Here is a 57,671-nt window from a genome sequence, read left to right on the forward strand (position 1 = left end):
CCCCGCCCCCCCCCCCTCGCCGAGGGCCAGGCCGAGCGGCACGACGGCCGCGACGAGCGCAACCCCCGTCGCGCCCAGCCATGGGACGGCGGCGCGGTAGGCGGCCGGTGCCCCGGCGAGGGACCACAGGAGGACGACCACCCCGCCGAGGTATGCCGCGACCCGCCATCCGCTCCACCCGCCCCCGGCGCGGCGCAGGCGCAGGAGCGGGACGGCATACCCGATCGCCACGACGAGCGGAAGCAGGACCCCGACCCAGGAGAACGACCACTGATCGAGGAACCGCGCGACGGAGAGGGGTGGCACACCTGCGGATTGTCCGACCGTATGCTGGGAGTTGGATGAGTCGGCCCGGCGGCTCACCGACCGCGCTCGCGTGCTCCGCGGCGAGCCGGCGGGCGTGGGCCGGCACGGCAGCGGACCGCCTGTTGCAAAGTGGCTGAAGCAGACATAGTGAGGGTGTGAGCATCGGCGCGACACGGGTACGCCTCAGCCCTCCGCACGGGGGGCGGTCCGTGATCCCCCGGCCGGGCCTCGTCGGGCTCGTGCGCGCGGTGACCTTGCCCGTCCTCGTCCTCGACGCGGAGGCCGGGTACGGCAAGTCCACGACCGCCGACCTCATCACGGCCGGGACGCGGCGCGCTTGGTTCGGCCTGGCTCCCGTCGATCGGGATCCGCTCGTCTTCCTCGAGAACCTCGTCCGGGTCGTGAGCCTGGCGGCCGGGGTGCCGACGATCGGTCCGCCCGGCGAGCCGGGACAGGCGGCGGTCGGGTGGCCACGACGGCTCGACGGGTTCCTCGACAGCTTCGAGGAGCTCGCGACCCCGCCCGAGTACCTCATCCTCGACGACTACGACCTCGTCGCCGGGTCTCCCGTCGATGCCGTGCTCGACCATCTCATCGAGAACCGACCTCCCGACCTGCACATCGTCGTCATCACCCGCTCGCACCTGCGGGCTCCGGGCTGGACGCTCCACCGGGCTCACGGCGAGCTGCGCACGATCGGCCGGTCGGTGCTGGCCTTCGGTCCCGAGGAGCTGACCGAGTACTACCATCACGAGTTCGGGATCACCCTCAGCCCGGAGCAGGCCCGCCGGCTCGTCGAGGAGACCGAGGGCTGGCCGATCGCGCTGTCCCTCCTCGGCCAGCACCTGCGGGATCATGAGCTGCCTCTCGACGCGTCGATGGCCGACATACCGGACTCCCGCGACGAGATCTTCGCCTATCTAGGTGACCAGATCTTCCGCAAGCAGCCGTTGCGCACCCGGAGCTTCCTGCTCGCCATCTGCGGACTGGAGACCCTCGAGGCCGAGGTGTGCGGCGCCGTGGCCCTCTGCCCGCCCCGGGATGCGGCGGGGATGCTCGCCGAGCTCGAACAGCGCGGGCTGTTCTGCTCCCGCGAGGACGGAGTCACCTACCGGCTGCACCGGCTGTTCCGCGACTTCCTCGACACGCAGCTGGACGAGGAAGGACGGCGGCTGTTCGCCATCCGCGCGGCCGAGCACTACCGCCAGACCGGCCGGCCGGAGCTCGCGGCGCCGCATGACGCGCGGGCCGGCCTCCTCGGCAGGGCGGCGTCCGACGCCGACATCGCCCGCAGCCGGCTGCTGAAGGCGGGGCAGCACTTCACCCTGCTCGCCATCTCCGACGCGTTGGGTGACAGCGCCCTCGACACGCACCCCACGCTCCGCGTCGCGCGGAGCCATGCGCTCCGGATGGCCAGTCGCTACCACGAGGCGCTCCGCGAGGCCGAGCGGGCCCGTGTCCTCCTGCGAACCGGCACCGGCGGGCTCGTCGGGGCCGCCCCCGCCCTGGCCGCCATCGCCCACGTCCACCTCGACACCGTCGAGCCGCGCCTGGCGAGCGAGGCGCTCACGCAGCTGGGACGGCACGCGGAACGGCTTCCGAACGATGCCCGTCAGCGGTGGCACGCGATGGTGGCGGAGAACCACGTCAACGCCGGGCGCCTCCGCGAGGCCGGGCGCCTGCTCGAGGAGCTCGCGGATCTCGATGCGGACGTGGACCTCGAGCACGTCCTCGTGCGGCTCGTCATCCGTCGCGGTGAGCTGCACCGCGGTCGGGCGATGCTCGAGACGCGCAGCCACGCGACCGAGGCGAAGGTGCCGAGAGCGCACCGTGAGCAGGCCGCGTTGCTCGCCTGGATCAACGGGCTGCTCGGGTCGGGCGAGGAGGCCGAGCGGCACGCTCGCCACGGGATGCGGCTCGGCGCCGACCTGCGCTCGCCGATCGTCACCTGCGTATGCCAGGGGAGGCTCGGCCTCGCGCAGCTGTGCCGCTCGCCGAACGTGCCCGAGGAGGCGGTGGAGAGCTTCCGCGCGGCCCTCGCGACCGCCGACGAGATCGACCTCCCCAGGTTCCGGGCCGAGCCGCTCATCGGGCTCACCGTCAGTGCGCACCGCACCGGGGACACGACCGCGACGATGCGCTATGCCCATCAGGCGCTGGAGATCCTCCACGCGGCCGGTGACGCGTACATGTTCGCGATGGCGACCCTTGCCGTCGGGGTCGCCCTCGCCGAGCAGGGCAACCCCCATGCCGCCGACTGGCTGGCCAGGGCGCGGGACCAGGCGGTCGCCTGCGGCGACGCCTACCTCCCGCTCATGGCCGACCAGTGGCTGGGCGAGCTCGCCCTGCGCGCCGGCCGAACCGAGGATTTCGCGCAGCATGCGACCGATGCGCTCAACGCGACGGCCAGGCTGTCCCTCGACGAGATCTGGATCAGCTCCCCGTGGCTCGGCATCACCTCGACGACGGAGCGGACGGAGTGGCTGACCGCGGCCCGTCGGCTGCCCGAGGTGGGCGCGTACGCGGGCTATCTCGGCTCGCGGATCGTCGGGCCCTCGCGGGCCGCACTCCCCACGTCGATCACCCAGGACGCGCCGACCCTCCGGATCCAGACGCTGGGCCGGTTCTCGGTCCTGCGCGACGGCGAGGAGATCCCCGCTCGCGCCTGGACGCGCCGCAAGGCGATGCAGATCCTCTGGCTGCTCATCACGAGCGAACGGCACTCCCTGCGGCGGGAGGAGATCATCGACCAGCTCTGGGAGGACGCCACCGACTCGGCGATCCGCCAGTTCCGGGTCTGCCTCCACACGCTCCACGCCGCCCTCGAGCCGCAGCGCTCGAGCCGGGCGGACACCCGGTACGTCAAGACGGTCGGCGACCGGCTGTGGCTCGATCCCACGACGGTCGAGATCGACCTCGACGAGTTCCGGCGCCTCGCCCACGTCGGGTTGGAGCAACCCGGTGACACGGGCCTGACCGCCATGCTGGCGGCCCTCGACCTCTACGACGGGCCCTACCTCGCCGACGCGCCGTACTTCGACCCGGCCGTCGCGACCCGCGACGCCGTGGCCGCCACGTATCGCGACCTCGTCGTGAGTGCCGCCCGGGCGCTCTGCGAGCGGGGTCAGTACCTGCGGGCCGCGTCGATCGGACGTCGTGGGATCGAGCAGGACCCGTACCACGAAGCGGCCTATCGGTCGGTGGCCGCGGCCTACCTGGCGGCCGGCGACACGGCCGCCGCCGCGCGCATGGAGGAGTTCTGCCGCAAGCGCATGCAGGACGACCTCGGCATCTCCATCGCCTGGGATCTCGACGCGGACGGCGCGCTGTAACGCGGCTGTAACACGCGCTCGTACTGTGCGTCACACCGCCAATGTTGTCGATGAAGGTCCGTCCGTCAGGAGTGCTGGCCGTGTCGTTCGTTCAAGTCCTCTCCCTCGCGCTGCTGGTTCTGGTGCTCGTCCTGGCCATCTGGCAGAAGCTCAACATCGGAATGGTCGCCCTGGCGGCCGCCCTCCCGATCCTCATGATCTCGGGCTTCGACGTCGACAAGATGTACGACGCGTTCCCCGGCAACCTGTTCGTCCTCATCGCCGGAGTCTCACTCCTGTTCGCGCACGTCGAACGCAGCGGTGCACTCGCCGTCGTCGTGAAGGGCACGTATGCCGCGGTCGGTGATCGACATTGGCTGCTCCCCTGGGCAGGCTTCGTGCTGGCTGCCGCGATGTCGACGGCCGGGGCGTTCTCGACCGCACCCATCGCCTTCCTCGTGCCGATGATCGCCTACGTCAGCGTCGGCTACAGCAGCATCTTCTACATGTGCGAGCTGGGCGTCGTCATCGGCGCCAACAGCGCGGGGCTGTCACCGCTGAACCCGACAGGCGCCGTCATCCGCACCATCGCGGACAAGTACCACGTCTCGTACCCGGGGTGGGCACTGTGGGCCGCGTCCATGGTGGTCGCCATCATCGTGGTGTTCGTCCTGCAGATGATCTCCGTCGTCCAGGCACGGCGTGGTCGCGCGTACGTCGTGACCCCGGCACCGGCCGAGCAGACCCACGACCCCGACGAGGGCAAGAACCACGCATACATGTGGGCCTCGGGTCTGGCCCTCATCGCCTTCGTCCTCCTCGTGATCTTCCCCAAGACCGACGTGGGCGTGACCGCCATGGCGATGGCCGTCCTCCTGCAGATCTTCTTCCGGCCCAACGAGAAGGTCCTCCTCTCGCGGATCCCCTGGAACAGCATCCTGCTGCTGTGCGGCCTGCTGACCTACCTGGGCCTCATGAAGGACATCGGGACGATGACGTCCATCCAGAAGGCCCTGGACCATCTCGGCACCGGCGCACTGCTCATCATCGTGCTGAGCTACATGACCGTCCTGCTGTGCAACATCGAGAGCTCCACTCTCGGCGTCCTCGGCCTGATGATGCCGCTCGTCTTCGCGACGTTCGGCACCGGGACCCAGACGTTCTGGATCGTCGTGGCGGTCGCGGTCCCCGCTGCCCTCATGGTCATGAGCCCGATCCACGTCGCAGGCACGCTGATCATCGGCAACAGTGCGCTCAAGGACCAGGACCGGCTCTTCCGTCGATTGTTGGCGACCGCGGCGTCCCTGGCCGTCGTCGTGCCGGCCTTCGTGGTGCTCGTGCCCATCTCGATCGGTTGACCGTGGCGGCACGCCGGGGTGACCGGCGTGCCGCGACGGAGGCCCGTCACGAACACGACGAGGGCCCGGTCACGACCTGAAGGAACGCGCTTCAAGCCCACTTACCAGCGTCCGCGAGCGCGCGACGCACCGTCGAAGGGAGAGCCGCCGATGTCGAAGACCAGAGTCGTCGGACCGGTCGTCGAACTGGATGGCGACGAGATGACCCGCATCATGCGGCAGTTCATCGAGGACGAGCCGGTCCTGGCCCACCTCGAGGTGGACCTCGGCACCGGTCTCCGGCCCGGGGCGGTGGGTGCACGATGACCCGAGTCGTCGTCGTCGGAGGCGGGCCCGGCGGATACGAGGGCGCGCTCGTCGCCGCCCAGCTGGGCGCCGAGGTGACGATCGTCGACCGGGACGGGCTCGGAGGCTCGGCCGTCCTGACCGACTGCGTGCCCTCGAAGGCGCTCATCGCCACGACCGACCTCATCGAGTCCGCGGCGTCACTGTCCGCGCACGGCGTCACGCTCGCCGCCGGACGCGGGCTTCCGTCAGCCACCGCGCTGCGCAGCATCAACGCCCGCATCACCGAGCTCGCGGGTGCCCAGTCGCGAGACATCGAGCGGAAGATCGACGCCGAGGGCATCACGCTCGTCCGTGGCGTGGGTCGCCTGGCCGACCCCGGGACAGTCGTCGCCACGACGGCGGACGGCTCGACCGAGACGCTCCCCGCCGACGTCGTCCTGCTCGCCACGGGTGCGCGTCCGCGACAGCTCGCGACGGCCCGGCCCGACGGCGAGCGGATCCTCACGTGGGAGCAGGTCTACGACCTCACCGAGCTGCCCGAACGGCTCATCGTCATCGGCTCCGGCGTCACGGGAGCGGAGTTCGCGAGCGCCTACACGCTGCTCGGCTCGGACGTCGTCCTCGTGAGCAGCCGGGACCGGGTGCTGCCCGGTGAGGATGCGGACGCGGCGATGGTCCTCGAGGACGTGCTCACCCGCCGTGGGCTGACCCTGCTGAGCCGGTCCCGCGCGGAGAGCGTGATCCGGGACGGGGACGTCGTGCGGGTGACGCTCGGGGACGGGACGACCGTCGAGGGCAGCCACTGCCTCGTCGCCGTGGGGTCGGTACCCAACACCGACGACATCGGGCTCGCCGAGAGCGGCGTCGAGCTGAATGGGAACGGCTTCGTCGTCGTCGACCGGGTGTCCCGGACGAGCGCGCGGGGCGTGTATGCGGCCGGCGACTGCACGGGGGTCCTGATGCTCGCGTCCGTCGCGGCGATGCAGGGCCGCATCGCCGTGTGGCACGCGCTGGGCGACGCCGTCAACCCCTTGGACGTCAGCAGGGTCGCGTCCAACATCTTCACCGCGCCGGAGATCGCGACCGTCGGTGTGTCCCAGGCCGCCGTCGACTCCGGCGAGGTCCAGGCGACGGCGGTGATGCTGTCGCTCGCCGGAAATGCGCGCGCCAAGATGCAGGGCGTACACGACGGGTTCGTCAAGCTCTTCGCGCAGACCGGGACCGGCACCGTCGTCGGCGGGGTCGTCGTCGGACCCCGAGCGAGCGAGCTGATCCACCCCGTGTCCCTCGCGGTCGCGTCTCGGCTGACGGTCGAGAACCTCGCCCACGCGTTCACGGTGTACCCGTCCATCTCGGGCTCCATCGCCGAGGCGGCTCGACAACTCCACGTGCGAGCATGAGCCCTTCCATCGCGCTCGGGAACGAGCCCGATGGATCCGGAACCTGACGACATCATCCAAGAGAGGCATCGATGACCAACGGAGCAGAGCTGCTCGTCGCAGCGCTCGAGAACGAAGGCGTCCAGAAGATCTACGGCGTGCCGGGGGAGGAGAACCTCCGGACGGTGGAGGCCCTGCGCCGGTCGAGCATCGAGCTCGTCGTGACCCGTCACGAGCAGGCGGCCGCCTTCATGGCGGCGACGCAGGGTCGCCTGACCGGCCGGCCCGGCGTCTGCCTGAGCACGCTCGGCCCGGGCGCCCTCAACCTCGCCACCGGCGCGGCATACGCCCATCTCGGTGCGATGCCGATGATCCTCATCACGGGACAGAAGGCGATCCGGAGCAGCCGGCAGGCACGCTTCCAGATCATCGACATGGTCTCGACGATGAAGCCGCTGACGAAGTCGTCGCGCCAGATCGTCAGCACGTCCAGCATTCCCGCGATCGTCTGCGAGGCGTTCCGCCTCGCCACCGAGGAGCGGCCGGGGCCCGTGCACCTCGAGCTCCCCGAGGACGTCGCGAGCGAGCCGGCCGACGGCTACCCGCTCGTCGAGTCCAGTGCCGTGCCGCTGCCCGTCGCCGCCGCGACGACGCTCGACCAGGCCGCGGAGCTGATCAAGCAGGCCGAGCGCCCGCTCGTCATGGTCGGCGCGGCGACGAGCCGGCCGCGGCTCGGTGACGACCTGGCCACGTTCCTGGCCCGGACCCACATCCCCTACTTCAGCACCCAGATGGGCAAGGGGACGGTGTCCGGCACGCCCGACGACAAGATCACCGACCTGTGGCTCGGCACGGCCGCCCTGTCGGAGCGCGACTACGTGCACCGGGCGATCGACCGTGCCGACGTGATCATCACCATCGGTCACGACACGGTCGAGAAGCCGCCGTTCCTCGCCGGTCGCGGACCCCACAAGATCATCGACATCGGGTACACCGCACCGCACATCGAGGAGGTCTACGTCCCGGACATCGCGGTCGCCGGCGACGTCTCCTCGAGCCTGTTCCGGCTCGGCAACCGGCTCGAGGGCCAGCTGCCCAACGCGTCGGCCCTCCTCGGGATGAGGGACGACATCCAGGCCCGCACCCTCGCCGGTTCGGACGCGACGACCTTCCCACCCACGCCGCAACGCGTGGTGGCCGACGTGCGGGCGGTCATGCCCGACGACGGCATCGTCGCGCTGGACAACGGCATGTACAAGATCTGGTTCGCGCGCAACTACCGGACGGCGGTCTCCAACACCCTGCTGCTCGACAACGCGCTCGCCACGATGGGAGCCGGCCTGCCGTCGGCGATGATGGCGGCGATCCTCTACCCGGACCGCCGGGTGCTCGCGGTCTGCGGCGACGGCGGGTTCATGATGAACTCGCAGGAGCTCGAGACCGCCGTGCGGCTCGGCCTCAACATGGTCGTCCTCGTCCTGCGGGACGACGCCTACGGCATGATCCGCTGGAAGCAGGCCGTCGACGAGCTCCCCGACTTCGGCCTCACCTTCGGCAACCCGGACTTCGTCAAGTACGCCGAGGCATACGGCGCACGCGGCACCGCGGTGAGCCGCACGGAGGACCTCGTGCCGGCGCTCAACGCGGCCTTCGAGGGAGGCGGCGTCCACCTCGTCACCGTGCCCGTCGACTACTCGGTCAACGTCCGCGTCCTCGTCGAGGAGCTCCGCGACCAGCTCGACTGGGCGGACGACGAGGGGGAGGCGTGACGATGCAGATCAACGCCGCGGTCCTGCGCGAGTCGGGACTCGGCCTGCCGTATGCGACGAGCCGGCCGCTGGCGGTGGAGCAGCTCCACCTCGATCCACCTGGACCGGGCGAGGTGCTCATTCAGATCAAGGCCGCCGGCCTGTGTCACTCCGACCTCTCGGTGATCAACGGCAACCGCCCGCGCCCGGTGCCGATGGCCCTGGGCCACGAGGCCGCAGGCGTCGTGGTCGAGGTCGGACCCGACGCGGGTGGCAGTGGACCGGAGCTGTCGCCGGGCGATCACGTCGTCCTCGTCTTCGTCCCCTCGTGTGGACACTGCGAGCCGTGCAGCGTCGGTCGACCGGCCCTGTGCGAGCCGGGTGCGGCGGCGAACGGCGCGGGGACGCTGCTGTCCGGGGAGCGTCGGCTGAGCGACGCCCAGGGCACACCGGTCAACCACCACCTCGGCTGCTCGGCGTTCGCCGATCACGCCGTCGTGTCCCGACGGTCGGTCGTGAAGGTCGACCCAGACCTGCCCTGGACCGAGGCGGCCCTCTTCGGCTGCGCCGTGCTCACCGGCGTCGGTGCGGTGTTCAACACGGCGCAGGTCCCGGCCGGCTCATCGGTCGCCGTCATCGGGCTGGGCGGGGTCGGACTGTCGTCGCTGCTCGGCGCGGTGGCCGCCGGTGCCCGGCAGGTCGTCGCCGTCGATCTCTCCGACGAGAAGCTCGCCTTCGCCCGTGAGCTGGGCGCCACCGAGACGGTGAACGCCGCCGACGCCGAGGCCGTGCAGCAGATCAGGGATCTCACCGGTGGCGGCGTCGAGTACGCCTTCGAGCTCGCCGGCTCGATACCGGCGCTGCAGACCGCGGTCGACATCACCCGGCGTGGGGGCACGACGGTGACCGCCGGGCTGCCCCACCCCGACGCCCGGCTCCCGCTGTCGCCGGTCCTCCTCGTCGGTGAGGAGCGCACCCTCAAGGGCAGCTACATCGGCACCGCCGTGCCGCTGCGTGACGTGCCGAGATACATCGCGCTCTATCGCCGGGGTCGCCTTCCGGTCGATCGGTTGCTCAGCGGGGTGCTCCCGCTGGACCGCATCAACGAGGGCTTCGACGAGCTGCATGCGGGGCGCACCGTGCGACAGGTGGTGACGCTATGAGCGAGGACCCGTGGGAGGAGTTCCAGCGGCAGTGGCAGACGCTCCAGGCCGCGCAGAACGACCTCGTGCGCAACTGGGCGAGCGGGCAGGCCGATCTCGCGAAGGCCTTCGGGTCGGCGGTGACGCCTCCCTCCGCCGGGACCGGTGGCGACGACTCCGCCGGCAAGGGAGCGGCCACGGGTTCCGGCTCGTCGTCCCCGGGCTCCTCGAGTGACGAGGCATCCCAGGCCCTCGACCTGATGGGCCTGTGGAGATCCTGGCTGGCGGCCGGGCCGCAGCTGCCCGACTTCGCCGTCCCGAGGGGGGCGACCTCGGCCTTCCAGCAGATCTTCGACCCGGTCGCGGCGACCGTCGCGAGCAACGACTTCGTCGCCGGCGCGATCCGATCGCTCGTCGGAGGACCGCAGTTCGCCGACCTCGACGACTCGGCCCGTCGCGTCGCGCGGCTCGTGGAGCTGTACACGGAGGTCCAGGCGGCGAAGATCCGCTTCGACGGCGTCGTCGCCAAGGCCTGGGCGCAGGCGAACGACGGGTTCGCGACGGCGGTCAAGCAGCGTCAGGCGCAGTCCGACGGCCCGCTCCAGCCCGAGGAGGCGCTCCGTCTCTGGCTCAACCTCGCCGACACGGCGCTGACCCACGCGCAGCGCACCTCGGAGTACCTCGAGGCGCAGGGCGCCGTCCTGCGCTCGAGCCTGGACTTCCTGCTGGCCCAGCGCGAGTTCACCGAGGCGATGTTCGAGTCGATGGGAGCCCCGACGCGGTCCGAGCTCGACGACGTCCACAAGTCGGTCCAGCAGCTCAAGCGCAGGGTCCGCGCGCTCGAGCACCGCCTGAGCGGGCGTGGAGAGGCAGGTGCGGAGCGATGATCCCCACCGGCATGCCGAGCCCGCCCGAGCTCGCCCAGGCGGCGGCTCGCTTCAACGCGAAGGTGCAGACCGCCGTCACCAAGCTCGGCGCGCTGAGCGACGAGGATGTCCAGATCGGCGCGACGCCGAAGGACCTGATCCTCCAGACCGACAAGGTCACCCTGTATCGGTACCGTCCGCTGACGGAGGCGCGCGTGCGCACCCCCGTCCTCATCGCATACGGGCTCATCGGCCGACAGACGATGGCCGACCTGCAGGAGGACCGGTCCCTCGTGCGCAACCTCCTCATGGAGGGGATCGACCTGTGGGTCGTCGACTGGGGCAGCGCGACGAGGGCCGACCGTTGGCTCACGATCGACGACTACGTCAACGGCTACCTCGACGACTGCGTCTCCACCATGATCGAGACCACCGGGATGCCGTCCGTCACCCTGCTGGGGATCTGTGAGGGCGGGGTCTTCTCCCTCGCGTATGCGGCTCTCTACCCCGAGCGGGTGCAGAACCTCATCCTCACGATCACCCCGCTGGACTTCCACGCCGACAGCGGCGGGGACAGCGACGACCAGGGACTGATCAACGCGTGGACCCGCAGCCTGACGCCCGCGGACGTCGACCGGATGATCGAGGTCTGGGGCTGCCTGCCGGGCGAGCTGATGGCGACCGTGTTCGCGATGATCACGCCGACCCGCAGCCTCACCAAGTACAACCTCGACCTGCTCCAGGTCGTCGACAACGACGCGCAGCTGATGAACTTCCTGCGGATGGAGAAGTGGCTCGCCGACCGCCCCGACCACCCCGGCGAGGCGGCCAAGCAGTGGCTCAAGGAGCTGTACCAGGACAACCTGCTGATCCGGAACGAGTGGTCGCTCGGCGGTCGGCGCATCGACCTGAGCCGCGTCACGATGCCGGTGCTCAACATCTACGCGGAGGGCGACACGATCATCCCGCCGCCCACGTCCCGAGTCCTCCGCGGGCGGGTGGGCACGGACGACTACAGCGAGCTCGGCTCGCCCGGGGGGCACATCGGGGTGTTCGTGTCCCGCAAGTCACAAGGACTCGTCGCCGGCCACATCTCCACCTGGCTGCGTGAGCGCGACACAGAGAAGGGGAAGTGATGAACATGGTCGTCGACATCGCATCGAAGAAGGTTCCGCCGGAGGCGGTTCTCGCGCACGTCCCGCCTGGTGCCGACCTCGTCATGCCGAACGCCAACGGCGAGCCGGTCCATGTCGTGGACGCGCTGGAGGAGAACGCCCAGCTCCTCGAGGGCGTGCGCATCCACCAGATGCACGCGCTGCGCGAGCGTCTCTACATCAACGGCGAGTTCGGCGACCACCTGCGGCACGTGTCGTACTTCCTCGCCCCCGCGACGCGGAAGGCGTTCGCGCGGGGCACCTGCGACCTCGTCCCCAACCACTTCAGCGAGGTCCCGGCCCTCCTGCGCAACTACACCAAGCGGACGCTCGCGATCGCCGCGTCGTCCCTGCCGGATGCCCGCGGCTACTTCTCCCTCGGCACGAACTGCGACTACACCGCCTCGCTCATCGGGCGCGCGCCGTTCTTCCTCGAGGCCAACGCGCAGATGCCGCGGACGTTCGGTGAGAACCAGGTACACATCTCCCAGGTGGTCGGCTGGACGGAGGTGGACTACCCGATCGTCGAGGTCGACCCGGTTCCTGCCTCCGAGAAGGACAAGACGATCGCGGCCTTCGTGGCCGAGCGGATCCCGCACGGGGCGACGATCCAGGCCGGGATCGGCGGCATGCCCAACGCCCTGCTGGGCATGCTCGGCGACCACCGCGACCTCGGGGTCCACACCGAGCTGATGTCCGACGGCGTCGTCGACCTCGTCGAGGCGGGCGTGGTCACGGGAACGCACAAGACCCTGCGGCGGGGCAAGGTCATCACCACCCTGGCCCTCGGGTCGAGGCGGCTGTACGACTTCCTCCACGAGAACCCCGTCGTGGACCTCGCTCCGGTGGACTGGGTCAACGACCCGCGGGTCATCGCCCGCGAGCGGAACTTCGTGGCCATCAACGCGACGACCGAGGTCGACTTCTACGGCCAGTGCGCCTCCGAGACGATCGCCGGGCGCTACTACTCCTCCAGCGGCGGCCAGTCGGACTTCTCGCGGGGAGCGATGTACTCCGAGGGCGGCCAGGCCTTCATCGTCCTCCAGTCGACGACGAGGGACGGCAAGACCTCCAAGATCCGCCCGCACCTGTCCCCGGGGTCGGTCGTCACGACGAACAAGAACACCGTCGACAAGATCGTCACCGAGCACGGGGTCGCCGAGTTGCGCGGCAGGTCGCTCAGCGAGCGGGCCCGCGCCCTCATCGCGATCGCGGCGCCGGAGTTCCGTGACGAGCTGACCGCCGCGGCCCGCGAGATGGCTCTCCTATGACCTCTCGTCCCGGGCTGCCGGCGGACGCGCCGGCGGAGCACACCCGACGCCCGGAGGGGAGCCGTGACGTTCGATGACCGCAGGGGGAGTGCTGGGTGCGACGATGACGCGGGATGAGCTGCGGACCGTGACGGTCCGGGGGGTCACGCTCACCGTGCGTCGACGTGGCAGCGGACCCGACGTGCTGTTCATCGGCGGGCTCGGCAACGACCTGACGCTGTGGGATCCCCTCATCGCCGAGACGGACGACATCACGGCCGTCACGGTGGACGCGCCCGGGATCGGCAGCTCGTCGCTGCCGCCCCGACCGCTGTTCATGTACGAGCTGGCGGCGATGTACCGGGAGCTCATCGAGGTCCTGGGCCTGGAGTCCGCCACCGTCATCGGGTACTCGTTCGGCGGTGCCGTCGCCCAGCAGCTGGCCATCCAGTCGCCCGAGGCGGTGTCGCGGCTGGTCCTGTGCGCGACCGGTCCCGGCGTCGGCGGGTTCCCCGGGGACCCGGTCGCCCTCCTCGAGGTCTCCACCCCGTTGCGCTACTACAACATCGAGCGGCTCAGGAGGGTCACGCCGATCCTGTACGGCGGGATGCGAGCCCAGGGGAACGGCCGGTTCCGCGCCGAACAGATCGCACGGACCACCTCGCCACCGAGCGTCCTCGCCTACGCCTACCAGGTGTTCGCCCTCATGGGATGGAGCGCCCTGCCCTGGCTGAACCGTGTCCGGGCGCGGACGCTCATCATCGCCGGCGACGACGACCCGATCTTCCCCCTGGGGAACGCTCACCTCATGGCCTCGTGCATCCCGGACTCGACGTTGAGCGTCAGACCGGGCGCGGGTCACCTTCTCGTCATCGACGAGGCGCCCGAGGTGGGGCCGCTCGTGTCGCGGTTCGTGCACGGGATCGACCCGCTGACCATCCAAGAGACCGACCCCGAAGGAACACGACGATGACGACCAGCCCGTTCAACGAGAGCACCCGCCGCTACGCGGAGCTCGTGGAGCAGAACCAGCTCGCGATGCTCAACGCCATCGAGAGCTGGACCCGCGCCTCGCGCGATGCCGCGACGCGGCTCGGCAGCCCGACAGCGGTCACCCCGTCCCTCGACACCGATGGCCTCGTGGACCAGGTGTACGACTTCGCCTCGAAGATGCTCGAGGTGCAGCGTGGACTCACCAAGCAGCTGCTCAACGCCGCAGTGGAGTCAGCCAAGGACGCCGACCGGAAGATGAGAAAGGGATAGGGGAAGCCGGCGTACAGACGGTCACGGCGCCAACGAGCGGCTCGGCGCCGGAGTAACGAAGGAGTTTTCCGTGCCATTCACCAGTAACAACAGCTTCTCGTCCGAGGCGACTCTCACGGTCGGCGACGCGTCGCATACGTACTACGACATCACGCGCATCCAGGGATCGGACCGGCTGCCCTTCAGCCTGCGGGTCCTGCTGGAGAATCTGCTCCGCACCGAGGACGGTCACAACGTCACGACCGAGCAGATCCAGGCCGTCGCCGACTGGGACCCGACGGCGGAGCCGAGCACCGAGATCCAGTTCTCCCCGGCCCGCGTCGTCATGCAGGACTTCACCGGGGTCCCCGCGGTCGTCGACCTCGCGACCATGCGCGAGGCCATGGTCGCCCTGGGCGGCGACCCCACGAAGATCAACCCGTTGGCCCCGGCAGAGCTGGTCATCGACCACTCCGTCATCGCCGACCTGTTCGGTCGACCGGACGCGTTCCTCCGGAACGTCGAGCTGGAGTACGAGCGCAACAGGGAGCGCTACCAGTTCCTGCGGTGGGGTCAGACGGCATTCGACGAGTTCAAGGTCGTGCCCCCCGGCACGGGCATCGTCCACCAGGTCAACATCGAGTACCTCGCCCGTGTCGTCTTCGAGCGCAACGGACTCATCTACCCGGACACCCTCGTCGGGACCGACTCGCACACGACGATGGTCAACGGGCTCGGCGTGCTCGGCTGGGGTGTGGGCGGCATCGAGGCGGAGGCCGCGATGCTCGGCCAGCCGGTGAGCATGCTCATCCCGCGGGTCGTGGGGTTCAAGCTCGACGGTGAGCTGCCGGACGGCTCCACCGCCACCGACCTCGTGCTGACCATCACCGAGATGCTGCGCCAGCACGGCGTCGTGGGCAAGTTCGTCGAGTTCTACGGCCCCGGCGTGGGCGCGGTGCCTCTCGCGAACCGCGCGACGATCGGCAACATGAGCCCGGAGTACGGCTCGACCTGCGCGATCTTCCCGATCGACGAGGAGACCCTGCGCTACCTGCGCTTCACCGGGCGCCACGAGGACCAGATCGCCCTCGTCGAGTCGTATGCGAAGACGAACGGCCTCTGGCACGACGTCTCGAACGAGCCGGTGTTCTCCGAGTCCCTCTCGCTGGACCTCTCGACGGTGGAGCCGTCGCTGGCCGGCCCGAAGCGCCCCCAGGACCGCGTGCCGCTGAAGTCGGCCAAGCCGATGTTCCACGAGGCGCTGACGAACTACGTCGACTCCGTCCAGGACATGGTCGACGAGGCCGGCGCCGAGTCCTTCCCGGCGTCCGACCCCGGTGCGGTCGACGAGGACACGCAGCTGCCGTCCTCCGGTGGCTCGACACTGAGCCGTCCGTCGAACCCGATGGAGGTCACGATCGCCGACGAGGGCTCGTCCGTCATCGACCACGGCGCGGTCGTCATCGCCGCGATCACCTCCTGCACGAACACGTCGAACCCGTCGGTGATGGTCGGTGCCGCACTCCTGGCGAAGAGGGCCGTCGAGAAGGGCCTGTCCCGCAAGCCGTGGGTCAAGACCTCGCTCGCGCCGGGGTCGAAGGTCGTCACCGACTACTACGACCGCGCAGGGCTGACCCCCTACCTGGAGAAGCTCGGCTTCAACCTCGTCGGCTACGGCTGCACCACGTGCATCGGCAACTCGGGCCCGATCATCGAGGAGGTCTCGGCCGCCGTCAACGAGGGAGACCTCGCCGTGACGGCCGTCCTCTCCGGCAACCGCAACTTCGAGGGTCGCATCAACCCCGACGTGAAGATGAACTACCTCGCCTCGCCGCCGCTGGTCGTCGCGTACGCCCTGGCCGGGACGATGGACATCGACCTGCTCCAGGAGCCGCTCGGCACGGGCTCCGACGGCGAGCCGGTCTTCCTGGCCGACATCTGGCCGAGTCCGCAGGAGATCGAGGAAGTCATCGACGCGGCCATCGCGAGCGAGATGTACACGACCGACTACGCCGACGTGTTCGCCGGCGACGAGCGCTGGCAGGGTCTGCCGACCCCGGCGGGCGACACCTTCGAGTGGGACGGCGAGTCGACCTATGTCCGCAAGCCGCCGTACTTCGAGGGCATGCCCGTCGAGCCGGATGCGGTCGGCGACATCGAGGGCGCGCGGGTCCTGCTCAAGCTGGGCGACTCGGTCACGACCGACCACATCAGTCCGGCGGGAGCGATCCGGGCGGACGCGCCGGCGGGCATCTACCTGTCCGAGCACGGCGTGCAGCGGCGGGACTTCAACTCCTACGGCTCCCGTCGCGGGAACCACGAGGTGATGATCCGCGGCACCTTCGCCAACATCCGGCTGCGCAACCAGATCGCACCGGGGACGGAGGGCGGGTTCACCCGTGACTTCACGGCCGACGGCGGTCCGGTCACCACGATCTTCGAGGCCTCGGAGAAGTACGCCGAGGCGGGCATTCCCCTCGTCGTCCTCGCGGGCAAGGAGTACGGCTCGGGCTCGTCGCGTGACTGGGCGGCCAAGGGCACGATGCTCCTCGGCGTGCGGGCCGTGATCGCCGAGTCCTACGAGCGCATCCACCGCTCCAACCTCATCGGGATGGGAGTGCTTCCGCTCCAGTTCCCCGACGGGGAGAACGCCGAGTCGCTCGGCCTCACCGGTGAGGAGACGATCACCATCACCGGCGTCACCGCGCTCAACGAGGGCGGCATCCCCGAGACGGTGCACGTCGCGGCGGACGGTGTGGAGTTCGACGCGCGCGTGCGGATCGACACACCCGGCGAGGCCGAGTACTACCGGCACGGCGGAATCATGCAGTACGTCCTGCGGTCGCTGCGCTGAGCGGTGCCGTTCCGGCAGTCCCTGACCGTGTGGCAGGGCGGGATTCCCCCTGCCACACGGTCGGTCTCAACTCCTTCCAAGAAACGGACGTGATCACGTGGATCTGTTCGAGTACCAGGCCAAACAGCTGTTCCAGAAGCACGGTGTGCCGGTCAGCCTCGGCGAGGTCGCCACGACGGCGGCCGAGGCGAAGGCGATCGCCGAGGGGATCGGCGGGGTCACCGTCGTCAAGGCGCAGGTGAAGATCGGTGGGCGCGGCAAGGCGGGCGGCGTCAAGGTCGCCAAGACGTCCGACGACGCCGAGTCCGCGGCCGAGGCGATCCTCGGCATGGACATCCGAGGACACACGGTGCACCGCGTCCTCGTCGATCCCGGGGCCGACATCGCGCAGGAGTTCTACGTCTCCTACCTTCTCGACCGCGCCAACCGCACCTTCCTCGCCATGGCGTCGTTCGAGGGTGGGATGGAGATCGAGCGGCTCGCCGCCGAGCGGCCGGACGCGCTGGCGAAGGTCCCGGTGGACGCGGTCGTCGGTGTCGACCTGGCCAAGGCGCGAGAGATCGCGACCGCCGCGAAGTTCCCCGACGAGCTGGTCGAGCCCGTCGCGGAGGTCCTCGTCAAGCTGTGGGACACCTTCGTCGCCGAGGACGCGACGCTCGTCGAGGTCAATCCGTTGGCCCAGGTGGGCGACGGCCGGGTGGTCGCACTCGACGGGAAGGTGAGCCTGGACAACAACGCGAGCTTCCGGCACCCCGATCACGCGGCGCTCGAGGACAAGGCGGCGGCCGACCCCTTGGAGGCGAAGGCCAAGGAGAAGCACATCAACTACGTGAAGCTCGACGGCGAGGTCGGCATCATCGGCAACGGGGCCGGACTCGTCATGTCGACGCTGGATGTCGTCGCGTATGCGGGCGAGCGACACGGTGGTGTGCGGCCGGCGAACTTCCTCGACATCGGCGGAGGAGCCAGTGCCGAGGTCATGGCGGACGGTCTCGACATCATCCTGTCCGACCCGGCCGTGCGCAGCGTGTTCGTCAACGTCTTCGGTGGGATCACCGCGTGCGACGCGGTGGCCAGCGGGATCGTCGCCGCGCTCGACATGCTCGGCGACGAGGCCAACAAGCCCCTCGTCGTCCGCTTGGACGGCAACAACGTCGAGGAGGGCCGGCGCATCCTCACCGCGGCGAACCATCCCTTGGTCACCATGGTGGACACGATGGACGGCGCGGCCGACAAGGCCGCCGAGCTGGCGAACGCGGGGGCCTGAAGCATGAGCGGCGCCCGGACAACGGACCACAGTCACCACGCGGCGTGTGCCTCGCACCGTTGCGGGAAGCGAAGCGAGGGCAGGGCATGACCATCTGGCTGGACCAGGACAGCGTGATCGTCGTACAGGGCATGACCGGCGGGGAGGGCATGAAGCACACCCGCCGGATGCTCGCCTCCGGCGCGCGCGTCGTCGGCGGCGTCAACGCACGGAAGGCCGGCACGACGGTGGACATGGACGGCACGACGCTGCCCGTGTTCGGCAGCGTCGCCGAGGCGATGGACGAGACCGGGGCGAACGTGAGCGTCGGCTTCGTCCCACCGGCGTTCACGAAGGACTCGGTGATCGAGGCGATCGATGCCGAGATCCCGCTCACGGTCGTGATCACCGAGGGGATGGCGGTCCATGACACCGCGGCCTTCTGGGCGTATGCGGCGGGGAAGAAGACGCGCATCGTCGGCCCGAACTGCCCGGGCGTGATCAGTCCCGGGGTGTCGAACGCCGGCATCATTCCCAGCGACATCACCAAGAGCGGGCGGCTCGGTCTCGTGTCGAAGTCCGGGACGCTGACCTACCAGCTCATGTACGAGCTGCGTGACGTCGGCTTCACGACGTGCGTGGGGATCGGCGGGGACCCCGTCGTCGGCACGACGCACATCGACTGTCTCGAGGCCTTCCAGGCGGATCCGGACACGGATGCCATCGTCATGATCGGCGAGATCGGCGGGGACGCCGAGGAGCGGGCCGCCGCCTACATCGCGGAGCACGTGACGAAGCCGGTCGTCGCATACGTCGCCGGGTTCACCGCCCCCGAGGGCAAGACGATGGGTCACGCGGGGGCCATCGTCTCCGGGTCGTCCGGCACCGCGCAGGCCAAGAAGGAGGCCCTCGAGGCGGTCGACGTGAGGGTCGGCAAGACGCCGAGCGAGACGGCACTCCTCGTGCGCGACGTCCTCGCCGGCTGACCCGGGAGGCCGGGGAGGGGTGAAGGGGTACGTGGACCAGACGACAGCCGGGGCCGTCCGCGCGGACGACGGGACGCGGCTCGCATACCGCGAGAAGGGGACGGGCGAGCCGATCCTGTTCGTCCCCGGCCTCGGCTACGCGTCCTGGAGCTGGGAGCCCCAGCTGGAGCAGCTCGGGGATCGTGCCCGGGTCATCGCGATGGACAACAGGGGGACGGGGACGTCCGACGCCCCGCCCGGGCCGTACACCATCGAGACGATGGCGGAGGATGCCCTCGCGGTGAGCCGGGTGGTCCCCGGACCCGTCCACGTCGTCGGGGCCTCGATGGGCGGGTACATCGCGCTCACGCTCGCCCTGCGGCACCCGAATGTCGTCACGTCGCTGACCCTCATCTCCACGACGAGCGGCGGTCCGGGGTGCACCCCGGTCCCCGATGCGACGCTCGAGGCCTGGGCGACCTCCGACCGGGTGAGTCCGCAGGAGTATGCCCGGGCCACGATGCCGCTGTCGTTCGCCCCCGGGTGGACGACGCGGCACCCCGCCGAGTTCGAGCGCCTGCTGCGGATGCGGCTGGAGCATCCCACGTCGTCCCGGGCCTGGGCGGCCCAGTTTGCGGCGGCCGCGGCATACCTGGAGGCGGGCGCACCGGAGGGGGAGGTCGACGTCCCCGTGCTCATCGTCCACGGCACCGAGGACCGCGTGGTCCCGTACGCCAACATGGCGCATCTCGCGCGGCGGCTCCCGTCCGCGACCCGGCTGACCCTCCCGGGGGCGGGCCACCTGTGCTGGATCGAGGAGGCCGACCGCGTCAACCAGGCCATCGAGGCCCACGTGCTCTCCTCGAGTGCCAAGGATTGACGGACGGAGAGTCCTTCAGTCCACGCGTCGGCGTCCGGTCCCGCGGCCGTATGCTGGGGCCGGATGAGTCGGCCAGGCGGTCGCGTCAGGGCTTCGGCCCTGCCGAGGAACGTCCGGGCTCCACAGGGCAAGGTGGTGGCCAACAGCCACCCGGGGCGACCCGCGGGACAGTGCCACAGAGAACAGACCGCCGTCCGCACGGCCTCGGCCGGACGGGCGGCAAGGGTGAAACGGTGGTGTAAGAGACCACCAGCGACCTGGGTGACCAGGTCGGCTCGGTAAACCCCACCCGGAGCAAGCTCAGACAGTGTGCGTTCGAGGGCGGCCCGTCCGAGCACACGGGTAGAGCGCTGGAGGCGGTCGGCAACGGCCGTCCTAGATGGATGACCGCCACCGCGCCGCCGGCAACGGCGACGCGGGACAGAACCCGGCGTATCGGCCGACTCATCCACTGTCAGGTGTCTGTGAGAGTCGGCAAACGGCTCACGCGCGGTCGCCATGGCGTCCCCGAGTGCAATCGTCGTCGTGTCGACATGAGCGAGGATCGGTCGATGCAGACCCGTACACGGATCAGGAACCAGGAGAGACACGTCATGACCCCCGACGAGCCCGCCGGCGAGATGTCCGTCACCGAGCTCGCTGCCTACATCGACCACTCGGTGCTGAAGCCTGAGTTCACCCCCGCGGACATCGCCCGGGAGGTGGAGAACGGCTGCCGTTACGGGTGCTGCACAGTGTGCATCAACCCGTGGGCGATCGAGATAGCGGCGGGGCTGTGCTCCGGGAGCGACACCGGGCTGTGTGTGGTCGTGGACTTCCCGTTCGGGCTGTCCACGACGGCCTCGCGGATCGCGCAGACGAAGGACGTGCTCGCCGCAGGAGTGCAGGAGATCGACATCGTCGCGAACTACGGCCTGCTGGGAGGTGGGCGGGCCGACCTGGTCGAACAGGACCTACGAGCCGTGACGGAGGTATGCCACGAGGCACGGGTACCGGTGAAGGTGATCCTGGAGACCGACGCGCTGACCATCGCACAGATCCAGGCGGGGGCCGCGGCCGCCATCGCCGCCGGTGCCGACTTCATCAAGACCTCCACCGGCTTCTACACCGGCACGCCACAGCACGCGCAGACCGGTGCCTCCGACGACATGGTCCGCATCTTGATCGCCGCGGCCGCCGGGCGCGTCAAGGTCAAGGGCTCCGGCTCGATCCGAGACCGTGACCACTTCCTCCGCCTGATCGATGCCGGAGTCGACCGCTTGGGCATCGGGTACCGCTCCACCCCGGTCGTCCTCGGAGTCACCGAGGATGCCGCCACCATAGGCAGCTGACCCCGACAGCCGCTCCGGTCGAGCGCCCGCGCCGATCGAGTACCGGACCGCCAACTGGCCGGCTGGGCGGTGGTGCTCAGGCCCCGATCGGGTGCCAGACCGCCACCTCTCCGTCACACCGGTCGGACGATGATCGCAGTCGCGTCAGACGACGACTGCAGTTGCGAGCCATGTGGTCCGGTGCGATGGTTCTTGAAGGCCAGAGGTGGCTGGGCGCGAGACTCGTCGGGTGGGTCTGTATCCCCCGGAAGCCGATCCGCGGGTGAGACATTTCGAGTCGTCGACATGGAGGTCGCGACATGGGTGAGTCAGGCGTACGGCGCGGGCCGGTCTCGGTGCGCGCGGTGGTGGTGGCCACGGTCGTCGCCGTCACGGGCGGCCTGCTTCCGCTGGCCGGTACGACGAGCGCGTTCGCGGCGCGGCTGTCCGCCGCCAACGCGGCGCCGCTGTCCGGTGCGAGCTGCGGGACGTCGACCGACACCGAGTATGCGCAGGGCACGACCGCGGCCGCGATCGGCTGGGCGGGCAACACCCAGGCGGTCGTCGCCTGCCTGAGCGGCAGCTTCGTCGTGAAGAACACCGGCACGCTCTACGGCTACGGCGTCTACAACGGCAGCAGGACCACCTGGGCCAACGCCGAGGGATATCTCCCCGCGCTCGTCACCGGCTTCCGGTCCGGTGCAGCCAAGGTCAGCATCACGAACTTCGGCGACGAGGTGCGCATCGGCGGCAAGGACTATGTCGCGATCTACAGCCGCGTCTCGGTGACGAACCCGACGGCCACGCCGATCACGGTCGACCCGCAGCCGACGACCGGGCTCGTCGCCCTCAACAAGCCCACGAACGAGGTCGCACCGCACAGCACGGTGCACCACGACTACGCCGTGTTCTCCGACGAGTTCGGAGGCACCCAGGCATACCCCTCGGCGGCCCGGCTCGCGGCGGCCGGCAGCTGGCGGGCGCACTACGCGCACATGCGCTCCTACTGGAACGCGCAGCTGCGCGGCCTGGCCCAGATCAGGCAGCTGCCCGACCCGACCCTTGTCGACGCATACCGCACCGGCTTCATCTACACCCAGATCACCCGCGCCGGCACGATGCTCAAGACCGGCGTCAACGGCTACGACAAGGAGTACAGCCACGACGTCGTCGGCATCCTCGCGAACATGCTCAACCAGGGGTTCCGCACCGACGGGACGACCACCGCACTCGACCTGCTGCTGAGGTTGCGCGACGTCGTCGGCCCGCAGGCGCAGTACGACGACGGCATCTGGAAGTACGCGTGGCCGTGGGCGATCTACCTGCAGAAGACCGGCGACCTCGCGAGCGTGAAGAAGAACTTCGCGACGCCCGGCCCGCTCGGTGACGCCGACCAGCCGAGCATCAAGGACAGCGCTCACGCGATCGCCGCGGCCCGGACCGGTCCCGGCGGCATCATGGAGAACACACCGGACATCGACGCCGACGGCTACTGGACCATCGACAACTACTCGGCGCTGATGGGCCTGGCTGCCTACCGGTGGCTCGCCCAACAGGTCGGGGACAAGACCGAGTACACCTGGGCCTCGGGCGAGTACAGCAGCCTGCTCGGCGCGGTGAACCAGACCCTGACCGCCACCATCACCACGTACGGCCTCGACTACCTGCCGTGCTCGATGGTCGAGCCCAACGACGACAACCGGTGCTCGAACCCCAAGGACGCGAACTGGGCGGCCCCGTTCCTGTTCGGACGCTGGGCGTGGGACGGGTACCTGTTCGACGCTCCGGTCAACGGCCCCGGCATCGACCTCATCGACTCGACCTACGACTACGGGTTCGGCCGGCTCGAGGGGCTCCTACCGCCCAACACCTACGGCGGCTACGGCGACACCGACTACAGCACCGGCTACAACGCCGGCTACGGGGAATGGGGGCTGGCCGGCGACACGCACCGCGACCAGGCCATCCTGGGCTACCAGTTCATGATCAGGAACACCCAGAGCGGCCCCTACTCGTGGTGGGAGAGCGTGGAGGCACCCGACCCGGCCTCACCATGGGTCGGCAGCCACCCCAGCGCCGGGGCCGGGGCATCCCCGCACGCCTGGGGTTCGGCTGATGCCAACCTGGCGCTCATGGCCTCGCTGGTCGCCGAGCGCGGTGACGGTACGCTCATCGTCGGCCGCGGCGTGCCGAACGCATGGGTGCGCACCGGCAAGGACATCCAGGTGACGAACGTCCCGATCACCGGCGGTCAGCACCTCGGCATCCGGGTGACCACGCAGGGCCGCAGGGTGACACTCACCCTGACCGGTCACCATCCGTCCGGACCCGTGCTGTTCCAGCTGCCCGCCTTCGTCGGCAACCTCACCTCGACGAACGCCGGCGCCATCGACCCGGCCACCGGAACGGTCACGCTGTCCGCGACGACTCGGTCGGTCACGGTGACGATGGCGAAGACCGTCTGACCGGCCCCGCGAGGCGCTGCATCGTCAGGAGCATCTCCCAGTGATGCGGATGCCCGCCCTTGGGCCGGTGCTGGTTGCTCTTCCCTGCGGATTCGTCGTTGCGAAGCGATCACCCCGCATGACGCGCTGACGCTCAGGCGTTCGGATCCGGCTTCTGCCGGCTGCCTCGCCGACTCGCGTCCCAGAGGAAGACGAGCAGGAACGGGAAGGGCAGGAGGGTGCAGAAGAGGGCCAGGCTGATCGGAGTGCGGCCGAACCAACGGATCAGGACGGCCGGTGTGGCCCTGGCGTAGAGGTAGACGCCCACTCCGATCACGAGGAAGACGACGGCGCTGACAGGGTTGACATGGAAGGTGATCTCCATGGCCCTGGTGCCCCTTCCGTCGGCTCGCCACGTCCGGATCGCCATCACACTGTATGCCGCGCATGGACTCCGGACCGGGCGCGCCTCCGTGAGGAGACGCACCGCGGGACCGCGCCGTCAGGTAAGCGAGACCAGGAGAGTGCCCACAGCGCACGCGATGACGAGTCCGACGACGAGCAGTGGTGTCCCGAACCTCGTGAACTCGGCTCGGGTGTAGCCGATCGGACCGATGACCATGAGGTTGGTCTGGTGGGCGAACGGGTTGAGGAAGGTGAACGAGATGCAGGTGCCGACGAGCGCGAGGAGGATGACCGGGTCCATCTGGACATCTACGGCCACGGCGATCGCCACCGGGGTGAGGATGGCGGCCGCCGCCGCGTTCGAGACCACGTTGGTCAGCAGGACGGTCACGATGCCGAAGACGACGATGACGAGCGCGGCACTCCCCGCGACGAGGCCCTGGATCGTGTGGGCGAGCACGTCGGCGAGCCCGCTCTCGAGCACGATCACGCCGAGGCCCACGGATCCGGCGAGGATGCCGAGCATGTTCCCGTCGAGGGCGCGCGCCGCGGACCGGGGTGTCAGGACGCCGGTGAGGACCATGAGGAGCGCCCCACCGACCGAGGTGAGCTCGATCGGGGCGAGTCCGAACGAGGCCGGCAGAACCACTGCGCCGAGGATCGTCACCGCCTTCCACGTGTTGCGTGGCTGCGGCACGCGGCTCGCCACGTCCTGCCAGAGGGTGACGTACTCGCTGCGGTCGACGATCTCGGCGCGATGCGCGGCGACGTAGCACGTGGCGCCGGGCACCAGCTCGGTGCGGTGCAGAGAGGTCGTCGTCCTCGCGGCGATGACCTCGATGTCGTCGTCCATCCCGAGGTCGTTGAGAGTCCCCGTCGCTCCCGTCCTCACGGACACCGCGAACAGGCGCTGGGCCGACAGCCCGAACACCGGACTGGCCCAGAGGGCGCGGATGCCGGCCTCCGTCGCCTGGAACACGAGGATGTCGCGCACCGCGATGACGGTCTCTGGGGTGAGCGCATCCCCGTCGCGTCGCACGGACGTCAACCGGTAGTCGCGAGCCGACCCGAGGCCCAGCTCGTCGGCGGTCCGGTCCGCAGCCAGCGCTCCCTCGCCGATCGGGATCTCCACGTGCCATTCGCGCCGCTCGGGCCTGGCGAGCCCCGAACCGCGCAGCATCCGGGGCCCGGTGACGATGAGCACGCCGAGACCGGCGAGTGCCACGGGAAGGGCGACGGGCGCGAACGAGAGCATCGTCATGGTGACGCCGCCGTCGTCGGCGATCCCGGCGATGAGCAGGTTCGAGCTCGTTCCGATCAGGGTGATCGACCCCGTCAGCGTCGTGAGGTGCGCGAGCGGGAGCATCAGCTCCCGCGCGGGGATCGACCGGGTCTGCTCCAGCTGCTTGCTGGCGGGCACGAGCATGGCGACGATCGGGGTCGTGTTCATGAGCCCGGATGCGACGCCGAGCGGCAGCGCGAGCCGCAGGGTGGCCGACCGGGCACTCGTGACGCTCATGAGCAGCGCGCGGGTCAGGCGGTCCACGAGACCGGTCTGCACGATGCCCTTCGCGATGACCAGCATCGCGCCGACAGTGATGACGCCTCCGTTGCTCAAGCCGGAGAACAGCTCGCGAGGCGGGGCGATCCCGAGCAGGCCGGCGATCACGACCGCCGAACCGAGGGCGATGACCGGAGGCGTCCAACCGGCCGTCAGAACGATGAGCGTGACGACGACCAGTACCGCGGCTACGACGGCCACGCGACCCCTTCCTGCGCCGATGTCGACGGGACGTCCGCGCCGGGTGACGACATATCGATCCTCGCGGGAGGCACGGCCTTCAGTCCTCGGTCCGGAAGAGGGCGTCCCAGTACCGGGCCTGGAGATAAGTGAGCCCGGGCCGCCGCGCGGGATGGTCCCCGTCGCTCGGCTCGGCGAGTGCGTGGACCGGCCTCGGGTGATCACCGGGCGGGAGACCGTCCCTTGTCGAGGGTTCCCCGTCGTCCTCGCTCAGCGCCGATCGGTCGTCCTCCGAGGGCATGTCCGCACTCCTTCCGTCCTCCACGGATCCGCTCGTCACCCTCGGGGCTGCCGGTCGCTGCGGACGGTTCCGGGTGCCTCCGGCGCCCCGCGCGACACCGTCGTCCGTGCGGAATACGGAGCAGGGCGTACGCATTCGCGATGTTCCCGAGGCACCCGGCTCCGCTACTTCTTCTTGCTCTTCTTCTTGCCCTTCTTGTCCTTCTTCTTCTTCTTCGACATCCGTCAGTCCCTCCCTTCTGGGTGGTCGTCTCCGGGATGGGTCGCCCCGGGACGCCGCGTCTGCGTCGTTCCTTGCCCGGAACGGCGCCACGAGCGCCCGGCGGCTGGCGTCAGAGTAGGGGCGCGCCCTCGCCTCACCCCGTGAGTGCCGCAAAACCCATCAACCGCAGCCCATCATGTCGCCGCCGCGCGGCGTCCCGGCCCGATGTGGACCTCACGACGATGGGTCATGGGCTTCACGACCCGGTCTCGAGGGGCGCCGCGCCATACTCCTCTCGGGTCGTGCCGCAGGACCGGTCGTGGGATCGAGCGGCACGTTTGTCTGAAGGAGAGACGCGAGACGATGACTGAGCTTTCCCTGATGACCGGCAGGCGTCCCTGGTATGCCATGGCGCCGGAGGAGGTGTCGGCGGCGCTGGACGTCGACGTCGATCGTGGTCTCGACACGGCGGTCGTCGGCTCTCGCCGTGCCGAACACGGCGAGAACAAGATCGCGTCGGAGCCACCGCCCACCCGGTGGACGATCGCCTTCAGGGAGCTGCGCGACCCGATGAACCTGATGCTCGTCGTCGTCGCCGTCGCCAGCATGGTCATCGGTCAACGACCGGTCGGCATCATGGTGGCGGCTCTCGTCGTCCTCAACGTGGTGCTCGGCACGCAACAGGAGCTGAAGGCGCTGTCGGCCGTCGACGCCCTGGCGAAGATGCAGACGCCGAGGACGCGGGTGCTCCGCGACGGACGCTTGGTGGAGATCCCCGCGACGGAGCTCGTGCCGGGAGACATCGTGCAGCTCGAGGCGGGGGACCTGGTTCCCGCGGACGGGCGGATCCTGAGATCGGCGACCTGCGAGACGCAGGAGGCGGCGCTGACCGGGGAGAGCGCGCCGATTCCGAAGGGCGCCGCCGCGATCGACGGCGATGACGTCGCGCTCGGAGACCGCACCGCGATGCTCTTCCAGAACACCTCGATCACGCGTGGGACCGCGACGATGGTCGTCACCGAGACCGGCATGGGCACCGAGATGGGCCAGATCGCATCGATGCTGTCGGCGGTGCCCCCGTCGAAGTCACCCCTCCAACGGGAGCTGGCCTCCCTGACCAAGGTGCTCGGCATCATCGCGTGGATCTCGGTCGTGATCATCGTCGTCATCGGGTTCGCTCGCGGCGAGCACCTCGACGCGGTGCTGCTGCTCGGGATCTCGATGGCGGTGTCGGCCATCCCGACCGGCATGCCCACGTTCGTCCAGGCGATGCTCGCGTTCGGAGCCAAGAAGCTCGCGGAGGCGAAGGCCGTCGTGAAGAATCTCGGGGACGTCGAGACCCTCGGTGCGACGAGCGCGATCAACTCCGACAAGACGGGGACACTGACCCTCAACGAGATGATGGTGCGCAAGCTGTACTACCGGGGGGAGTGGTTCAGCGTCTCCGGTGACGGCTACGAGAAGTCGGGGCAGATCACCGGTGCTGCCGGTATGCCGGTGCCCGACTTCACCCGGCTGGCCCTCGGACTCTGCCTGGACTCCGACGCCACCGTCTCCGATCGCGGCGACGTGGTCGGGGACCCCACGGAGGCGGCCCTGGTCGTGCTCGCGGCGAAGCTCGGCGTGGACGCCGAAGAGACCCGTCGGGCCTACCCACGGGCGGCCGAGGTCCCGTTCGACTCCGACGACAAGTTCATGGTCACCTATCACGATGTGTCGCTGGCCGGCCTCCGGCAGTTCGTCGGTCTCATCAAGGGCGGTCCCGACGTCGTCCTGGACCGCTGCAGCCACGCCCAGCTCGCCGACGGCACGGAGGTGCCGATCGACGAGGTGCGTGCCGAGCTCCTCGACGCGAACCGGGAGATGTCCGAGCGGGGTCTGCGGGTGCTCGCCTTCGGCATACGCGTCCTCACCGGCCGTGCGGACGCCGTCGCGGCCGACCCGATGGGACACGTCAAGAAGTTCCGATTCGTAGGGATGGTCGGCATCATCGATCCGCTCCGTCCGTCATCCCTGGAGGCGGTGCGCATCGCGCACGCCGCGGGTATCGACGTCCGGATGATCACGGGGGACCATGCGATCACCGCCGGAGCGATCGGCGCCGAGCTGGGTCTCGGCCCGGGCGCGATCAGCGGCTCGGAGATCCAGGCGATGACCGACGCGGACCTGAGGGCCGCCCTCCCGCGCCTGCACGTCTTCGGCCGGGTGACCCCACAGGACAAGCTGCGGCTCGCGAGACTCATGCAGGAGGACGGCGAGGTCGTCGCGATGACCGGAGACGCCGTCAACGACGCCGCCGCCCTCAAGCAGGCCGACATCGGTGTCGCGATGGGCTCCGGCAGCGAGGTCACCAAACAGGCCGCGAAGATGATCCTCACGGACGACAACTTCGGCACCCTGGTGAACGCGATCCGGCTCGGCCGAGGGATCTACGACAAGGTCACGGCGTACGTGCGCTACCAGATGACCCAGCTGTTCTCCTTGGTGCTGCTGTTCCTCGTCGCGAGCATCCTCGACATCAACTCGGGGATGCCGCTGACACCCCTCATGGTGCTCTACCTGAACTTCTTCGTCGCCGGGTTGCCCATCGTCATGATCATGCTCGATCCGACGCCGGACGACATCATGACCCGGCCGCCGCGGAACACGAAGGAAGGCATCACCAACGGCCGCGCGATCGGCGAGTGGCTGCTCTACGGAGTCGTGCTCTTCGCGATCACGCTCGCGGCCCTGCTGCTCGCGCCGGGCACGATGAGCGCCGACGAGCCCAACGTCCCCGTGACGATGGCCTTCGCCGTGATGGGCCTGGGCACCGTCCTCAGCGGGCTCGTGATGCGCCGATCCCCGGGATCGGGGCTGGCCGCGCCCGTCGCGGGCGCGCTGAAGATCCTGCTGATCCCGGCAGGCCTCACCGTGATCGGCGTGCAATGGAGCGGGCTGGGCGACCTGCTCGGCACAGTCCCGCTCAGCGGCGACCAGTGGATCCGGGCCGTCGGCTGGTCGCTGGTGCTGCCCGTCGTCGTCGAGCTCTACAAGCTCGTTCGGCGCGGCACGACTGCGAAGGAGCCGGAGCCCGAGAACGGCCTCGGTGCCCTGCTGCCGGAACGCGCACTCACACCGACCCCAGCGGAGAGGAACGATCGCGCATGAAGGGCAAGCGCTACCGCAAGCAGCTCAAGGTGCTCCACGCCGACCTCGTGGAGATGCAGGAGTGGGTGAGGGAGTCCGGGGCCAAGGTCTGCATCGTCTTCGAAGGCCGTGACTCGGCCGGCAAGGGCGGGGTGATCAAGGCGCTCACCGAGCGGGTCAGCCCGCGGGTCTTCCGGGTCGTCGCACTGCCCGCACCCACCGATCGCGAGAAGAGCCAGATGTACGTCCAGCGGTACATCCCCCATCTCCCGGCGGGAGGCGAGGTCGTCATCTTCGACCGCAGCTGGTACAACCGGGCCGGCGTCGAGCGGGTCTTCGGGTTCTGCGGCGAGAAGGATGTCCGCGACTTCCTCCGCATGGTCCCGTCCGTCGAACGCGTCATGGTGGAGTCGGGCATCATCCTGCTCAAGTACTGGCTGGAGGTCGGTCCCGAGCAGCAGACCCTCCGGCTGGAGAGCCGCATCGACGACCCGCGCAAGATCTGGAAGCTGTCCGACATGGACATCGCCTCGTACGCCAAGTGGGACGAGTACACCAAGGCCAGGGACGACATGCTGACCCAGACCCACAGCGACTGGGCACCGTGGCATACCGTGCGCAGTGACGACAAGAAGTCCGCGCGGCTCAACGTCATCGCCGATATCCTCGCGAGGGTGCCCTACCTTCCGCTGTCGAAGATGAACGTCGAGCTCCCCGAGCGGTCGATCGCCCCGGATCGCGACCCCGAGGTCGTGGAGAGCCGCCTCGTCGAGACCCGCTACTCCGCGTAACAGCGGTCATGACCTTCGCCCGACTGCCACGGGTCGTGGCAGAGCGTGACCGCCTCGCGCTCGGTGACGCGCCCCTGACGGCGGTGGTCGCGGCGGCCGGATTCGGCAAGACGACTCTCGTCGAGGGCTGGCGACGGCGTCAGGCCAGAGCGGCGTACGGCACGTTCGACGCCTTCTACCGCACGAACGCCCGCGATGTCGGCCTCGTCCTCGCGGACTGCGCCCGCGAGCTCGGGGCAGCCGAGGACGTCCTCGTCGACGCGATCGGGCTCCTCCCGCCCGACGGCGACCGTCTCGGAGCCGAGTTCGTCTTCCGCACGGCGGAGGCGCTGCGCGGGATCGGTGAGCCGTTCGTCTGCTTCCTCGACGACCTGCAGGGGCTCTCCGCGGAGACCGGTCGCGACGTGGGCCGGCTGATCTCGACGGTCGCCGACCCGCAGCGCCGCTTCGTCGTGGCCACCCGGATCGATCCTCCCTGGCCGCTCCAACGATGGCGGGTCGCGGGGTTCGCAGAGGTCGTCACGGCCGACCGGCTACGTCTGACCGGCGACGAGATCGCGGAGCTGCTTCCTCCGGAGCTGGCGTCCCGCGCCCCGGCCGTGAGCCGGGTGACCGGCGGCTGGCCCGCGGCGATGGAGGTCGTGCGGTGGCGGCTCGCCGCAGACCCCGACCTCGACCTCGAGAAGGAGGTGCTGGACCTCGTCGACTACGTCATCGAGGAGGTCCTGCCCGAGCTGCCGGAGGCCGAGACGCGGGTGCTGACCCGGACCTCGATCCTGCAGCACTTCCCCGCCTCGGTGGCGGTCGCGGTCTCGGGCGAGGTCACCGCCGCCCGCATCCTGCACGACGTGCAACGGCGGACCTCGATGGTCACCCAGCTTCCCGACGGCCGCTACTCCTACCAGGCCGTCCTCCGGGAGGCCTTGCACCGCAAGCTGTCACAGGTCGAGCCGGAGGCCGAGGAGCACCTGCATCGACGTGCGGCGGAGGCCTGGCTCGACGAGCCCGACACCTTCAGCACGCTCTCCAACGCCATGGACCACCTCATCGCAGGCCGGGCCTGGACGGAGGCGATCGAGCTGACACGCCAACGTGTCGGCGAGATCGACCGACACGCCCGGCTGGATCGTTTCGTGGGGTGGCTCGACGCCATCCCGGGCCGGCAGTGGCGCGACGACCTCGAGATGGCATTGCTGTACTGCTATGCGAACCTGCGCATCGGACGGCCGGCCCAGGCACTCGAGGGCCTTCATGATCCGACGATCGAGAGGAACGCCCGCGCCGCAGCCGTCGCGAAACTCATCTACGCCTGGACGACCGGGTGGGTCACCGACCCACGTGAGGCGCTGCGCCTGTGCGACGAGGCCGAGCCCGTCCTCATCAGCCTGGACGAGGCGGCCCAGCACGAAGGCATCCCCCAGTTCCCGGGGGTCAGCCGCTTCGAGCTGGCGGCTGGGATCGCGGCGGGCCGGGCGAACGCGATGCTCGGACGATGGGACGAGGCCGCCGAGGGGCTCCGTCGCATGCTGCGGCACCGCGCCGAGGTCGGTGCGATGGACCAGGCCGGGGTATGCGGCTCCCTCTCCTACGTGCTCGCGATGCAGGGAGACGTCGCGGCCGCCCGGGCGTATGCGGAGGAGGCACTCCAGCTCGCCAGGGACGCAGGTCTGGCCAACCACCATGTGCGCATCGTGCCCGCCCTGCTCGGCCAGGCCGCGAGCTCCGTCGTCACCGGCGATCGTGACGCGGCACTGGCCACCCTGCGCGATGCCGCGAGCCGCTGTCGTCCGCTGCGAGCGGCGAACCTGCTGGCCAGCTGCGGCCAGATCGCCGCGATGGCCGGCGTCTCGCATTCCTTCCTGGCGGAGGTGGACCCGCCGCTCACCGCGGCGACGCTGCCGATCGTCGAGCAGTTCGTCACCGCGACCGCTGCACGCGACCGGTCCCGGTTGGGTGACCATGCCGGTGCCGAACGGCTCCTGCAGACCACCTCGCCGCACGAGCTGACGCTCGCCGCCTGGGTGGAGATCCTCCTGTGCCGCGCCGAGCGACGATCGGTCGCGCGCTGGCTGCTGCGGCTCCCCGTTCCGACCGACCGACACGGTCGGATCGTGCGCCTGCTGGCGGAGGCCTCGGTCGCCGCGTCGGCGGCCGACGCCTCCCGGCGGGCGACCGAGGCCGCGGACCTGGCGACCGAGGGAAGCCTCGTCGGGGTGCTGATGAACGCGCCGGCCCAGCTGTGGGAACGCCTCGACCCGGAGCGCATCACCCATCCGATGCTCCTTGAGGCCGCGGCGCGGCTGGGAACGCGGACGGCCCTTCCCGAGACGCTGACCTCCAGAGAGCTCGAGGTGCTCCGGCTGCTCCCCTATGTCGGCTCCACGAGTGAGCTGGCCTCGCGGCTGTTCGTCTCCGTGAACACGGCGAACTGGCATCGCTCGAACATCTACCGCAAGCTCGGGGTCCGCCGGCGCCGTGCGGCCATCGAGCGGGGCATCGAGCTCGGGCTCGTGACGCCGGATCCGCACGGCTGACCTCGGGCTCTCGCCCCGGAATAGGAGCGACCCCCTGGGCGGCGGACCATTCGGAATCCCCTTCTCTTCGCCGAGAGGTGGCTGCTTTTTCCGCAGCGAGGAGGCTGCCCGGCAGGAATGAAGAGCCGGAATGGCAACAGGCGGCGATACCTTCACGCCCCGGGTGACGTCACTGATGGGGCCCGGTGAGGATTGCGTCCTCGACCCGGTATGCCGGTGTTCACCGACGACCGTGGTATAGGCGCCACGGGAGAGCGGTGTCCGAGAGCTGCCGGCCCCGGCGGGTCAAGCGGTGGGGCCGGGAAGTTGGCCCGCCAGCTCTTCGGCATACAGCCGGGCGTCGACGGCGTCCAGGATCGCGACCCAGGCGTTCTGGATCGTCGCCCGGGCGAAGTCGACTGCGTCGATAGCGAAATCCTCTGCCGCATCGGCGACTTGCACTGCCACCTTGGCGTCGTGCTGCTGCGAGCGCGCCTCGATCTGCCGAGACACGTCATCCTTCTTGGACTGGATCGAGGAGCGGAAGGAGTCCCACTTCGACACGGTGGCCGCGGAGGCGTCGGACGCCTTCTGTGCCACCTCGGCCGTGGTCGCCTCCGTCGCATCGGCCGCCTGCGCGATGCGCGCCTGCACCTGTTCGTGCGACTCGTTCTCGGCCTCCGCGACCGAGAGGAGGATCTCGTCGATGTGCACCTTGAGGGCGTTGAGCAGCTCGTGGATCTGGGCGTCGGAGGTTGCATTCTCGGTCATGGTGTCCTCATCCGGGCCTTCCGGCCCTGTGGTGGGTGCGATTCACGGCCGACCCGCCGTGAAAGTGACTCCGCATTCAACCGTGAATTGCTGGGAAATCTCTGACAATGATCGGCCTGGCCCTTACCGAATGCTTTACAACGATCGCTGGCTAATCCGTAGAATCCCGTGTTTCGGGACCATGGTGACGGCGTGGTGAATCGCCTTGGCGACAACAACGGCACCAGGTGATGGGGAGTCCACGGACGAGGGAGAGGTGCCGGAGCTCGACCTGCATCACCCGGCCTGCTGCGCAGCGCCGCTCCGCGGCTGCTGCGCAGCGCCGCTCCGCGGCTGCTGCGCAGCAGGCCGTCACCAGGGCAGGATCAGGGCTCGAGATCCATGATCGCGTCGTTGAGGGCGCCGATGAGGGGCTTGCATTCGGTCCAGCTCCCGGTGCCGTCCTGCCATTCGACGGCGAAGGCCTGGAACAGGAGGACCAGGCCCGCGTTCACGCGATGCATCCTCTGCAACTTACCGAGCGACCCCATGAAGGTGCGGACGTGCTTCGCCGCGGCCGGCCGGACATGGGCCGGCTTGGGTGACCGCCCGGCATACGCCTTGATGAGCTCGTTGGCGTTCCAGACCTCCTCCTTGAAGAGGCGGACGATCCGGGCCGATTCCGTCTCTCGTCCGGCGGGCTTCCAGTCCGGGGGTGGCTGGATGGCGGGTTGGGTCATGATGCGTCCTTCCGGTGGGTTCTCGCTCGATGGTCGGGGTGGGGAGGATGGGTCGCCGTCAGGAGGCGTCGGCCATGAGCGTGCTGACCTGGTGGCGGGCGGCGACGACATACGCACGAGCGATCGTCGAGGGCGTCGCGGAGCGGCCGACGTCGGCGACCACCTCGCCGATGTCCCCGCCGAGGAAGCCCAGCGCGTTCTGCAGCGACTGGATGAGGGTCGCGAGGGTCGGCACCTCCTGTTGCAGCAGCCGCAGGTCCGCGCACATCTTCGTCAGCTGCGTCGACTGGGCACGCAGCTCGCTGATGTGCCGCTGGATCCCGTTGGCCCTGTTCGTCGCATCGACGATCATGCCGATACAGACGGCCAGGCCGGGAAGCCCCAGCGGGCCGAGGAGCAGCCAGTAGTACTTGTTCCTCTCCAGCGAGTCGACGGCCTCCCGTGCCGCGTCAGCCTCGGCGTCGTCGTGGGTCAGCTGCGTGGACAGGGCGGTGGCCAGGTCGGCGAGGGTCTGGTTGTCGGCGAAGATGCTCGCCTTGCCGGCGGTGACCCTCTCCGACGCGCTGGCGAGCGCGAGTCCGGTCGGCTGCGCCGAGTGCTGGAGGGACTCGAGCACCCGCCGGGTCGCGTCGCTGTCGCCCACGGTGATGGCCTCGTCGGCGGCATCGAGCTGCGACGGGGCGGCGGCCGCGAAGTCCCGCACCGCCGACGCCGCCGTCTCGACCGGCGGCACCAGTGCGGCCAGTGTCTCCGCCATGCGCGCCTGGACCGGTAGGGCAGCCGGTGCCAGACCGGCCACGCCGACGATGTGGTCGTGGGCCAGGCGGACGTTGGCGATCACTCCCGACAGCATGCGGTCCGTCCTCGGTCGTCGCCCACTCCCGACGTCGGCACGACGCGGAGGCGCCGATGCGCCCTCATGCGGCGAGCCGCTGTGCGACGGCCCGCACGTGGTCGCCGATCGTGGTGCCCTCCGGTGCCGTCTCGACCGTGATGCCCGTCATCTGCTGCCGGATCGTCTCGGTGTCGGTGACCGCCCTCTTGAAGGCGGAGTTGGCCGTCGTGAGCCACAGCCCGCGAATCGCGTCACTTCCGACGATCCCCTTGTCCAGGTCGGAGGCGACCTCACCGAGCTGGCCGCCGAGGAACTCCCACGCGTTCTGCATCGCCGTCGCGGACTGGACGGCGACGGACGCGTGCTCGCGGAGGTCGGCGAACGCCGTCTTCATCCCGAGGGCGAGCTGCACCTCCTCGCGGAGCTGGGAGCCGCGGGTCACGAGGTCCCCCTTCGCGTCGAGGAGCCCCGCGAGGGCTAACCCTGCACCGAGCGCGCCGCCGGCCCCCGCGGCGAGCACGGCAACGCCGCCGACGACGAGGGCGGTTGCGGCACCACCGGTGACGGCCTCGGCGAACCCGCCGACGAGGATCATCAGGCCACCACCGACGACCGCCAGGCCGCTGACGACGATCCCGGCGATGGTCCCGCCGATCTTGCCCTGGAGCTCCTCGATCTGCTGGTTCAGGGAGTCCAGCACGCCGTTGTCGCCGTTGACGACCGCATTGAGCTCGGTCACGGTGCGGGTGAACGCCGCGACGTCCGTCGTGAGTCCGCTGTGGAAGGTGCTCAGCGACCGCACGACCTGGGAGGCCCGCTCCGCCTTGGCGTTGGCCTCCTCCCTGACCGAGGCCAGCGCGCTGAGCCACTCCGCCTTCGTCGATCCTGCGGGAAGGGCGACCGGCACCGCGCCGTGGATGTCGAGGTAGTTGCCGATCTCGACGGCGTTCGTCAAGATGGTCGGCGTGATCGTGTCGATGAAGTAGTTGGCACGATCCTTGGCGGCCGACAGTCCGGCGTTGACCTGGGACTCGTATGTCGCGAGGTTGGTGAAGCCTCTGAAGCTCACTGTCGGCTGTTCCAGGACGCCGTTGCAGTAGGCCTGCATCTGCACTCCGACCGCGCATTGCGACCGGTTCGCGTTCGAGATGGCGTCGACGGCGGCCTTCGCGTCGACCGTCTGGTTGTCGGGCATGTGGTCTCCTCGATCGGTTGGTGTCTTCGTTGCTGGGATGTCGCTGCTCGGCGGCGTCGGTGACCAGGCTCGTCGGGGGCCCGGCCGCGTGGCGGTCGTCGGTGACGGTCAGCCGGTCAGCATCCGCCGAGTCCTGCGGACGTCGGCGGCGGCCCCCTGCCACTGCTTGAGCGCGCCGGGGAGCAGCCGGGTGAGCTCAGCGGCGTCGGCGGTGTCGGTTCGCCCGCTCCAGTCGACGAGGGCGGCGCGCAGTCTCCTCCAGTCGGCCCGGATGGCCGAGAGGGCGACCGCCGTGTCGGCGACCGATCCGGCGAACTGGCTCTTCTGGACCTGCGTCACCTTGGCGATCGCGACGAGGCGGTTGGCGGCGGCGAGCCGTTGGTACTGCGCGGCGAGGAGGTCGTTGTTGCGCTTGAGCCCGGCCATGGCCGCCGCATACTTCTCGCCGCCCTTCGAACCGGCTCTGATGGCGCGCACGACGAACGACACGTCGGGGACCAGGCCGCTCGAGGAGTTCGTCGTGGACACGTCGTCCGCGTCCACGTCCGGGTCGTCCTCGTCCGGCTCGTCGCCGCCCTCGCCGTCCGCTTCCTCGTCGGGGTCCGCTCGCTCCGGGACGTCGGCATCCGCCTCCGGAGCGGCGTCGGACGCGGCGTCGGCCGCTTCCTTCTCGCTCACCTCGTCCTCGGCGTCCTCTGCGTCGGAGTCGTCGGTGCTCGGGGTCGGCGGTGTGGGCGACAGGTGCGTGGTGATCTCGGTGAGGATGCCGATGCCGAGGTCGGTCACCGCGTCACCGGCCTCGGTGGCGCCGTCCACGATCGCCTCGATGTTCCCCGAGACCTTCTCGGCCAACGCGTCGATCCGGGCGGAGGCCGCGACGCCGTCACGCCCGGTCGCCGCCACGGCCCGGGTGAGGGCCGAGTCGAGACGCCGCCCGGTGCGGCGGAGGTCGCTGCGCAGAAGGTCCATGTGCTCGACCGCGGTGTCGCCGTCGGATGCGATCTCACCCGCGTGGTCGGAGATGGCGACGAGCTGCTCGGCGACGCCCTTCCGGGACGGAGCGACCGAGAGCCGCTGCGTCGTGCCCGGGTCTGCCGCGAACGCCGCCACGAGATCGGCGAAGCCGCCGAAGCCGACCACCAGCTGGATGAAGTCGGCCGTGATGGAGTCGACGAACTCCCGGGCCTGCTGGTTGAGCTCCTGCTGGTGTCCCGCGATGGCCACGGCGAGGCCGGCATCGATGCCCGACAGGTCCAGCGGCTCCTGCTCCCGCAGCTGCGCGGCATACCGCAGACCGGTGCCTATCGCGGTGACGCCGGACCGGTAGGACCGAAGCATCGCCCCCGGTCCGAGTGGGTTCTCGCGCCCGTACGGATCCACGTCCACGTGGTGTCCCTTCCTCGTCACTCGGCTCGGACCACGGGGGACTGTCCCGAGGCCGGCTCCCGTCACTGGCAATTCCGCAGATGTCGGTCGCTAACCCCCAGAGTGGGAGCATTCGGCAGTAACAGCGCTAAGGTCTGCACGGATCGTCAAGTCCGTGCGGCGTGGCACCGTCCCCTCGACCGGCCCGCGATCGACGAGCGGCAGGAGGGCGGCACCCGTGGAGCGCGTGTGACGCCGGGGACGCAGCATCGCTGCCATGACGCGTCCGGCGTCGAGCCACGGGATCGGTTCGAGTACTGGCGCTCTCGGGTCCGCCCGGTGACGATGGACCCGATCGGCGACCCGCCGCATGACTTCCGAGCGCGCCTGGAGAGCCTGTATGTCGGCGACGTCACCGTCATCGAGATGTCGCACGGACCGGCGCGCAGCGCGTGGACACGCGAGCTCGACCCCGATCCGGACCGCCTCCGGCTGGTCGTCTATGCCCGCTCGCCACGAGGTGTCGGCGCGTGGCACGGGCAACAGGTTCCGCTGACCCGCGGAGGCACCGCTCTGCTCGGCGCGACGGATCGCAGCTGGGTGACTCCGGCCGGGCTGCGTGGCGTCGAGATCGACGTACCCCTGACGGCGGTGACGATCTCCGCCAGAGATCTGACTCGCGTGAACGACCCGGGCCTCATGCGCCGTGACCCCGTCCTCACCACCCTCGTCCGTCCCGCGTTGATCGGCATGGCCGGCAGACTGCGCGGCCTCGCCGCGTGCCCCGATGAGGACTTCGCCGGCACCTGGATCTCGATGGTGACCATGCTCGTGCGGTCCCTCACCGATCGTGACCTGCACAGCAGCGACCTCGACCTCGCCCGGAGGGTCCAGGCGCTGCAGTACATCGACCGGCACCTCGACGACCCGACCCTCGACCCCGCCGCCGTTGCCGCCGCCCTCCACGTGTCCCGCCGGACGCTGTACCTGTCGTTCCCGGAGGGGGTCGGCGTCGCCCGGGTGATCCGCACCCGACGGCTCCAGCGGGCGTATGCCCTTCTGCTGGAACCGGGTCGGAGGCGGCCGATCGCGCAGATCGGTGAGCGGGTCGGGCTGCCCGACCCCACCCACTTCAGCCGCGCCTTCAAGGCGGCCTACGGCATCAGCCCCCGATCGCTGCGCAACGGCGTGCCGCCGACGGTGTCGGTCTCCGCCGATCGGACGACTCCGCGACGAGACCGGTCGCGGCGGCGGTGATCACGGTCGGGGCCGCACCCGTCATCAGGCGTGCGTGTCGAGCTGCGCTGCCTGGATGCCCTGCTCCTTCAGCCGGAACTTCTCGACCTTCTCGGTGGGCGTCTTGGGGAGGCGTGGGACGAGCGCGAAGTATCGCGGTGACATGAAGCGCGCGCCGTGGCTCAAGCAGTGCCGGTGGAGCTCGCTGAGGGAGAGGTCGACGCCGGCGCGAGGCACGACGAAGACCATGACGTCCTCCTCGGTGAGCTCGCTGGGGACGCCGATCGCCGCTGCCTCCAGGACATGGGGGTGGGACTCGACGAGCTCCTCGACCTCGCGGGCGGAGATGTTCTCGCCACGTCGTCGGATCGAGTCGCTGAGGCGGCCGTGGAAGGTGAGGAAGCCGTCGCTGTCGAGGCTGCCGAGGTCGCCGGTGTGCACCCAGCCGTCGACGATGGTGTCCGCGGTGGCCTCGGGCATACCGAAGTAGCCGTTCATCGTCAGGCCTGGCTCACGGCCACGGACGAGGATCTCGCCGACGGCCCCGTGGTCGGCGGATCCGGGACCGAACGGGGCGATCGTGACCTCGAACTCGTCGATGACCCGTCCGGCAGCCCCGGGCTTGGCGGGGGTGTCCACCGGGTCGTAGACGCACACACCGGCGTCGGTGGATCCGTAGACCTGGAACAGGCGCACACCGAAGCGCTTCTCGAAGCCGGCCTGCCAGGGCGGCATCGGAACGCCCCATGCCAGCCGCACCGAGTGGTCGGAGTCGTCCGGGCGCGGATCCTGCTTCCAGAGGATGGTGAGCGTGGCGCCCATGAAGTTGAAGACGGTGGCGCCGACGTCGCGGACCTCCCGCCAGAACCGAGAGGCGCTGAAGCGCTCGCCGAGCGCCGCCGTCGCGCGCACGGACAGCGCCGCGGCGACGGTGAGCGTCGCCGCGTCGATGTGGAACAACGGAAACGGGCAGTAGAGCACGTCCCTGTCGGTCAGGCCGAGGTACTTCGCGTGGAGCTGCCCTTGGCGCAGCAGGTAGCGGTGGGACAGGGCGCACGCCTTGGAGCGCCCGGTCGTGCCGGAGGTGAACAGCAGCGTGGCGACCTCGAGATCGTCGCTGTCACCGGCTGCGAGCCGGTCGTCATCGGTGATCGGACCGGGCGGACTCTGCAGGCTTCCCACGGCGACCGCCCGATCGTGCGCCACGCGCCGGGCCTTCGCGAGGTGTTCGACGTCCGCGACGACGAGGGTGGCCTCGGCCACCCGCACGGCAGACCGCAGGGACTCGTCGGGCAGCGCGGTGTTGAGTGGTGCGTGGATCGCGCGGAGAGCGTTGAGGGCGAACCAGACGGCCACCTGGGTCGCCGAGTTGGCCATCATGAGCGCGACGGTGTCGCCAGCCTGCACACCGAGTCGACGTAGGGCGCGCTGGTACCCGGACACGAGGTCCGCCATGGCGGCGTAGGTGACGTCGCCCTCGTGGGTGCGCAGGAAGACCAGATCCGGTGCCTCTGCGGCGGCGCGGCCGAGATCCTCGGCGAGTGATGAGCTCATGCGGGTGAGGGCCTCGGACTACCCCAGGGCGAACAGCCGCTGGGCATTCCCGAAGAACAGCGCGTCGAGGGCTGCCTCGGGCAGACCGGAGCCGCGCCACTCCGCCAGCGCCCGGGCAGGCTGCATCATGGGCCAGTCGCTGCCGTAGAGCACCTGGTCGCGCAGGACGTTCGGCATCATCGCGAACATCGCGTCCCAGCCGGACCCCGCCCTGGCGACGTACTTCGGTGCCAACGCGCCGAACTCGAGGTAGACCGTGGGGTGGCGTCGCGCCACGGCGGCATACTCGGTCGCCCACGGCCAGCCTGCGTGAGAGGCGATGAGCCGTAGGTCGAGGAAGTCACAGGCCACCTGGTCGAGGAGCTCCGCCCGCTCATGGCGCAACGGGTGCAACCGGCTGTAGGTGATGCCCGTGTGCACGGCCACGACGAGTCCGAGGCTCTCGGCCCGCGAGTAGAGCGGGTAGAGCCGACGGTCGTCGATGTCGAGGCCGAAGAAGGCCGGCTGGAAGGAGACGCCGAGCAGCCCCAGGTCGGCGGCCCGCTCCACCTGGTGCGCCATCTCGCTCGGACGGTTCGAGGCGACGTCGACACAGCCGATGCCGACGAACCGGTCGGGATACTCGTCCAGGACCGTGCGCAGGCTGTCGTTCAGGGCGTCGGCGTCCTCGCCGCCCTCGGACTCGGCGTGCATCACGGCTCGCGAGATCCCCTCGGCGTCCAGGGCCGCCAGCAGTCCCTCGAGGGTGCCACCGTTCATCTTCTCGGTGAGGTTGAGGACCCTGTCGTACTGCTCGGTCTGCCGGGGCGGAGCGGTGTATGCCGCAGAGGGGCGACGATCCTGCGGAAGGCGGACGCGTGCGTCGATGATGGTCACAGGGCCTCCAGCTGCCGTGGTGAGATGGACGGGGTGGCTCGCCGGGCAGCAGCAGAGGCGGACCCTGGGAGATCACCGTGCGGCAGGCGAGCTCGATGAACCGCCGTCTCCTGACCGATAGGTAGGCAGGCTACCCCGACGGTGCCGACCGACCCCAGGCGCCGCCCCTGCGGCGGGCAGGGAGCGGCATACAAGGAACCGGCCGTCCCTGCCGATTGGACGGATCCCGTCGATCGACAGGGACCAAAGACCCTGATCGACACGGTGGCCGGGGGTGTTGACTCCCGGTAGCGCAACGGGCATCGACGAAGGGACTCGGTATGCGAGACGTCTCCGCCGCGCGCGAGGTCGGTCGGGGCGAGGCCCGCTCGGAGGAGCTGAGGGCGCTGTCGGTGCGTGAGCTCCTCCAGCGGCTCGCGGCATCGGAGGCGTGCCTGCACCCGGCCTGGGGTGGGGAGCCCGCAGTGCGGACCGACGAGGCCATCCGGGTCCGCAACGCCGCCCTGCGCAGCCAGGCACGGATCGTCCGGGAGCTTCGGCGTCGCAAGAACGTCGGTCTCGTCCTCGGCGATCGGGATCGCGGAGCATGGTGGGCGCAACGGAGGCCCTGAGGCATGGCATTCCGATGCGGGCGCAGGCGAACTCGCTGAGGTGAGACGACGCCGGTCGACCGGCGAGAATCTCAGCGATCCCGGCCATTGGTCCCTGGCGCGGCAAGGCCACCGGTTCGACCGTGGGTTCCATGAGGATCTTCGGGATGGTGTGGAAGCTGATCGGGGGCCAGCGGGTCGGCACGATGCGTCGGGCGCGTGCGCCGGAGGTCGCCGGCGAGCTGGGCCGGATCTCGCGTCGGGACCTGGAGCGCCGGTGGATGCGGACATCGGATCTCATCGCCGGCGGACACCTGCCCGCCGAGCGGCTGTCCCGGCTCGCCGGCGAACGGGCGGCCCTCCTCGACGAGCTCGAGCGTCGCGACCCCGACACCGTCGCCGGCCTCCTCGCGGTGTGGGCCCACACCTCCCCGCCGCCGACGCGCTCCGGTCGGCACGTCCGCGCCCGGTCCCGCCGACTGGAGCGTTGACACACGCGACGTCCGCCCCATGGCCGAGGAGGCACGGGGCGGACGAGGTGGTCCGGCGACGCGGGGGCCGGCTACTTCAGGATCGGGAAACGGCGGACGAGCGACAGGTGGTTCCACCAGCGGCCGAGACCCAGCGTCTGGCCGGCCCCGGCGAGAGCCAGGAGGACGAGGACGAGAGCGTAGACGAGGTGGTCGTCCATGAACGGGTTGGTGTCCGGGGGAAGAGCGGCGCTCCACATGAGGACGAGCATGAGCGCTCCGGACGCCGCCGCGATCCGCATCCCGATGCCGAGGACGAGGGCCAGCCCGATGCCCGCGAGGCCGACCATGAACAGCCAGTCCGCCCATGTGGCACCGGCGAAGCCCTGGTAGAAGTCGGCCAACGGACCCTTGGTGCCGAACTTGAGGAAGCCGAGCGTCGGCGAGCCGCCGTGGATCCAGGCCGCGGGACCGAACCGGTCGACCGCATCCGTCTGGGCGTCGCGACCGGTCGAGAACCCGAGGGCCAGCAGCTTGTCGAGGAAGGCCCAGAGGAACACCCAGCCGAGCGCGAGCCGGGTGGCGGCACAGACGTACCGGAAGGCTCGGCCGGGCGCGGGAGTGACGGTCACCGGCCCGGTGGCCTGGGGCGCCCCGGTCGAGTGCCGTGCGCGAGTGGTGGTGCTCATCATCGTCCTCCTTGGTCGTGGCCAGTCGGGTGCTGGCAGTTCCACTGTCGCTCCGGCAGGCGCCCGTCGGCAGGGACCAAGGGCCCGCCGCCGAGGATCGGCCCGGTCAGCGCGCCCTCACGAGGTACTCGCGGACGCGGATCGCGAGGTACGTGACGCCGGACAGGGGGATCGGCACCCAGAACTCGAAGAGGCGCCAGGAGATGACGCCGATGACGGCGATCGTGTGGTCGGCGCCCAGGGCGACGACCGCGGGGATGAGCAGCGCCTCGATGACGCCGAGTCCGCTCGGTGTGATCGGCACACTGGCGGCCAGGGTGGCCACCGAGTACACCACGAGCAGGCCGAGCGGCTGGGCGAGGAACCCGTATGCGGCGAGGAACGTCCACAGCGAGGCCGCGTCGAACAGCCAGTTGGCCAGGGCCCAGCCACTCGATGCCCGCAGCAGCGGCCCGTTGGCCAGGAGCGAGCCCAGCCGCGTGGCGCCGTAGTGCAGGGCGGCCGTGAGCCGCGGGCGCAGGCGCGCGGGCAGCCGGTCGATGATCCAGACGGCCACCCGGGGGGCGACGGCGTCGGCGCGGGTGAGGCCCACGAGGGCCAACGCGATGCCACCGAGGACCACGGCGCATACGACGGCCGTCGTGACATAGGCCGGTGAGAGACCGAAGAAGGGGATCGAGGCGATGAGGCCCACCCAGAGGATCGCCACGAGGGCGACGGAGGAGACGACACTCTCGAACGTCAGCGCCAGGACGACGTCCTCGGACCCCATCGTCGTGCCGCGGCGCAGCAGCCGGTACCGCACGGCGCTGCCGACCGCCGCTCCGCCGGGGACGGCGTGGCTCACCCCGAGGCCGGTCAGGTCCGCCGCGACGATCGCCGGATAGGGGGTGCCGGGAGCCGCGAGAAGGACGCGGGTCAGCGCCGAGTACGAGGCGACGCTGGCCGCCTCGAGCACGACGGCCAGGGCGATGAGCGCCAGGTTGGCCCGGGAGAGGAGGCTGATCGACTCCTCGGCTCCCGCCAGTCGCGGAAGGACGACCTAGTCGAGCATGAGGAGCGTGACGAGCAGGGCCACCCCACGCCACACCCACCGCGCTCCGACCCGCATCTGGTCCTCGGGATGCTCCGGCGGCAGCGAGGGACCCGTCCTCGAACACCCCGGAGGGAGCACTCCCATGGACCCACGATCGCTGTCTCGAGGCAGGAGCGGCAGGGCCGAAAGGCCCTCGACGAGGGCTCGGGGCTACCATCGGGGCATGCCGTCCTCGGACGACTCCATGCCGCGTATGCCGTGGCCGACCGCGAGTGCCCTGGACCTCGACGACCTCCTCGCCGAACTCCGGTCGCGAGCCTCCTCCGCGTTGCAGTCGCAGCAGCGCCTGCGGGGTCTGCTGAGTGCGGTCGTCGCGGTCAGCACCGACCTCGAGCTGACCGAGGTGCTCGGCAGGATCGTGGACTCCGCCCTGGCGCTCGTCGACGCGCGGTATGCCGCACTGGGCGTTCTCAGCGAGGACGGCACCTACCTCACCGAGTTCATCACGCGGGGCGTGAGCGAGGAGGAGCGGCGGCTCATCGGGGCGCCTCCCCGAGGCCTCGGAGTCCTCGGGCTGCTCATCCGCGACCCGCACCCGCGGCGCATCGACGACATCATGACCCACCCGGACTCACACGGGTTCCCACCCCACCATCCACCCATGCACTCCTTCCTCGGGACGCCGATCAGGATCCGCGAGGAGGTCTACGGCAACCTCTACCTCGCGGATAAGAGGAGCGCTCCCACGTTCACCGCCGAGGACGAGGCGACCCTCGTCGCGCTCGCGGCCGCCGCCGGTGTCGCCATCGACAACGCTCGTCTCTTCGAGGCCGGGCGACGGCGGCAGCGTTGGGCCGATGCGCTGGCCGACCTCACGCATCTGCTCCTCGAGCGGGAGGACGAGCAGGGCGCGCTGGCGCTGCTCACCGCGCGCTGTTGCGACATCGGCCGGGCCGTGTATGCCGCCGTCGCGACGACGGAGGAGATCGACAACGGGGTGGGCCTCATGCTGCGCTCGGTCCACGTGAGCGACGAGAGCGCACCGACGACGCCGCTCCCGTCGGAGACCATCCTCGACGGGCCGCTCTGGAGCGGCCTGCGTGCGGTGCGTCGCCCCGTCGTGTACGGCGAGTCCGGTGCCCTCGACGTCTACGGCGGTGCGCAGCCACCCGACGAGCCGGACGACATCGACGCGAGCCCGAGCGGCGACTGCGCCGGTCAGATCCTGACCGACGACAACGTGCTCGCCGAGGTCGCGAGAGTCGTGGGCCTGGCCGCCGACAGCATCGCGGAGCGTGCCGAGGCGATGTCACCGATCGCCGTGCTGCCGCTCGGGGCGGGGCAGGACGAGCTGGGCCTCCTCGTCCTCGGGCTGCCACCCGGAGCGGGATCCCTCTCGGGGTCGGCCGAGCGGCTCGAGGAGATCACCGGCTTCGCCCGGCAGTCGGGGCTGGCGCTGCTCGCCGGCCGCGCACAACGGGATCGCGCCGCGATGGTCCTCATGGAGGACCGTGAACGGATCGCCCGCGACATGCACGACCACGTCATCCAGCGCCTGTTCGCGACGGGGCTCTCCCTCCAGTCCGCCGGGCGCGTCGCGACGAACCAGCTCGTCCGGGCCCGGATGGAGGAGGCCGTCGACGATCTCGACGTCGCGATCCGGGAGATCCGGCTGGCGATCTTCGAGCTGCACCAGAAGCCGCGCTCGTCGGCCCGCCGCGAGCTCGACACCCTCGTCGCGTCCTTCTCCGGTGGGATCGGCGAGCCGGTCTCGCTCTCGGTGACCGGGAACCTGGACCGCCTCACCGCCGTCCAGTTCGCCGACGTGATGGCCGTCGTCGGTGAGGGGCTGTCCAACGTGGTCCGGCACGCGGAGGCGACCCATGCGTGGGTGCGGGTCGTCGTCGCCGACGTGGTGAGCATCGTCGTCGAGGACGACGGGGTGGGCGTGGACCCCGGCGCCGCGCGGAGCGGCCTGCTCAACCTCGCCGAGCGCGCCGAGGCAGCCGGCGGCACCTTCACCCTCACGCGTCGCGATCCGTCGGGCTCGGTGCTCAGCTGGAGTGCCCCACGCGCGGGCTGAACGGCGGGACCTAGGGCCCGTTCGGGGATCGCCGGGTGCGCCATGATGGGCGGCATGACGGTTTCCGTGTACCTGCTCGACGACCACGAGATCGTCCGTCGCGGGCTCCGGGAGCTCATCGAGACGACCGAGGATCTCGTCGTCGTCGGCGAGTCCGGACTGGCCAAGGAGGCGGTCCGTCGCGTTCCCGCGCTCCGGCCGGACGTCGCGATCTTCGACGCCCGGCTCACCGACGGCTCCGGCATCGACGCCTGTCGCGAGATCAGGTCGATCGACCCGTCGATCAAGGGGCTCATCCTCACCTCGTTCGACGACGAGCAGGCGCTCGCGAGCGCCATCCTGGCCGGCGCCTCCGGCTTCCTCCTGAAGGACATCCGGGGGAACGGGATCATCGACGCGGTCCGGCGGGTCGCCGCGGGGGAGAACCTGCTGGACACCCGGGACGCCCGTCGTCTGCTTCAGCGGTGGACGGCCGACGCGGGCGCCGACCCCCTCATGCGGGCGCTCAGTCCTCAGGAGCGGCGCGTCCTCGAGCTCATCGCCGACGGCCTCACCAACCGTCAGATCGGTCGCCGCCTGTCGCTCGCCGAGAAGACCGTGAAGAACTACGTGACGTCGGTCCTGGCCAAGCTCGGCTTGGAGAGTCGCACCCAGGCCGCGGTGTACGTGACGACCCATGGTGCGCAGACCCGACGACGCCCACCGATCTGAGCCCTCCGGCCGCGGGCCGCGCATCGAGCCCGTCCGAGCCGCCTTCCTTCCTGGCTCCACCGCGCACCGAGCCTCGCCCCTCATCCGGGGGCGAGGCTCGGTGGTCCCTGACGATCACTCGGTGGCGAGGCGTCCGTTGTCGAGACGGTCGGAGGCGTGCACGACGGCGAGGGGGCAGGGCAACGCCGCGTGGATCAGCCCCTGGCTCACCGAGCCGAGGAACAGTCCGGCGAAGCCGCCGTGCCCGCGGCTGCCGACGACGAGCAGGTCGGCCTGCTTCGCCGCCTCGAGCAGTGCCTCGACCGGGTTCCCCTGCACGAGCACCCGCTCGACGGAGACCTCGGGGAACTTGGACTTCCAGGTGCCGATCGCCTCGTCGACGAGGTCCTGTTGCTTCCGTTCGAGCCGGTCCGCGAAGGACGGGCTGATGACCGCCAGGTCGAGACCGTCCGGGGCGTCGAGCCACCACGAGTGCACGGCAACGAGCGGGCGACCGGTCTCCTCCGCGTGGCCGAAGGCGAACTCGAGGGCTGTCTGTGCCTCGGACGAGCCGTCGACGCCGACGACGACGGGTGCGTCGGCGGCCGGCGAGCCGCCGCGTGGGACGACGACGACCGGGCAGCGGGCGTGACCGGCGACCTGCGGCGCCGTGGCGCCGAGGGCGAGCTCGCTGAGCGGGTTGTGCCGCTCTCCGCCGATGACGACGAGCCGGGCCGACGCCGAGCCCTCGACGAGCGCACCCGCCGCGCCCGACAGGGAGCTCGTCGTCCGGACCCGAGTCTCCGGGCTCCGGGTCGCGGCATGGGCGACGGCGCCGCGCAGGACCGACGTCGCAGCGTCGTCCGGCCAGTCGGTCATCATCGGCATGAGGGGCGTGGAGACCATCGCGGCGCCGGATGCGAGCAGCGCCACCACGTCGGCATCCCGTCTCTTCGCCTCGTCGATCGCCCAGTCCAGCGCGGCATACGCCGCGACGGATCCGTCGAACCCGACGAGGATCGTGTCGGCCGGCTTACTCATGAGAACCTCCGTATTGCGTTCTGTCGTATGGATGATGGGCTGCCGATGAACAGCTGCTGAGGGCCGTCGGTCCTGCTGCGGACGACGAGCGGATCGAGTGGGCCATGACTCGAGCCTCGCCGCGAGGCGGCGCCACGGACCAGGGAACTAGGTCCCGGCATACCTGCCAGGACCTTGGGCCCTGGCGTCGTCGACGGATCCGAGGAGAGGCTGGGTCGCATGTCGACGGTGGAGGCGGATGAGGGGACTCGATCGGCAGGGGCCGTCGGGGTCGTCTCGGATGTCTCGGAGGACGCGACCCGGATCGGGAGACTGCTCCGGTCACGCGAGCTCGAGCTCTCCGCGGTCGTGGACGTCGGTGACGCGTCGGACACCGGCCTGCTCGACGCCCTCGCGCGGATGTCCCGGGATCGCCGCGTCCGCGTCGTCCTCGTCATCGTCGGCGAACCGGTCTCTCGCGATCTCGCGGTGCGCCTCGCGGAGGTTCACAGAGCGGTCAAGCCCGTCGTCCTGCTGGGCGGCGATGACCGGCAGGCCGTCGGCGTCCCGCCACCCGCCGGACCCATCCGCGTCACCTCGCTGGAGGAGATGGCGGACGCGGCGATGCTGCTCGTCCTCCAGGGCCTCCCGCCCGGACGCAAGGTCGCCGTGCTGACGACGGAGCCTCCGACTCTCGGGACGGAGACGGACGAGGAGCTCGCACAGCTCAGCATGCTCGGCCCGGATCTCACCCAGCACACCGAGATGCGGATCCACTTCCTCAGTCCCGGGAGCACGACGCGTGGAGCCGTCCTCGCCCTGCCACCGCGCACCACCGAGGGTCGGGTTCGTGACGTCGTGGAGACGCTCGCCGACGACCCTGGTGTGGACGCCGTCGTCCTCGACCGCTGTGCTTCCCGGGCGCTCGGTTCGGCCCCGGTGATGTCGGGGAACCCGAGGCAGCACCATCGCCGGCCACCTGTCATCGTCGCGGTCGACAGTCTGGCGGTAGGCCACCACCGCGGCTCGGTGCCGTTGTTCGGCACCGTCCACGAGGCACTGGACTCCTTGGCGCGGACCTGTCCCCGCGACGACGTCCGCCCCACCGGGTCGACTGCCGCGCTCCGCCCGTCCTGACCTACCCGTTCCTACGGCGACCGTTCGACGAAGATGGACGAGCGCCGATGGACGCGATGGCGATAGCCCCTCGCGCGTGGATGGGCGTGGGCGGCCCCGGCCCGCCGGGCGGATCTCCCGAAGAGCCGCTCCTTGGCGAGCTCGACGCATACGAGGTAGGCGAGGACCATGGCGACGAGCGCGAGGAAGAACGGCGCCGGAAGAGCCCGGAAGCCCAGGAGACCGGAGACGGGGGAGTAGGGCAGCCACACTCCCACGGTGACGACCCCCAGGGACGCGAGGACCAGTCCGAGCGAGGGACGGCTGCGGAAGAACGGGATCCGGCGCGTGCGGATCGCGAAGATGATGAGGGTCTGCGTCGCGATGGACTCGATGAACCAGCCGGACTGGAACTCGCTCTGCGAGGCCCGGAAGCCGAGGAGCATGAGGGCGAAGGTGGCGATGTCGAACAGCGAGCTGATCGGGCCGAACACCAGCATGAACCGGCGGATGGAGCCGATGTCCCAGTGTGTCGGTGCCATGAGCTGCTCGCGGTCGACCCGGTCGCCGGGGATCGCGAGCTGGCCCGTGTCGTAGAGGAGGTTGTTGAGCAGGATCTGTCCCGGGAGCATCGGCAGGAAGGGCAGCACGAGAGAAGCCAGGGACGCGCTGACCATGTTCCCGAAGTTGCTCGACGTGCCCATCAGGACGTACTTGATCGTGTTCGCGAAGATGCGCCGCCCCTCCGTCACGCCGTCGGCGAGCATCCCGAGATCCTTGTCGAGGAGCAGCAGGTCGGCCGCGTCCTTGGCGACGTCCGCGGCCGACTCGACGGAGATGCCGATGTCGGCCTGGTGCAGGGCCAGAGCGTCGTTGACGCCGTCGCCGAGGAAGCCCACCGACCGTCCCGCGTGGCGCAGCAGCCGGATGATCCGGGCCTTCTGCTCGGGGGAGACCCGCGCGAAGACGGTCGCCGTCGCGACGGCCGCCCGGAGTGCGTCGTCGTCGAGATCCTCGACGTCGGTGCCGGTCAGGGTTCCTCCGGACGGCAGTCCGAGGTCGTCGAGGACCTTCTGGGCCACGAGCGCGTTGTCACCCGTCGCGATCTTCACGGTCACCCCGAGGTGCGCGAGGCTCTCCAACGAGGCGCGGGCGTCGGCCTTGGGTCGATCGAGGAACTCGAGGAAGCCCAGGAGTGAGAGGCCCGTCTCGTCGGCGGGCGAGACCCGTTGCAGACCGGGAGCACTCCGCACGGCGACGGCGATGACGCGGGCGCCCGTCGCATACTCGCCCTGGAGGATGCCGTATGCCACGGGCGGGACCGTGGAGCACGCACGCAGCACGTCCTCCGGCGATCCCTTCGTGACGACGAGCCGCTCGTGGGTGGGTGTCTCGACGAGGGCGGTCGTCATCCGGCGCTCGTGGTCGAACGGCACGATGTCGATGCGCCGGTACCGCGCCACCTCGGCGCTGGCCGGCCGGGTCGACGACCACAGCGCCGCGTCAAGGGGGTTGAGGCCCACCGCGTGATCGGTGGGCCTCGTGTCGTCGGCCTCGGTCGCGAGGAGGCCGAGGAGGAACACGGAGTCGGGCGAGGTGCTTGCGTCCACCGGCAGCGCCTTGGTGAAGCTGATCCGGCCCTCCGTCAGGGTCCCGGTCTTGTCCGTGACGAGGATGTCCATGTCCCCGAGGTCCTCGATGCATACGAGCCGCTTCACGAGGACGTGGTGTCGCGCGAGGGCTCGCGATCCGGCAGCCAGACTTGCGCTGACCACTGCCGGAAGCAGCTGAGGAGTGATTCCCACGGCGATGGCGAGCGAGAAGAGCAGCGAGTCGAGAAGTGGTCGGTGCAGCAGCAGGTTCGCGACGAAGACGACCGTCGTGAGGACGACCGCCACCTCGAGGAGGAGCACCGAGAACCGGCCGAGTCCGCGCTGGAACTCCGTCTGCGGCTGTTGGGTGGCCAGCCCTCCGGCGATGCGGCCGAACTCGGTCCGGGGGCCGGTGGCGACGACGACCCCAGTGGCCGAGCCGGACTGGACGACGGTACCCATGAGCACGCACGACGTCAGATCGCCGATCCCCTGGGCCGATCCGACCGATTCCGGCGACTTGGTCACCGGGACCGACTCGCCGGTGACGATCCCCTCGTCGCACGAGAGATCATGGGCCCCCAGGAGCCGCAGGTCGGCGGGAACGACGGCCCCCATCCTCAGCCGCACGACGTCTCCCGGAACCAGCTCGGTCACGTCGACGTCGGTCGGCACACCGGCACGCAGGACGACGACCTCGTGCCTGATCTGGTCGTGGAGGGCATCGGCCGCACGCTCCGCGCGGTACTCGTTCACGAAGCCCAGGCCGATGCTGGCGACGAGGATGATCCCGATGATGGCGGCGTTCGCGGCCTCTCCGAGGAACACGGAGACTCCCGCCGTGACGAAGAGGAGCACGAGGATCGGGCTCTTGAGCTGGCGCCCGAGGACCCGGCCGGGGTGCGCCCGGTGCGCGTGCAGGACGTTGCGCCCCACGGCGGCACGCCGGTCGTCGGCCTCCGAGGACGAGAGACCCTCGGGACGCGACTCGAGCAGGGCCAGCACCGAGCGACTCTCGAGGGCCGCCGCGCTCCGCAGCTCGAGCGCGGTGCCCGGGGGAGACTCCGCGAGTGTCCGGTCATCCATGGTGAGATCCATTGCATCTACTCATTCGATGGCTTCCGTGCAGGTCAGAGGCTTGTAGGCACCCCGCGTGACACACAGGTGACACGTTAGGCGCCGGAAGCCTTCCGGGATGCCTTGCGGGCCTTGCCGCGCGACCACAGACTGTCGAGCACGCCCCGCACGACGTCCTCGCTGTCAGGCATCAAGTGACCGTACGTTGTGAGGACCAGAGATGCGTTGGAGTGCCCCAGATAGTCGGCCACGACGTTGACTGGTACCCCCTTCGACAGCAACACACTGGCGAAGTGGTGGCGTAGGTCGTGAGGCGTTGTCCCCTCCGGGACGTTCTCCGCCTTCTCCACCGCTACCTTGAACGAGGCCGAGTACTTGTCCTGACGGGGAGGTTTCCCCGCGCCTGTCGTGATGATCGTGCCGTCCTCGCCCGGCGGGTATGCCGCGACGTGGGCCGACAGCAGCGGCACGACGTCCTTGGCGAGGGGGATGAACCGATCCGACGACGGCGTCTTGAGCGGCCCGAACCCGTGCCCGCCCCGCCCCAACTGCTGCTGCACGTGGACGATTCGGCGCAGGAAGTCGACGTCTGAGACGCGGAGCCCGAGGAGTTCGCTGATCCGCAACCCGAGGGCGGCCTGGAGTGTCACACCGACGCGGTAGCGCTCAGGCATGGCGGCCGTGAGGGTCTGCACCTGCTCGACAGTGAGAGGCACGACCTTGGCCCTCTCGATCTTTGGCAGCGTGATCTTCGACGTGCACGGCGAACGCCCGATGACGCGGTCCTCCACGGCCCCGGCGAAGATCGCCTTCACGAACGTGTAGAGGCTGGACATGGACTGCGGCCCGATGACCTTCGATCGGTCCGCCACAAACGCTTGAATGTCGGTGGGCTTCACGGCGCGCATCCGCCTTGCGCCGAGTCCCGAGTCGGTCAGGTGCCGCAGACACGTGGCGCGCTGATTCTGAGAGGACTCGCGGTACACGCGGGAGTCGGTCCACCGCTTCGCGTAAGTGCTGACCGTCGTCTTGTCCCCGGGCGCCGTGTGCGTGCCCTCGTCGACGGCCGTCCGCTGGGCCCGTAGCCACGCCTGCGCGGCCCGCGACCCCGTGAAGGTCTTGGAGTGCTGCTTGCCGTCCTCGTCGCGGTACCGGGCCCGGATGCGCCCCGAGGGCAGCCGGTCGAGCCCAGGGGGCAGGCCGCCGCTCACTCGCTGATCCCATCCAAGGTCGCCTCGACCTCGTCGAGGGTCATGCCCTCACCGTTCGCGAAGGCGCTGATGGCGGCCTGCCCTCCACGGCGTCCGACGCGGTTGCCGCGGCTGTCGTCGACGAGCACGTACAGGCCGTAGTCGAGGGCGAGCGGGTCGCGGCGTCGCGTCTTCACGAGGATGTACCCGCGGCGGGCCGCCATCCGGCGCAGTCGGTTCTCGCGGACCTTGTCACTCTGTGTCTCTGTCATGCCAGACAGTATGCCAGAGGTGATGCCAGAAGACATGCCGGACATGCTCACGACCGGCGCGCGATCCGCGCGACCGTGTCGCGTGACAGGCCCGGCATCGCCATCTCGTCGCAGAGACGCATGGCCGAGACGCCGTAGTCGACCACGGCCTCACGCATCAGCGCGTCACGGTGCGCGGTCATGGCCTGGGCGGCGACGGCGGCCTCTATGGCGGCGGTGACGGCGGCGGCCTGCTTGTCGCTGAGCGCGTACCTCTTCATCCTGATCCTCTCGCGGAATGTACACCCGTTTAACGTATCCACTTGTGACACAACGGGATTCGATAACGCCAAGTCTACCGAATGTCGCCGACACCACGTACACTTGCAGCCAGATCGAGAGCGACGGTCTCGGGGTCCCACCACAGACCTTGTAGGTCGTCCCCCACATCACAGGGGGGCGGCCACCCCTACGGGGGCCGTCGCCCGGCGACCCCCGAACCGCCACGGAGGGCCGCCTTGAAGATCGTCAAGAGCACCGCGAGGTACTTCCTCGCGCTCTACCCACTCACCCTCGCTGCCGTCGTCGTCGGCTGGGTGATCGCCCGATGACCAAACCCCGGAAGGGCGACACCCCGGCCCTGACAGATCAGGGACCGGGGCGTCGGTCTTCCGCCACGGAAGCCGACGCCAGCATAGACACCGTGACCGACAGCGTCGCGGTCCACGTTACGCAGCACGACCCCGACGCCCTCGACTACTCGCAGGTCGTGAACCTCGTCATGCTCGACCCCCGCCTCAGCCCGGCAGCCCGCTGCCTCTACGCCATCCTCGTGTCCTACGCCAAGATCGGGCAGATCAGCAGCGGCCAGCAGCACGACGTGTACCCCTCACAGAAGCGGATCGCGGCCCAGATGGGCAAGAGCGTCGACGTCGTCCAGCGGCTCATGAAGGAACTCGAAGGCGCGGGCGTCATCACCCGCGCCCGCCAGTACCGCAAGAACGGTACGCGCGCCGTGGACCTCATCCACCTGCACGACCGGCAGATGCTCGCAGCCCATAAGGCCGCAGAAACACGGCAGCAAGAACGAGAGCCATCTATGAACAAGAAGGATCTTGAACCAGAACCATCACTGGCTGGCTGTTCCGGCTCGCTTCGCTCGCCGGGCCCAGACACGTCTGGGCCGCGGCGCACATCAGCAGTAGAGGCATACGACAAGGCCATCGAGGCGAACAAGCGGGCAGCCCGTCTCATCCAAGACGTCGCCGCGGCGCACAGCGTCTACGTCCACGTCCAGTCGTGGTTCGACCGGCCCAACGCCGCGGGAAGCCCCTGCAGGCCGCTCCGAGACGTCATCTCCGACCGCATGCAGGCAGGCGTGTCCGAGGACACCGCCCGTGAAATCGTCGAGGACGCTCTCAGCGACGCGTTCAGGGAATGGGGCGGTAAGGAGCCGCAGCCCAACAAGACGTGGTTCCTGGAGGCAGCCACGAAGCACGCCCGGCGGCACCTCGCCGACCTGGAGGCGTGGTGATGACGGGCGAGCACCAGTGGCGGGCGGCGGTGACGGTCCCGGTGTCGGAGCGTCAGGCCCGGCTGGGTCTGATCCGTGGCCGTCTTCACCTGCCGGAGCGGCAGACCGTGTCCGTCGAGGACGTGTACTGCGCGTCTTGTCGTCGCCCGTTCGACGATGTCGCCGACGAGCCGTGCGTGGTCGGTCGCCACTTGCACGGCGGCCCGATCGGCACGCGCAAGAACCGGAAGGGGTGGCGGGCATGATCCGCCCGCCGTACACGTCCATCTGGCGGCCGATCCCCGGCACCCAGCGCATCTACTGGGCGTCCGCCGACGGCGAGGTGTGGTCGGCGCACACGAGGCGCGTGCTGAGGCCGTACACCAACTCCAAGGGGTACCTCGTCGTCGGCTTGTACGCCGAGGGGGTCCGCACCCGGGTGTTCGTGCACCAGGCGGTCCTGGCCGCGTTCCACGGGCCGTGTCCTGAGGGGCTGGAGGCGTGTCACGCCGACGACGACCCGCTCAACAACGTCGTGGCGAACCTGAGGTGGGACTCGCACGACGGCAACCTCGACGACAAGGTCGCCCGCCGCACCCACTGCCCTCACGGGCACCCGGTCGAGCCGCGCCGGTACTGCCGCACCTGTAGGCGCCTGTACATGCGTGCCCGCCGGGCCCGCACCACCACCACCGAAAGGGTCGCATCATGACCAAGGTTTTCTGCCTCGTAACCCTCGCCCTCCCGTTCGCTGGCGTCGCGTACAACGCCGCGCGGCACGACTACCTCGGCGCGTGCGTGTCGGCCCCAGCCCGTGGCCTCCTGTGGCTGCTCAAGCACCAGGCGCCGCTCGGGTTCGTCGCCGTCATCGTCTACGTCGCCATCGCGGCGACGCGCCCCATGCTGTGGCTCGGGCCGTGGATCATCCTCGTCGTCGTCGGGTGCGTCCCGGGCCTGGGCCGCCTCGCCCTGCCGAAGCGGAAGCCGGACACGGGCGACTGGTGGTCCGAGGCGGTCCTCCTCGGCGCGTTCCGGGCCGCGGGGCTCGTCAAGGGCGACGGCGTGATGCTGTCCCGTGTCGGGGCTCCTCGTCACGTCGACGGGCGCGGCACCGCGGTCGCCGTGCGGCTCCCCGCCGGGGTCACCTACAGCCGGGTCGTGGCGCAGCGTGAGGCGCTCGCGGCAGCCCTGCGGCGGCCCCTCGCGCACGTCTCGATCACGCAGGCCCCCACCGACCCCGCCGACGTCGTGAGGATCGCCGTGATGAAGCCGCTCGTCCTCGACGCGCGCGACCCGCACATCGTGACCGCGCTCCACGACCTGCCGCCCGACCACGACCTCACCGCCGACTGGCGTCGTGGCATCCCCATCGGCCGCGACACCACCGGCCGCGACGTGACCCTACCCACCTACGACGTCGGCCTGGCCCTCATCGCAGGCAACCCCGCCTCGGGCAAGACGTCGCTGCTGTGGGCCATCGCCGCCACCTACGCCTACGACCCCGACGCGCTCCTGTGGGTCACCGACGGCAAGGGCGCCACGGACGACTGGGGCCCGCTCCGGGCCCGCTGCGCCGGGTACGTGATGGCATCAGACGACACCTACGAGGCCGACCTGCTCGACCTGCTCCGCACCGTGCAAGCCGAGGTCCGGGCCCGGCTCACCGCCGGAGGCCGCGACCACCCGGGTGGACTGCTCCTCCTGGAGGAGTACCTGTCACACCGGCACAACCTGTCGAAGGCGGGCCGCGACGAGTTCGACCGGCTCGTCAAGGTCATCGCGATGCAGTGCCGCGCGGCGAACATCCTCGTCGTCGCGGCGGTGCATCAGGCCACGGTCGCGGAGATTCCGTCGGTCATCCGCGCACAGTCCGCGGTGCGCGTATGCATGCGTGTCGGGTCTGGGTCGGACGCCGCGGTCATCCTCGGCCACCAGCCGACCGCGGCCCTGCCCACCGTGCCCGGTCAGGCGATCGTCAACACGGGCGGTGAGGACCGGGCCGTGCGCGTGGACTGGCTGCAGAAGAGCCAGTGGCCCGCACTCGCTCACCGTGCATGCACGCAGCATGCACGCACGCACCCTCAGCCCGAGCCGGACCGTGCACCTGACCGTGCGCCGGAGTACGTGCCCGTGCACGGCCACGACGGCTACACCGTGTGCACGGCCACCGGCAACGTGCGCATGCCCCGCCTCGTGTGCGCCGCACGGCTCATCGTGGAGGCGGACCCCGCCGAGGCCCTCGCGCCCGCCGTCCTCCTGTCGCTGCTGCCCGAGGAGGTCCGTCCCTCGTCCACGAAGGCCCTCGCCCAGGCCCTCAAGGGCTACGGCTGGAGCAGCCGCATGGTCACCCTCGACGGGAAGCGGGTCCGCGCCTACGTCGCTCAAGACATCCGCGACCACATTGCCGGACCCGTCCGGCAAGCGTCCGGCACCCGTCCCGCCCGGACAGATGCTCAGGAGCCCGCAGCCCGCTGACCAGCGGAAACGTCGAGGACGGATCGCGTGCCGGGTCCCCGCAACCCCAGGAACCCGGCCCATCCGTCCGAACCGTCCGCGGCCAGACGCAAGACCGACCGGCGACGTACCGTCCGCGTGAGAGGAGGACACCATGCCCAGCACCAAGTGGACTGGGCGCCGACTCATGGCCGCCCGCGCCGCCGTCGCCGCCACACTCCCGGCCCCGTGCGGCCAGTGCGGCAAGACCGTGCACCCCACCGACGCATGGGTCATCGGGCACAAGATCCCCCGCGTGCTCCGACCCGACCTGACCTGGGAGCCGACCAACTGGCAAGTCGAGCACCGCGCATGCTCCGACCGGACCGGCGCAGCCGTCGCGAAACAGAAACGCGAACTCGCGATTCTTCCCACCGCAGCCCCGGGAAACCCCGCGCCGTTTCCGTCGTCTCTCTCCCCGGCCCAGCGGGCGCCTGTTGCGGTCCGTGAGGGCCTGTCGTGGTCGGTGGAGGTCATGCGCGCCAC

General features: G+C 70.1%; 50 protein-coding genes and 1 other RNA gene (1 of these 51 only partly in view). 32 read left to right on the forward strand and 19 right to left on the reverse strand.

Going from position 1 to position 57,671, the window contains the following annotated elements; genetic code table 11:
- Positions 1-306: cytochrome c oxidase assembly protein (locus BN12_RS24925; protein ID WP_048549670.1), on the reverse strand; the 306-nt coding region annotated here is incomplete at its 3' end.
- Between the two features lie 209 nt (positions 307-515).
- Here BN12_RS24925 and BN12_RS01145 point away from each other — a divergent pair.
- The 18 genes from BN12_RS01145 (at position 516) to BN12_RS01220 (ending at position 23,764) form a co-directional block, all read left to right on the forward strand.
- Complete coding sequence (locus BN12_RS01145) at positions 516-3,638, forward strand: BTAD domain-containing putative transcriptional regulator (protein ID WP_048549671.1); 3,123 nt, start codon at positions 516-518, stop codon at positions 3,636-3,638.
- A gap of 80 nt (positions 3,639-3,718) precedes the next feature.
- Positions 3,719-4,975: an SLC13 family permease gene (locus BN12_RS01150; RefSeq protein ID WP_048555864.1), complete on the forward strand. Its 1,257-nt coding sequence runs from the start codon at positions 3,719-3,721 to the stop codon at positions 4,973-4,975.
- Between the two features lie 150 nt (positions 4,976-5,125).
- Positions 5,126-5,281, forward strand: coding sequence for a hypothetical protein (locus BN12_RS24210; RefSeq protein WP_157635280.1), 156 nt, complete (start codon positions 5,126-5,128; stop codon positions 5,279-5,281).
- Positions 5,278-6,663 (forward strand): NAD(P)H-quinone dehydrogenase, encoded by a 1,386-nt coding sequence (locus BN12_RS01155; protein ID WP_048549672.1) that lies wholly within the window; start codon positions 5,278-5,280, stop codon positions 6,661-6,663. Before BN12_RS24210 ends, BN12_RS01155 begins: the two co-directional genes overlap by 4 nt.
- Before the next feature lie 71 nt (positions 6,664-6,734).
- Positions 6,735-8,411, forward strand: coding sequence for an acetolactate synthase large subunit (locus BN12_RS01160; protein ID WP_048549673.1), 1,677 nt, complete (start codon positions 6,735-6,737; stop codon positions 8,409-8,411).
- Between the two features lie 2 nt (positions 8,412-8,413).
- Complete coding sequence (locus BN12_RS01165; RefSeq protein ID WP_048555865.1) at positions 8,414-9,553, forward strand: zinc-dependent alcohol dehydrogenase family protein; 1,140 nt, start codon at positions 8,414-8,416, stop codon at positions 9,551-9,553.
- Complete coding sequence (locus BN12_RS01170; protein ID WP_048549674.1) at positions 9,550-10,419, forward strand: poly(R)-hydroxyalkanoic acid synthase subunit PhaE; 870 nt, start codon at positions 9,550-9,552, stop codon at positions 10,417-10,419. Before BN12_RS01165 ends, BN12_RS01170 begins: the two co-directional genes overlap by 4 nt.
- Positions 10,416-11,534, forward strand: coding sequence for a class III poly(R)-hydroxyalkanoic acid synthase subunit PhaC (gene phaC / locus BN12_RS01175; protein WP_048549675.1), 1,119 nt, complete (start codon positions 10,416-10,418; stop codon positions 11,532-11,534). The genes BN12_RS01170 and phaC overlap by 4 nt, the downstream gene beginning before the upstream one ends.
- Positions 11,534-12,823 (forward strand): acetyl-CoA hydrolase/transferase family protein, encoded by a 1,290-nt coding sequence (locus tag BN12_RS01180; RefSeq protein WP_157635281.1) that lies wholly within the window; start codon positions 11,534-11,536, stop codon positions 12,821-12,823. Before phaC ends, BN12_RS01180 begins: the two co-directional genes overlap by 1 nt.
- A gap of 103 nt (positions 12,824-12,926) precedes the next feature.
- On the forward strand, positions 12,927-13,775 hold the full coding sequence (locus BN12_RS01185; protein ID WP_162233015.1) for an alpha/beta fold hydrolase: 849 nt from the start codon (positions 12,927-12,929) through the stop codon (positions 13,773-13,775).
- Positions 13,772-14,065 carry a hypothetical protein gene (locus BN12_RS01190; protein WP_048549677.1) on the forward strand — a complete coding sequence of 98 codons (294 nt, stop codon included), beginning with the start codon at positions 13,772-13,774 and terminating at the stop codon, positions 14,063-14,065. Before BN12_RS01185 ends, BN12_RS01190 begins: the two co-directional genes overlap by 4 nt.
- Positions 14,066-14,135: 70 nt before the next feature.
- Positions 14,136-16,898, forward strand: coding sequence for an aconitate hydratase AcnA (gene acnA, locus BN12_RS01195; RefSeq protein WP_048549678.1), 2,763 nt, complete (start codon positions 14,136-14,138; stop codon positions 16,896-16,898).
- A gap of 97 nt (positions 16,899-16,995) precedes the next feature.
- Entirely contained in the window at positions 16,996-18,165 is a 1,170-nt protein-coding gene (gene sucC / locus BN12_RS01200; RefSeq protein WP_048549679.1) for an ADP-forming succinate--CoA ligase subunit beta, read from the forward strand.
- An 86-nt stretch (positions 18,166-18,251) separates the two neighbouring features.
- The gene (sucD, locus tag BN12_RS01205; protein ID WP_048549680.1) at positions 18,252-19,130 is read left to right on the forward strand and encodes a succinate--CoA ligase subunit alpha; all 879 of its coding nucleotides are present in this window, start codon (positions 18,252-18,254) and stop codon (positions 19,128-19,130) included.
- A gap of 31 nt (positions 19,131-19,161) precedes the next feature.
- Entirely contained in the window at positions 19,162-19,989 is an 828-nt protein-coding gene (locus BN12_RS01210) for an alpha/beta fold hydrolase (RefSeq protein ID WP_048555867.1), read from the forward strand.
- 64 nt (positions 19,990-20,053) lie between these two features.
- Positions 20,054-20,440: RNase P RNA component class A (rnpB, locus tag BN12_RS23545), an RNA gene on the forward strand.
- A gap of 100 nt (positions 20,441-20,540) precedes the next feature.
- The gene (gene deoC / locus BN12_RS01215) at positions 20,541-21,320 is read left to right on the forward strand and encodes a deoxyribose-phosphate aldolase (RefSeq protein ID WP_200901116.1); all 780 of its coding nucleotides are present in this window, start codon (positions 20,541-20,543) and stop codon (positions 21,318-21,320) included.
- A gap of 299 nt (positions 21,321-21,619) precedes the next feature.
- Entirely contained in the window at positions 21,620-23,764 is a 2,145-nt protein-coding gene (locus BN12_RS01220) for a hypothetical protein (RefSeq protein ID WP_048549682.1), read from the forward strand.
- A 133-nt stretch (positions 23,765-23,897) separates the two neighbouring features.
- Here the strand turns inward: BN12_RS01220 and BN12_RS01225 are convergent, their stop codons facing one another.
- The 3 genes from BN12_RS01225 to BN12_RS01235 all read right to left on the reverse strand — a co-directional run bounded on the left by BN12_RS01225 (position 23,898) and on the right by BN12_RS01235 (position 26,190).
- Positions 23,898-24,128 carry a hypothetical protein gene (locus tag BN12_RS01225; protein ID WP_048549683.1) on the reverse strand — a complete coding sequence of 77 codons (231 nt, stop codon included), beginning with the start codon at positions 24,126-24,128 and terminating at the stop codon, positions 23,898-23,900.
- 117 nt (positions 24,129-24,245) lie between these two features.
- On the reverse strand, positions 24,246-25,910 hold the full coding sequence (locus tag BN12_RS01230) for an SLC13 family permease (protein WP_048549684.1): 1,665 nt from the start codon (positions 25,908-25,910) through the stop codon (positions 24,246-24,248).
- 79 nt (positions 25,911-25,989) lie between these two features.
- Positions 25,990-26,190 carry a hypothetical protein gene (locus BN12_RS01235; RefSeq protein WP_157635282.1) on the reverse strand — a complete coding sequence of 67 codons (201 nt, stop codon included), beginning with the start codon at positions 26,188-26,190 and terminating at the stop codon, positions 25,990-25,992.
- Between the two features lie 564 nt (positions 26,191-26,754).
- Between BN12_RS01235 and BN12_RS01240 the strand changes: the two genes are divergently transcribed.
- The 3 genes from BN12_RS01240 to BN12_RS01250 are packed head-to-tail and all read left to right on the forward strand — an operon-like array spanning position 26,755 to position 32,845.
- Positions 26,755-29,541: a cation-translocating P-type ATPase gene (locus tag BN12_RS01240; protein ID WP_048549686.1), complete on the forward strand. Its 2,787-nt coding sequence runs from the start codon at positions 26,755-26,757 to the stop codon at positions 29,539-29,541.
- The gene (gene ppk2, locus BN12_RS01245; RefSeq protein ID WP_048549687.1) at positions 29,538-30,311 is read left to right on the forward strand and encodes a polyphosphate kinase 2; all 774 of its coding nucleotides are present in this window, start codon (positions 29,538-29,540) and stop codon (positions 30,309-30,311) included. Before BN12_RS01240 ends, ppk2 begins: the two co-directional genes overlap by 4 nt.
- Positions 30,312-30,346: 35 nt before the next feature.
- Positions 30,347-32,845, forward strand: coding sequence for a LuxR C-terminal-related transcriptional regulator (locus BN12_RS01250; RefSeq protein WP_162233016.1), 2,499 nt, complete (start codon positions 30,347-30,349; stop codon positions 32,843-32,845).
- 285 nt (positions 32,846-33,130) lie between these two features.
- Here BN12_RS01250 and BN12_RS01255 read toward each other — a convergent pair whose 3' ends face one another.
- From BN12_RS01255 to BN12_RS01275, 5 genes are all read right to left on the reverse strand, one after another.
- Positions 33,131-33,595: a hypothetical protein gene (locus BN12_RS01255; protein ID WP_048549689.1), complete on the reverse strand. Its 465-nt coding sequence runs from the start codon at positions 33,593-33,595 to the stop codon at positions 33,131-33,133.
- Positions 33,596-33,960: 365 nt separating this feature from the next.
- Positions 33,961-34,314, reverse strand: a complete 354-nt coding sequence (locus tag BN12_RS01260) for a hypothetical protein (RefSeq protein ID WP_048549690.1) — start codon at positions 34,312-34,314, stop codon at positions 33,961-33,963.
- A gap of 58 nt (positions 34,315-34,372) precedes the next feature.
- Positions 34,373-35,167 carry a hypothetical protein gene (locus BN12_RS01265; RefSeq protein ID WP_048549691.1) on the reverse strand — a complete coding sequence of 265 codons (795 nt, stop codon included), beginning with the start codon at positions 35,165-35,167 and terminating at the stop codon, positions 34,373-34,375.
- A gap of 64 nt (positions 35,168-35,231) precedes the next feature.
- Complete coding sequence (locus BN12_RS01270; RefSeq protein WP_048549692.1) at positions 35,232-36,344, reverse strand: HBL/NHE enterotoxin family protein; 1,113 nt, start codon at positions 36,342-36,344, stop codon at positions 35,232-35,234.
- A 108-nt stretch (positions 36,345-36,452) separates the two neighbouring features.
- Positions 36,453-37,730, reverse strand: a complete 1,278-nt coding sequence (locus BN12_RS01275; protein ID WP_048549693.1) for a hypothetical protein — start codon at positions 37,728-37,730, stop codon at positions 36,453-36,455.
- Between the two features lie 324 nt (positions 37,731-38,054).
- Here BN12_RS01275 and BN12_RS01280 point away from each other — a divergent pair, with 324 nt between their 5' ends.
- A complete protein-coding gene (locus BN12_RS01280) occupies positions 38,055-38,966 on the forward strand; it encodes a helix-turn-helix domain-containing protein (RefSeq protein ID WP_235432522.1) in 912 nt (303 codons plus the stop codon).
- 24 nt (positions 38,967-38,990) lie between these two features.
- Here BN12_RS01280 and BN12_RS01285 read toward each other — a convergent pair whose 3' ends face one another.
- On the reverse strand, positions 38,991-40,499 hold the full coding sequence (locus tag BN12_RS01285; protein WP_083454317.1) for an AMP-binding protein: 1,509 nt from the start codon (positions 40,497-40,499) through the stop codon (positions 38,991-38,993).
- An 18-nt stretch (positions 40,500-40,517) separates the two neighbouring features.
- Positions 40,518-41,375 carry an amidohydrolase family protein gene (locus BN12_RS01290; protein WP_048549695.1) on the reverse strand — a complete coding sequence of 286 codons (858 nt, stop codon included), beginning with the start codon at positions 41,373-41,375 and terminating at the stop codon, positions 40,518-40,520.
- Positions 41,376-41,695: 320 nt separating this feature from the next.
- Here BN12_RS01290 and BN12_RS01295 point away from each other — a divergent pair, with 320 nt between their 5' ends.
- A complete protein-coding gene (locus tag BN12_RS01295; protein ID WP_048549696.1) occupies positions 41,696-41,986 on the forward strand; it encodes a hypothetical protein in 291 nt (96 codons plus the stop codon).
- A 131-nt stretch (positions 41,987-42,117) separates the two neighbouring features.
- On the forward strand, positions 42,118-42,456 hold the full coding sequence (locus BN12_RS01300; RefSeq protein WP_157635284.1) for a hypothetical protein: 339 nt from the start codon (positions 42,118-42,120) through the stop codon (positions 42,454-42,456).
- A 71-nt stretch (positions 42,457-42,527) separates the two neighbouring features.
- Here the strand turns inward: BN12_RS01300 and BN12_RS01305 are convergent, their stop codons facing one another.
- From BN12_RS01305 to BN12_RS24215, 3 genes are all read right to left on the reverse strand, one after another.
- On the reverse strand, positions 42,528-43,124 hold the full coding sequence (locus tag BN12_RS01305; RefSeq protein ID WP_083454903.1) for a hypothetical protein: 597 nt from the start codon (positions 43,122-43,124) through the stop codon (positions 42,528-42,530).
- A 106-nt stretch (positions 43,125-43,230) separates the two neighbouring features.
- Complete coding sequence (locus tag BN12_RS01310) at positions 43,231-44,151, reverse strand: lysylphosphatidylglycerol synthase transmembrane domain-containing protein (protein ID WP_083454318.1); 921 nt, start codon at positions 44,149-44,151, stop codon at positions 43,231-43,233.
- Between the two features lie 15 nt (positions 44,152-44,166).
- On the reverse strand, positions 44,167-44,304 hold the full coding sequence (locus tag BN12_RS24215) for a hypothetical protein (RefSeq protein ID WP_157635285.1): 138 nt from the start codon (positions 44,302-44,304) through the stop codon (positions 44,167-44,169).
- 79 nt (positions 44,305-44,383) lie between these two features.
- Between BN12_RS24215 and BN12_RS01315 the strand changes: the two genes are divergently transcribed.
- Positions 44,384-46,243, forward strand: a complete 1,860-nt coding sequence (locus tag BN12_RS01315) for a GAF domain-containing sensor histidine kinase (RefSeq protein WP_048549699.1) — start codon at positions 44,384-44,386, stop codon at positions 46,241-46,243.
- A gap of 54 nt (positions 46,244-46,297) precedes the next feature.
- On the forward strand, positions 46,298-46,954 hold the full coding sequence (locus tag BN12_RS01320) for a response regulator (RefSeq protein ID WP_048549700.1): 657 nt from the start codon (positions 46,298-46,300) through the stop codon (positions 46,952-46,954).
- A 114-nt stretch (positions 46,955-47,068) separates the two neighbouring features.
- Here the strand turns inward: BN12_RS01320 and BN12_RS01325 are convergent, their stop codons facing one another.
- Positions 47,069-47,974: a universal stress protein gene (locus tag BN12_RS01325; RefSeq protein ID WP_048549701.1), complete on the reverse strand. Its 906-nt coding sequence runs from the start codon at positions 47,972-47,974 to the stop codon at positions 47,069-47,071.
- A 219-nt stretch (positions 47,975-48,193) separates the two neighbouring features.
- Between BN12_RS01325 and BN12_RS01330 the strand changes: the two genes are divergently transcribed.
- A complete protein-coding gene (locus BN12_RS01330) occupies positions 48,194-49,090 on the forward strand; it encodes a hypothetical protein (protein WP_048549702.1) in 897 nt (298 codons plus the stop codon).
- A gap of 11 nt (positions 49,091-49,101) precedes the next feature.
- On the opposite strand, the gene mgtA is transcribed toward BN12_RS01330, so the two are convergent.
- From mgtA to BN12_RS01350, 4 genes are all read right to left on the reverse strand, one after another.
- Positions 49,102-51,747: a magnesium-translocating P-type ATPase gene (gene mgtA, locus BN12_RS01335; protein ID WP_048555870.1), complete on the reverse strand. Its 2,646-nt coding sequence runs from the start codon at positions 51,745-51,747 to the stop codon at positions 49,102-49,104.
- 86 nt (positions 51,748-51,833) lie between these two features.
- On the reverse strand, positions 51,834-52,949 hold the full coding sequence (locus BN12_RS01340; protein WP_048549703.1) for a tyrosine-type recombinase/integrase: 1,116 nt from the start codon (positions 52,947-52,949) through the stop codon (positions 51,834-51,836).
- Entirely contained in the window at positions 52,946-53,200 is a 255-nt protein-coding gene (locus BN12_RS01345; RefSeq protein ID WP_157635286.1) for a hypothetical protein, read from the reverse strand. The genes BN12_RS01340 and BN12_RS01345 overlap by 4 nt, the downstream gene beginning before the upstream one ends.
- Before the next feature lie 47 nt (positions 53,201-53,247).
- Positions 53,248-53,460: a hypothetical protein gene (locus BN12_RS01350; RefSeq protein ID WP_048549705.1), complete on the reverse strand. Its 213-nt coding sequence runs from the start codon at positions 53,458-53,460 to the stop codon at positions 53,248-53,250.
- A 422-nt stretch (positions 53,461-53,882) separates the two neighbouring features.
- On the opposite strand from BN12_RS01350, the gene BN12_RS01355 reads away from it, so the two are divergent.
- The 5 genes from BN12_RS01355 to BN12_RS01375 form a co-directional block, all read left to right on the forward strand.
- Positions 53,883-54,713, forward strand: a complete 831-nt coding sequence (locus tag BN12_RS01355; protein ID WP_048549706.1) for a helix-turn-helix domain-containing protein — start codon at positions 53,883-53,885, stop codon at positions 54,711-54,713.
- A complete protein-coding gene (locus tag BN12_RS01360; protein ID WP_048549707.1) occupies positions 54,713-54,958 on the forward strand; it encodes a hypothetical protein in 246 nt (81 codons plus the stop codon). Before BN12_RS01355 ends, BN12_RS01360 begins: the two co-directional genes overlap by 1 nt.
- Entirely contained in the window at positions 54,955-55,404 is a 450-nt protein-coding gene (locus BN12_RS01365; protein ID WP_157635287.1) for an NUMOD4 motif-containing HNH endonuclease, read from the forward strand. Before BN12_RS01360 ends, BN12_RS01365 begins: the two co-directional genes overlap by 4 nt.
- Positions 55,401-57,167 carry a hypothetical protein gene (locus BN12_RS01370; RefSeq protein ID WP_048549709.1) on the forward strand — a complete coding sequence of 589 codons (1,767 nt, stop codon included), beginning with the start codon at positions 55,401-55,403 and terminating at the stop codon, positions 57,165-57,167. The genes BN12_RS01365 and BN12_RS01370 overlap by 4 nt, the downstream gene beginning before the upstream one ends.
- Positions 57,168-57,300: 133 nt before the next feature.
- A protein-coding gene (locus BN12_RS01375; protein WP_048549710.1) for a hypothetical protein crosses the window boundary here: on the forward strand, positions 57,301-57,671 show its 5' portion. It continues 1,423 nt past the right edge of the window; only the first 371 of its 1,794 coding nucleotides appear in the window; it begins with the start codon at positions 57,301-57,303; its stop codon lies beyond the right edge, outside the window.

It is taken from the genome of Nostocoides japonicum T1-X7 (assembly GCF_001046855.1).
Classification (GTDB): domain Bacteria; phylum Actinomycetota; class Actinomycetes; order Actinomycetales; family Dermatophilaceae; genus Nostocoides; species Nostocoides japonicum.

Excerpts from the sequence above, each read along its gene's own strand:
- BN12_RS24210 (WP_157635280.1), top strand. The coding sequence starts at position 5,126 with ATGTCGAAGACCAGAGTCGTCGGACCGGTCGTCGAACTGGATGGCGAC.
- BN12_RS01155 (WP_048549672.1), top strand. The coding sequence starts at position 5,278 with ATGACCCGAGTCGTCGTCGTCGGAGGCGGGCCCGGCGGATACGAGGGC.
- BN12_RS01160 (WP_048549673.1), top strand. The coding sequence starts at position 6,735 with ATGACCAACGGAGCAGAGCTGCTCGTCGCAGCGCTCGAGAACGAAGGC.
- BN12_RS01165 (WP_048555865.1), top strand. The coding sequence starts at position 8,414 with ATGCAGATCAACGCCGCGGTCCTGCGCGAGTCGGGACTCGGCCTGCCG.
- BN12_RS01170 (WP_048549674.1), top strand. The coding sequence starts at position 9,550 with ATGAGCGAGGACCCGTGGGAGGAGTTCCAGCGGCAGTGGCAGACGCTC.
- phaC (WP_048549675.1), top strand. The coding sequence starts at position 10,416 with ATGATCCCCACCGGCATGCCGAGCCCGCCCGAGCTCGCCCAGGCGGCG.
- BN12_RS01180 (WP_157635281.1), top strand. The coding sequence starts at position 11,534 with ATGAACATGGTCGTCGACATCGCATCGAAGAAGGTTCCGCCGGAGGCG.
- BN12_RS01185 (WP_162233015.1), top strand. The coding sequence starts at position 12,927 with ATGACGCGGGATGAGCTGCGGACCGTGACGGTCCGGGGGGTCACGCTC.
- BN12_RS01190 (WP_048549677.1), top strand. The coding sequence starts at position 13,772 with ATGACGACCAGCCCGTTCAACGAGAGCACCCGCCGCTACGCGGAGCTC.
- sucD (WP_048549680.1), top strand. The coding sequence starts at position 18,252 with ATGACCATCTGGCTGGACCAGGACAGCGTGATCGTCGTACAGGGCATG.
- deoC (WP_200901116.1), top strand. The coding sequence starts at position 20,541 with ATGCAGACCCGTACACGGATCAGGAACCAGGAGAGACACGTCATGACC.
- BN12_RS01220 (WP_048549682.1), top strand. The coding sequence starts at position 21,620 with ATGGGTGAGTCAGGCGTACGGCGCGGGCCGGTCTCGGTGCGCGCGGTG.
- BN12_RS01225 (WP_048549683.1), bottom strand. The coding sequence starts at position 24,128 with ATGGAGATCACCTTCCATGTCAACCCTGTCAGCGCCGTCGTCTTCCTC.
- BN12_RS01235 (WP_157635282.1), bottom strand. The coding sequence starts at position 26,190 with ATGCCCTCGGAGGACGACCGATCGGCGCTGAGCGAGGACGACGGGGAA.
- BN12_RS01240 (WP_048549686.1), top strand. The coding sequence starts at position 26,755 with ATGACTGAGCTTTCCCTGATGACCGGCAGGCGTCCCTGGTATGCCATG.
- ppk2 (WP_048549687.1), top strand. The coding sequence starts at position 29,538 with ATGAAGGGCAAGCGCTACCGCAAGCAGCTCAAGGTGCTCCACGCCGAC.
- BN12_RS01255 (WP_048549689.1), bottom strand. The coding sequence starts at position 33,595 with ATGACCGAGAATGCAACCTCCGACGCCCAGATCCACGAGCTGCTCAAC.
- BN12_RS01260 (WP_048549690.1), bottom strand. The coding sequence starts at position 34,314 with ATGACCCAACCCGCCATCCAGCCACCCCCGGACTGGAAGCCCGCCGGA.
- BN12_RS01265 (WP_048549691.1), bottom strand. The coding sequence starts at position 35,167 with ATGCTGTCGGGAGTGATCGCCAACGTCCGCCTGGCCCACGACCACATC.
- BN12_RS01270 (WP_048549692.1), bottom strand. The coding sequence starts at position 36,344 with ATGCCCGACAACCAGACGGTCGACGCGAAGGCCGCCGTCGACGCCATC.
- BN12_RS01280 (WP_235432522.1), top strand. The coding sequence starts at position 38,055 with ATGGACCCGATCGGCGACCCGCCGCATGACTTCCGAGCGCGCCTGGAG.
- BN12_RS01285 (WP_083454317.1), bottom strand. The coding sequence starts at position 40,499 with ATGAGCTCATCACTCGCCGAGGATCTCGGCCGCGCCGCCGCAGAGGCA.
- BN12_RS01295 (WP_048549696.1), top strand. The coding sequence starts at position 41,696 with ATGCGAGACGTCTCCGCCGCGCGCGAGGTCGGTCGGGGCGAGGCCCGC.
- BN12_RS01300 (WP_157635284.1), top strand. The coding sequence starts at position 42,118 with ATGAGGATCTTCGGGATGGTGTGGAAGCTGATCGGGGGCCAGCGGGTC.
- BN12_RS01305 (WP_083454903.1), bottom strand. The coding sequence starts at position 43,124 with ATGAGCACCACCACTCGCGCACGGCACTCGACCGGGGCGCCCCAGGCC.
- BN12_RS24215 (WP_157635285.1), bottom strand. The coding sequence starts at position 44,304 with ATGGGAGTGCTCCCTCCGGGGTGTTCGAGGACGGGTCCCTCGCTGCCG.
- BN12_RS01315 (WP_048549699.1), top strand. The coding sequence starts at position 44,384 with ATGCCGTCCTCGGACGACTCCATGCCGCGTATGCCGTGGCCGACCGCG.
- BN12_RS01320 (WP_048549700.1), top strand. The coding sequence starts at position 46,298 with ATGACGGTTTCCGTGTACCTGCTCGACGACCACGAGATCGTCCGTCGC.
- BN12_RS01325 (WP_048549701.1), bottom strand. The coding sequence starts at position 47,974 with ATGAGTAAGCCGGCCGACACGATCCTCGTCGGGTTCGACGGATCCGTC.
- BN12_RS01330 (WP_048549702.1), top strand. The coding sequence starts at position 48,194 with ATGTCGACGGTGGAGGCGGATGAGGGGACTCGATCGGCAGGGGCCGTC.
- mgtA (WP_048555870.1), bottom strand. The coding sequence starts at position 51,747 with ATGGATGACCGGACACTCGCGGAGTCTCCCCCGGGCACCGCGCTCGAG.
- BN12_RS01345 (WP_157635286.1), bottom strand. The coding sequence starts at position 53,200 with ATGACAGAGACACAGAGTGACAAGGTCCGCGAGAACCGACTGCGCCGG.
- BN12_RS01350 (WP_048549705.1), bottom strand. The coding sequence starts at position 53,460 with ATGAAGAGGTACGCGCTCAGCGACAAGCAGGCCGCCGCCGTCACCGCC.
- BN12_RS01360 (WP_048549707.1), top strand. The coding sequence starts at position 54,713 with ATGACGGGCGAGCACCAGTGGCGGGCGGCGGTGACGGTCCCGGTGTCG.
- BN12_RS01365 (WP_157635287.1), top strand. The coding sequence starts at position 54,955 with ATGATCCGCCCGCCGTACACGTCCATCTGGCGGCCGATCCCCGGCACC.
- BN12_RS01370 (WP_048549709.1), top strand. The coding sequence starts at position 55,401 with ATGACCAAGGTTTTCTGCCTCGTAACCCTCGCCCTCCCGTTCGCTGGC.